This is a genomic window from Brachybacterium sp. GCM10030268 (assembly GCF_042666305.1).
Classification (GTDB): Bacteria; Actinomycetota; Actinomycetes; order Actinomycetales; family Dermabacteraceae; genus Brachybacterium.
In genome coordinates this window covers 57,482-113,735 of record NZ_JBHTCW010000006.1, presented here as the reverse complement: position 1 = coordinate 113,735, position 56,254 = coordinate 57,482, and the positions used below count along the sequence as shown (strand labels likewise).

51 protein-coding genes (2 of these 51 cut by a window edge) are annotated in these 56,254 nt (G+C 71.3%); 20 read left to right on the top strand and 31 right to left on the bottom strand.

Annotated features, from left to right (window positions below; genetic code table 11):
* Together ACFQRD_RS10485 and ACFQRD_RS10480 are read left to right on the top strand one after the other, a co-directional pair.
* Positions 1 to 2,120, top strand: partial view of a UvrD-helicase domain-containing protein gene (locus tag ACFQRD_RS10485; protein WP_377804195.1) — the 3' portion only. Its footprint begins 1,297 nt before the window's first position; 2,120 of the gene's 3,417 nt are visible here — the last part of the coding sequence; the start codon falls outside the window, past its left edge; it ends in the stop codon at positions 2,118 to 2,120.
* Positions 2,121 to 2,220: 100 nt separating this feature from the next.
* Positions 2,221 to 2,847, top strand: coding sequence for a nucleoside/nucleotide kinase family protein (locus tag ACFQRD_RS10480; RefSeq protein WP_377804226.1), 627 nt, complete (start codon positions 2,221 to 2,223; stop codon positions 2,845 to 2,847).
* A gap of 293 nt (positions 2,848 to 3,140) precedes the next feature.
* On the opposite strand, the gene ACFQRD_RS10475 is transcribed toward ACFQRD_RS10480, so the two are convergent.
* From ACFQRD_RS10475 to ACFQRD_RS10455, 5 genes are all read right to left on the bottom strand, one after another.
* On the bottom strand, positions 3,141 to 3,638 hold the full coding sequence (locus ACFQRD_RS10475) for an FBP domain-containing protein (protein WP_377804194.1): 498 nt from the start codon (positions 3,636 to 3,638) through the stop codon (positions 3,141 to 3,143).
* Positions 3,639 to 4,099: 461 nt separating this feature from the next.
* On the bottom strand, positions 4,100 to 4,987 hold the full coding sequence (locus ACFQRD_RS10470) for an aldo/keto reductase (protein WP_377804193.1): 888 nt from the start codon (positions 4,985 to 4,987) through the stop codon (positions 4,100 to 4,102).
* Between the two features lie 36 nt (positions 4,988 to 5,023).
* Complete coding sequence (locus ACFQRD_RS10465) at positions 5,024 to 6,022, bottom strand: LacI family DNA-binding transcriptional regulator (protein ID WP_377804192.1); 999 nt, start codon at positions 6,020 to 6,022, stop codon at positions 5,024 to 5,026.
* A gap of 97 nt (positions 6,023 to 6,119) precedes the next feature.
* On the bottom strand, positions 6,120 to 7,787 hold the full coding sequence (locus ACFQRD_RS10460; protein ID WP_377804191.1) for a fucose isomerase: 1,668 nt from the start codon (positions 7,785 to 7,787) through the stop codon (positions 6,120 to 6,122).
* Positions 7,784 to 8,941, bottom strand: coding sequence for a glycoside hydrolase family 172 protein (locus ACFQRD_RS10455; protein WP_377804189.1), 1,158 nt, complete (start codon positions 8,939 to 8,941; stop codon positions 7,784 to 7,786). The genes ACFQRD_RS10460 and ACFQRD_RS10455 overlap by 4 nt, the downstream gene beginning before the upstream one ends.
* 406 nt (positions 8,942 to 9,347) lie before the next feature.
* Between ACFQRD_RS10455 and ACFQRD_RS10450 the strand changes: the two genes are divergently transcribed.
* From ACFQRD_RS10450 to ACFQRD_RS10440, 3 genes are read left to right on the top strand one after another with little or no spacing between them, the layout of a single operon-like run.
* Positions 9,348 to 10,721 (top strand): ABC transporter substrate-binding protein, encoded by a 1,374-nt coding sequence (locus ACFQRD_RS10450; RefSeq protein ID WP_377804186.1) that lies wholly within the window; start codon positions 9,348 to 9,350, stop codon positions 10,719 to 10,721.
* Complete coding sequence (locus ACFQRD_RS10445) at positions 10,718 to 11,668, top strand: carbohydrate ABC transporter permease (RefSeq protein ID WP_377804184.1); 951 nt, start codon at positions 10,718 to 10,720, stop codon at positions 11,666 to 11,668. The genes ACFQRD_RS10450 and ACFQRD_RS10445 overlap by 4 nt, the downstream gene beginning before the upstream one ends.
* Positions 11,665 to 12,582: a carbohydrate ABC transporter permease gene (locus ACFQRD_RS10440; protein WP_377015810.1), complete on the top strand. Its 918-nt coding sequence runs from the start codon at positions 11,665 to 11,667 to the stop codon at positions 12,580 to 12,582. Before ACFQRD_RS10445 ends, ACFQRD_RS10440 begins: the two co-directional genes overlap by 4 nt.
* A gap of 31 nt (positions 12,583 to 12,613) precedes the next feature.
* Here the strand turns inward: ACFQRD_RS10440 and ACFQRD_RS10435 are convergent, their stop codons facing one another.
* The 10 genes from ACFQRD_RS10435 to ACFQRD_RS10390 form a co-directional block, all read right to left on the bottom strand.
* Positions 12,614 to 14,002, bottom strand: coding sequence for a GntP family permease (locus tag ACFQRD_RS10435; protein WP_377015807.1), 1,389 nt, complete (start codon positions 14,000 to 14,002; stop codon positions 12,614 to 12,616).
* A gap of 129 nt (positions 14,003 to 14,131) precedes the next feature.
* Complete coding sequence (locus tag ACFQRD_RS10430; RefSeq protein WP_377804182.1) at positions 14,132 to 15,064, bottom strand: phosphotransferase; 933 nt, start codon at positions 15,062 to 15,064, stop codon at positions 14,132 to 14,134.
* Positions 15,065 to 15,119: 55 nt separating this feature from the next.
* The gene (locus ACFQRD_RS10425; protein WP_377804180.1) at positions 15,120 to 15,527 is read right to left on the bottom strand and encodes a GNAT family N-acetyltransferase; all 408 of its coding nucleotides are present in this window, start codon (positions 15,525 to 15,527) and stop codon (positions 15,120 to 15,122) included.
* Between the two features lie 5 nt (positions 15,528 to 15,532).
* Positions 15,533 to 16,441: a carbon-nitrogen hydrolase family protein gene (locus tag ACFQRD_RS10420; RefSeq protein WP_377015798.1), complete on the bottom strand. Its 909-nt coding sequence runs from the start codon at positions 16,439 to 16,441 to the stop codon at positions 15,533 to 15,535.
* A gap of 47 nt (positions 16,442 to 16,488) precedes the next feature.
* Positions 16,489 to 17,202 carry a nucleoside hydrolase gene (locus tag ACFQRD_RS10415; protein ID WP_377804178.1) on the bottom strand — a complete coding sequence of 238 codons (714 nt, stop codon included), beginning with the start codon at positions 17,200 to 17,202 and terminating at the stop codon, positions 16,489 to 16,491.
* Between the two features lie 174 nt (positions 17,203 to 17,376).
* Positions 17,377 to 17,637, bottom strand: a complete 261-nt coding sequence (locus tag ACFQRD_RS10410) for a type II toxin-antitoxin system RelE/ParE family toxin (protein ID WP_377015792.1) — start codon at positions 17,635 to 17,637, stop codon at positions 17,377 to 17,379.
* Positions 17,634 to 17,909, bottom strand: coding sequence for a type II toxin-antitoxin system Phd/YefM family antitoxin (locus ACFQRD_RS10405; protein WP_377015789.1), 276 nt, complete (start codon positions 17,907 to 17,909; stop codon positions 17,634 to 17,636). Before ACFQRD_RS10405 ends, ACFQRD_RS10410 begins: the two co-directional genes overlap by 4 nt.
* 58 nt (positions 17,910 to 17,967) lie before the next feature.
* On the bottom strand, positions 17,968 to 19,059 hold the full coding sequence (locus ACFQRD_RS10400; protein WP_377804176.1) for an enolase C-terminal domain-like protein: 1,092 nt from the start codon (positions 19,057 to 19,059) through the stop codon (positions 17,968 to 17,970).
* Positions 19,056 to 19,925 (bottom strand): glycosyl hydrolase family 32, encoded by an 870-nt coding sequence (locus ACFQRD_RS10395; RefSeq protein WP_377804174.1) that lies wholly within the window; start codon positions 19,923 to 19,925, stop codon positions 19,056 to 19,058. Before ACFQRD_RS10395 ends, ACFQRD_RS10400 begins: the two co-directional genes overlap by 4 nt.
* Positions 19,926 to 20,030: 105 nt before the next feature.
* A complete protein-coding gene (locus tag ACFQRD_RS10390; RefSeq protein WP_377015780.1) occupies positions 20,031 to 21,380 on the bottom strand; it encodes an FAD-binding oxidoreductase in 1,350 nt (449 codons plus the stop codon).
* Between the two features lie 121 nt (positions 21,381 to 21,501).
* On the opposite strand from ACFQRD_RS10390, the gene ACFQRD_RS10385 reads away from it, so the two are divergent.
* On the top strand, positions 21,502 to 21,957 hold the full coding sequence (locus ACFQRD_RS10385) for a MarR family winged helix-turn-helix transcriptional regulator (RefSeq protein WP_377015777.1): 456 nt from the start codon (positions 21,502 to 21,504) through the stop codon (positions 21,955 to 21,957).
* A gap of 12 nt (positions 21,958 to 21,969) precedes the next feature.
* On the opposite strand, the gene ACFQRD_RS10380 is transcribed toward ACFQRD_RS10385, so the two are convergent.
* Positions 21,970 to 22,545, bottom strand: a complete 576-nt coding sequence (locus ACFQRD_RS10380; protein WP_377015774.1) for a helix-turn-helix domain-containing protein — start codon at positions 22,543 to 22,545, stop codon at positions 21,970 to 21,972.
* 207 nt (positions 22,546 to 22,752) lie between these two features.
* On the opposite strand from ACFQRD_RS10380, the gene ACFQRD_RS10375 reads away from it, so the two are divergent.
* Positions 22,753 to 24,147, top strand: coding sequence for an MFS transporter (locus ACFQRD_RS10375; protein WP_377792702.1), 1,395 nt, complete (start codon positions 22,753 to 22,755; stop codon positions 24,145 to 24,147).
* A gap of 137 nt (positions 24,148 to 24,284) precedes the next feature.
* Positions 24,285 to 25,457: a DUF4185 domain-containing protein gene (locus ACFQRD_RS10370; RefSeq protein ID WP_377015768.1), complete on the top strand. Its 1,173-nt coding sequence runs from the start codon at positions 24,285 to 24,287 to the stop codon at positions 25,455 to 25,457.
* Positions 25,458 to 25,519: 62 nt separating this feature from the next.
* On the opposite strand, the gene ACFQRD_RS10365 is transcribed toward ACFQRD_RS10370, so the two are convergent.
* The gene (locus ACFQRD_RS10365) at positions 25,520 to 27,406 is read right to left on the bottom strand and encodes a glycoside hydrolase family 3 protein (RefSeq protein ID WP_377015765.1); all 1,887 of its coding nucleotides are present in this window, start codon (positions 27,404 to 27,406) and stop codon (positions 25,520 to 25,522) included.
* Between the two features lie 13 nt (positions 27,407 to 27,419).
* Positions 27,420 to 28,847, bottom strand: a complete 1,428-nt coding sequence (locus ACFQRD_RS10360) for an exo-beta-N-acetylmuramidase NamZ domain-containing protein (RefSeq protein WP_377804172.1) — start codon at positions 28,845 to 28,847, stop codon at positions 27,420 to 27,422.
* A 245-nt stretch (positions 28,848 to 29,092) separates the two neighbouring features.
* Between ACFQRD_RS10360 and rbsK the strand changes: the two genes are divergently transcribed.
* Positions 29,093 to 30,046 (top strand): ribokinase, encoded by a 954-nt coding sequence (gene rbsK / locus ACFQRD_RS10355; protein WP_377804170.1) that lies wholly within the window; start codon positions 29,093 to 29,095, stop codon positions 30,044 to 30,046.
* A gap of 28 nt (positions 30,047 to 30,074) precedes the next feature.
* Here the strand turns inward: rbsK and ACFQRD_RS10350 are convergent, their stop codons facing one another.
* The gene (locus ACFQRD_RS10350) at positions 30,075 to 31,010 is read right to left on the bottom strand and encodes a MurR/RpiR family transcriptional regulator (protein WP_377015756.1); all 936 of its coding nucleotides are present in this window, start codon (positions 31,008 to 31,010) and stop codon (positions 30,075 to 30,077) included.
* Positions 31,011 to 31,144: 134 nt separating this feature from the next.
* Between ACFQRD_RS10350 and ACFQRD_RS10345 the strand changes: the two genes are divergently transcribed.
* From ACFQRD_RS10345 to ACFQRD_RS10335, 3 genes are read left to right on the top strand one after another with little or no spacing between them, the layout of a single operon-like run.
* Positions 31,145 to 32,308, top strand: coding sequence for an NAD(P)/FAD-dependent oxidoreductase (locus tag ACFQRD_RS10345; protein ID WP_377804168.1), 1,164 nt, complete (start codon positions 31,145 to 31,147; stop codon positions 32,306 to 32,308).
* The gene (locus tag ACFQRD_RS10340; RefSeq protein ID WP_377804166.1) at positions 32,301 to 33,692 is read left to right on the top strand and encodes a sodium/glutamate symporter; all 1,392 of its coding nucleotides are present in this window, start codon (positions 32,301 to 32,303) and stop codon (positions 33,690 to 33,692) included. Before ACFQRD_RS10345 ends, ACFQRD_RS10340 begins: the two co-directional genes overlap by 8 nt.
* A complete protein-coding gene (locus ACFQRD_RS10335; RefSeq protein WP_377804164.1) occupies positions 33,692 to 34,774 on the top strand; it encodes an NAD(P)/FAD-dependent oxidoreductase in 1,083 nt (360 codons plus the stop codon). The genes ACFQRD_RS10340 and ACFQRD_RS10335 overlap by 1 nt, the downstream gene beginning before the upstream one ends.
* Positions 34,775 to 34,783: 9 nt before the next feature.
* Here ACFQRD_RS10335 and ACFQRD_RS10330 read toward each other — a convergent pair whose 3' ends face one another.
* Entirely contained in the window at positions 34,784 to 36,097 is a 1,314-nt protein-coding gene (locus tag ACFQRD_RS10330; protein ID WP_377015744.1) for an alpha/beta fold hydrolase, read from the bottom strand.
* A gap of 122 nt (positions 36,098 to 36,219) precedes the next feature.
* The gene (locus ACFQRD_RS10325) at positions 36,220 to 36,969 is read right to left on the bottom strand and encodes a GAP family protein (protein WP_377804162.1); all 750 of its coding nucleotides are present in this window, start codon (positions 36,967 to 36,969) and stop codon (positions 36,220 to 36,222) included.
* A gap of 102 nt (positions 36,970 to 37,071) precedes the next feature.
* On the opposite strand from ACFQRD_RS10325, the gene ACFQRD_RS10320 reads away from it, so the two are divergent.
* Entirely contained in the window at positions 37,072 to 38,373 is a 1,302-nt protein-coding gene (locus ACFQRD_RS10320; RefSeq protein WP_377804160.1) for a sensor histidine kinase, read from the top strand.
* A complete protein-coding gene (locus ACFQRD_RS10315; RefSeq protein WP_377804158.1) occupies positions 38,370 to 39,143 on the top strand; it encodes a response regulator in 774 nt (257 codons plus the stop codon). The genes ACFQRD_RS10320 and ACFQRD_RS10315 overlap by 4 nt, the downstream gene beginning before the upstream one ends.
* A 40-nt stretch (positions 39,144 to 39,183) precedes the next feature.
* On the opposite strand, the gene ACFQRD_RS10310 is transcribed toward ACFQRD_RS10315, so the two are convergent.
* Entirely contained in the window at positions 39,184 to 39,669 is a 486-nt protein-coding gene (locus ACFQRD_RS10310; RefSeq protein WP_377804156.1) for a hypothetical protein, read from the bottom strand.
* Between the two features lie 134 nt (positions 39,670 to 39,803).
* Between ACFQRD_RS10310 and ACFQRD_RS10305 the strand changes: the two genes are divergently transcribed.
* On the top strand, positions 39,804 to 40,991 hold the full coding sequence (locus tag ACFQRD_RS10305; RefSeq protein WP_377804154.1) for a sensor histidine kinase: 1,188 nt from the start codon (positions 39,804 to 39,806) through the stop codon (positions 40,989 to 40,991).
* Positions 40,988 to 41,650: a response regulator gene (locus ACFQRD_RS10300; RefSeq protein WP_377015726.1), complete on the top strand. Its 663-nt coding sequence runs from the start codon at positions 40,988 to 40,990 to the stop codon at positions 41,648 to 41,650. Before ACFQRD_RS10305 ends, ACFQRD_RS10300 begins: the two co-directional genes overlap by 4 nt.
* Before the next feature lie 27 nt (positions 41,651 to 41,677).
* On the opposite strand, the gene ACFQRD_RS10295 is transcribed toward ACFQRD_RS10300, so the two are convergent.
* A complete protein-coding gene (locus ACFQRD_RS10295; RefSeq protein WP_377804152.1) occupies positions 41,678 to 43,249 on the bottom strand; it encodes a multicopper oxidase family protein in 1,572 nt (523 codons plus the stop codon).
* A 259-nt stretch (positions 43,250 to 43,508) separates the two neighbouring features.
* Between ACFQRD_RS10295 and ACFQRD_RS10290 the strand changes: the two genes are divergently transcribed.
* A complete protein-coding gene (locus ACFQRD_RS10290) occupies positions 43,509 to 44,687 on the top strand; it encodes a GDSL-type esterase/lipase family protein (protein ID WP_377804150.1) in 1,179 nt (392 codons plus the stop codon).
* Positions 44,688 to 44,873: 186 nt separating this feature from the next.
* Here ACFQRD_RS10290 and ACFQRD_RS10285 read toward each other — a convergent pair whose 3' ends face one another.
* A complete protein-coding gene (locus tag ACFQRD_RS10285) occupies positions 44,874 to 45,242 on the bottom strand; it encodes a VOC family protein (protein ID WP_377804148.1) in 369 nt (122 codons plus the stop codon).
* Between the two features lie 125 nt (positions 45,243 to 45,367).
* Between ACFQRD_RS10285 and ACFQRD_RS10280 the strand changes: the two genes are divergently transcribed.
* Positions 45,368 to 45,997 (top strand): helix-turn-helix transcriptional regulator, encoded by a 630-nt coding sequence (locus ACFQRD_RS10280; RefSeq protein ID WP_377015715.1) that lies wholly within the window; start codon positions 45,368 to 45,370, stop codon positions 45,995 to 45,997.
* 322 nt (positions 45,998 to 46,319) lie between these two features.
* On the opposite strand, the gene ACFQRD_RS10275 is transcribed toward ACFQRD_RS10280, so the two are convergent.
* From ACFQRD_RS10275 to ACFQRD_RS10245, 7 genes are all read right to left on the bottom strand, one after another.
* Positions 46,320 to 47,384, bottom strand: coding sequence for an ArsA family ATPase (locus tag ACFQRD_RS10275; RefSeq protein WP_377015712.1), 1,065 nt, complete (start codon positions 47,382 to 47,384; stop codon positions 46,320 to 46,322).
* On the bottom strand, positions 47,375 to 47,635 hold the full coding sequence (locus tag ACFQRD_RS10270) for a cory-CC-star protein (RefSeq protein ID WP_377015709.1): 261 nt from the start codon (positions 47,633 to 47,635) through the stop codon (positions 47,375 to 47,377). The genes ACFQRD_RS10275 and ACFQRD_RS10270 overlap by 10 nt, the downstream gene beginning before the upstream one ends.
* The gene (locus ACFQRD_RS10265; protein ID WP_377015706.1) at positions 47,635 to 49,338 is read right to left on the bottom strand and encodes a carbon starvation protein A; all 1,704 of its coding nucleotides are present in this window, start codon (positions 49,336 to 49,338) and stop codon (positions 47,635 to 47,637) included. The genes ACFQRD_RS10270 and ACFQRD_RS10265 overlap by 1 nt, the downstream gene beginning before the upstream one ends.
* A gap of 279 nt (positions 49,339 to 49,617) precedes the next feature.
* A complete protein-coding gene (locus ACFQRD_RS10260; protein WP_377792709.1) occupies positions 49,618 to 50,586 on the bottom strand; it encodes a YncE family protein in 969 nt (322 codons plus the stop codon).
* A 248-nt stretch (positions 50,587 to 50,834) separates the two neighbouring features.
* Positions 50,835 to 51,341 (bottom strand): AAA family ATPase, encoded by a 507-nt coding sequence (locus tag ACFQRD_RS10255; protein ID WP_377792710.1) that lies wholly within the window; start codon positions 51,339 to 51,341, stop codon positions 50,835 to 50,837.
* 7 nt (positions 51,342 to 51,348) lie between these two features.
* The gene (locus ACFQRD_RS10250) at positions 51,349 to 52,260 is read right to left on the bottom strand and encodes a dihydrodipicolinate synthase family protein (RefSeq protein WP_377804146.1); all 912 of its coding nucleotides are present in this window, start codon (positions 52,258 to 52,260) and stop codon (positions 51,349 to 51,351) included.
* Between the two features lie 94 nt (positions 52,261 to 52,354).
* A complete protein-coding gene (locus tag ACFQRD_RS10245) occupies positions 52,355 to 53,098 on the bottom strand; it encodes a DUF5701 family protein (RefSeq protein ID WP_377804144.1) in 744 nt (247 codons plus the stop codon).
* Between the two features lie 323 nt (positions 53,099 to 53,421).
* Between ACFQRD_RS10245 and ACFQRD_RS10240 the strand changes: the two genes are divergently transcribed.
* Positions 53,422 to 55,368 (top strand): aconitate hydratase, encoded by a 1,947-nt coding sequence (locus ACFQRD_RS10240; RefSeq protein WP_377015691.1) that lies wholly within the window; start codon positions 53,422 to 53,424, stop codon positions 55,366 to 55,368.
* Between the two features lie 145 nt (positions 55,369 to 55,513).
* Positions 55,514 to 56,254: the 5' portion of an acetyl-CoA carboxylase biotin carboxylase subunit family protein gene (locus ACFQRD_RS10235; protein WP_377015688.1), read on the top strand. It continues 579 nt past the right edge of the window; 741 of the gene's 1,320 nt are visible here — the first part of the coding sequence; it begins with the start codon at positions 55,514 to 55,516; the stop codon falls past the right edge of the window.

Genomic DNA, 56,254 nt, shown 5'->3' with positions numbered 1-56,254 from the left:
CGGTCGAGAACCTGTCCCACTCCTGGCGTTCCCAGGAGCTGCTGGTGCGGCTGACCAACGCCGTGTTCACCCCCGTCTTCGCACCCGACGGCGGGGACACCTCGCGCATCACCCTGTCGATTCCGCCGGCCCGCGCGGCCAGCGCCGGCGATGGCGCCCTCGAGGTGTGGGAGGCCAGGAAGCAGCGCCGAGGAGTGCTCGGGGCCGACAAGCACGCCGCGATGATCGCCGAACAGATCCGCCGCCGGATCGAGGACGGCACCTTCACCCCCGCCAGCACAGCGGTCCTGGTGCGCAGCAACGCTCAGCGCAACGCCGTCGTCGCCGCCCTGCAGAGACGCGGTGTGCCCACCGCCGGTGCCGCCCATCCCCTGCTGGCCACCCGCGAGGCGCAGCTGGTGCGCGCGGCCCTGGCCGTCACGCTCGACGGCAGCGACACGCTCGCCCTGACCGAGCTGGTCACCCTGCTCGAGGACCACGCTGCCCATGACAGCTGGTTCCGCGACCTGATGGCCGCTCCCGACGCGGAGGCGCGCCGGGCGGTCTTCGCCACCTGGTGGAACGACGACTCCCTCGCCGGTCTGCGCGAGGTGCGGCGGGCCTGCATCGGCTTCACTCCCGCCGAGATGATCAGCGCCCTGATCGACGCCCTCGACCTGCCCCAGCGACTGAAGAGCTGGACCGAGCAGGGCTCGCGCCGCCGCACCCTGGATGCCCTGCGATCGCTGGCCGAGGAGACCACCGCCCGGCGCCGCGCCGAGGGCTCTCCGGTGACCCTGACGGGCCTGCGGGCAGATCTGGACGCCTGGGAGGAGGGCCCCGATCTCTCCGGGCTGCCCGACGCGGTCTGGGTGGGCACCATCCACGGTGCGAAGGGCCTGGAATGGGACCACGTCGTCACCTACCTGGCCGCTTCCGAGAAGGAGCGCGACCACGCCCACGGCGTGCTGGTCTCGACCCCGGGCGACATCGACGTGACCTCCCCGCCGGCCGGCCGCACCTTGCGCTTCTGGCCCGAGGTCCCCGCTCCGCAGGAGATCGCCGAGAATCTGGCGGCCTCCGAGTTCGCCACCCGCCGCGCGAGGGCGGAGGCCGAGGAGGCGGGCCGCCTGCACTACGTCGCCCTCACCCGCGCCGCCCGTACCGCGGTGCTGGCCGTCCCCGGTCCGGCGACGGTGCTGGACGGGCTCGTGCCGCCGCAGGCCGCGGCGGCAGCCTCACCCTCTGCCTCCGCTTCCGGTGGCGCAGCAGGAGGCTCCGGCGCAGACTCAGCTGGGGCAGCCGGAGTTGCTGGGGAAGCTGGGGGAGCCGGGACAGCTACCGTCGGTGAGCCGGCGCAGCTGGTGCGCTGGTCCGACGACGCCATCACGGTCCTCGGCACGGCGGACCCGCTGCCCGCTCGTGTGACCCGGGTCGACATCGACGAGCTCATGGATACCGTGCCCGCGAAACTGCCGCCCGGGGAGGACCCGCTGGCCGCGACCGATGTGCCCCTGCGGCCCGAGCAGACCGCCGCAGCAGGTGTCGTGCACTCCGCCGCGCGCTTCCAGGCCTCGGCCACAGACTCGGCCGACACCCTCGGCGAGGTGACCCCACCCCGGTCCATCGGCCCCGCTCTGGTCTCCGGCGGCGGCCCGCAGTGGGAACGGGTCGGCGAGGCGGTCCACGCGTACCTGGCCCTGCCGCTCGCGGCGCTCTCTGCCGAGCAGCGCGAGGCGGCCGCCGAGCGGCTGCTGGAGCGCTGGTCCGTGACCCGCACCGTCGGCCCATCGGTGCTGCTCGAGGCCGGTGCCTCCTGGGCCGCGTTCCTCGCCGCCGAGTTCCCCGGCGCCGTGCAGCTCACCGAGCAGCCCATCACCTGGTGGAACGAGGACGCGCAGGTGATGGAGGGCTGGATCGACACCCTGCTGCGACTTCCCGACGGTGACGTCGCCCTCGTCGACCACAAGAGCTACCCCGGCACGGACCCGGTCGCTCACGTGCGCGAGCAGTACCTCGGCCAGATGTCCACCTACTCCCGCGCCCTCACCGCAGCCGGCACCCGGCCCCAGCGCATCCTCATCCACCTGCCCCTGCGCGGTGAGATCGTGGAGGTGATGCTGCATGAGCACGCCCGCTGACCGCGGCAGGTCCGCTGACCGTGGCAAGCCCGCCGTCCGCAGCGAGCCAACTACCCGCGCCAGACCAGCAGAAGGCGGCGGAGGGCCGCCCGTGCTGTCGATGGAGGAGGCGACGGCCCGCGCGCTGACACTGCTCGATGAGGCGATGCGGTCCGGGACGCGCCGTCTGCTCGGCATCGCCGGGGCACCCGGCGCCGGGAAGTCCACGCTCACGGATGTGCTGACCGAACAGCTGCCCGCCAGGTCCTGCATCGTCGTCCCCATGGACGGCTTCCATCTGGCGGACGTCGCGCTCGAGCGACTGGGCAGGCTGGAGCGCAAGGGCGCCCCGGACACCTTCGACGCCGCCGGCTACGTGGCGCTGCTGCAGCGGCTGCGCACCGCGCGTCGGCAGGATCCGCCGGTGTGGGCGCCGATGTTCGAACGCGACCTCGAGCAGCCCCTGGCCGGAGCGATCGAGGTTGCCGGCCACGTGCCGCTGGTGATCACCGAGGGCAACTACCTCCTGGCCGACGATGCCTTCGCCCATGTGCGCACGATGCTCGATGCCCGCTGGTTCGTGGAGACGCCCGACGATCAGCGCCACGCACGCCTGATCGCCCGCCACGAACGGTTCGGCAAGAGCCCCGCCCGGGCCCGCGACTGGGCGCTGGGGCCGGACGAGGCCAATGCCCGCCTGGTCGCCGCCACGCGGGACCGGGCCGATGCCGTCGTGCGCTGCGGCTGACCGGGCCTGCCGATCAGCGCCCGCCAGCGCTCGCCGAGCCACGAGCCCGGTCCTGCCCGAGCCAGTTGTCCAGCACGTTCCGGTCAGTCTCCCCACGCCCGCCGGAGCACCCCCTCTGAGTGGCCGTTAAGGGCACCTCAAAGCGGCCTCACAGCGGGGGTGCTCGACGTGGAGCGGCCCCACAACGGGGGTGCTCGACGTGGAGCGGCCCCACAACGAGGATGCTCGGGATGGGGGCACGTCGGTGCCGGCCCTGGCAACGGCTCCGCGGCGTGCGCTGCGGCTGACGCCGGTCAGCGGGTGCGCACGGAGCGCACGAACGCTGCCGAGCGCTCCTGCAGCCCCGCGATCTTCTGCTCGCGGTAGTACTCCAGCAGTGCCGGGTCCTCGGTGCGGATCTCGACCGGGGTCGGCGCCCGTCGCACGTTCTTCGAGCAGCGGAAGTCCGCGCAGATTGCGGTGCCGATGGAGTTGCCGCGCCGGCCGGAGTCCCCGGCGAGCGGGGCCACGAAGGACGCGGCGTGGAGGCCGTCGATGACGTCCTCGCACCACGCGCACAGCATCTTGCGGGTGGGAGCGGTGTCGTTGCCGCGCAGCAACAGGCAGGCCACGGAGTCGTCGACCTCGAGGGCGACGTAGTGCAGACGGGGCCGCTTGGCGTCCTGCCAGCCGAGGTAGTCCAGCTGGTCCCACCGGACCTGGGCGAGGTCGGGCAGGCTCGCCCGCTTGGCGTCGCCCTTGCTGGCGTTGACGAAGGAGCTGCGGATCTGGGATTCGGTCAGGGGGTTCATGGGTGCGTCCTCACGACGGGCGCGCGGGACCGCCCCGTACTCGGACGGGTGTCCCTGCGCGCGGGAGAGTGTTCAGGTGAGCGTCGTGGTGGCGTGCGGGCACGCCGAGGTCACACCGAGCAGGCCGCGTGGGCCGCCCCGCTTCCTGCATGCGTCGTGGGCATGCTGTGCTCCTCTCCCGTCATGGACGCGGACACGCTACGCCCGGCGTGGGCAGCCGGCAACCCGATTGAGGCGCGCATCGCCCCGCCAGGGCCGGTAATTTCCGTTGCTGCTGCCCGCCACGGGTCGACACCGCCGTCGTTGTCGTTATGGCGTACGCATAGCGACCACTACGGCGGTGTCGGCGCCAGGGTCACACGGACAATCCCCGGGACCAGGCGATGATCTCGCCGGGATCAGACGGACATCCCCCGGGATCAGGCAAGCATCCCTGGGGATCAGACGGACGCTCCCCGGGGTCAGGCGATGATCTCGCCGAGCTCGGCGAGATCGGTGTCGGTGAGCTCGAGCGTCATGGCGCGCGCGGAATCGACGATGGACTCCGGGCGGCCCGCGCCAGGGATCGGGACCACGTGCTCGCCGAGGGAGAGCTCCCAGGCGAGGACGACCTGCTGCGGGCTGACGGCGTGGGCCTCGGCGATGCGCTGGATCTGCGGGAGCCGCTCCCCCACGGCGCGGGCGCCGCCGCCGGTGCCGCCCAGCGGCGACCACGGGACGAAGGCGATCCCGTGCTCACCGCAGTGGCGCAGCTCGCCGGCGCTGGTATGGAAGAACGTGGGCGAGAACTGGTTCTGCACGGCGGCGAGACCGCCGTCGCCGAGCACCTCGCGGGCCACGTCGATCTCCTCGACGTTGGCGTTGGAGATACCGATCTCGCGGATTAGGCCCTCCTCGCGCAGGGCGGCCAGGGCCTCGACGCCCTCGGCGTAGCGGATGCTGCGGTCGGGCCGGTGCCAGTAGTAGAGGTCGACGCTGTCGGTGCCCAGGGCGTTCAGCGACTTCTCCAGCGCGGAGCGGAGGTAGGCGGCGGAGCCGTCGCGGCCACTGACCTCGCCCTCGCTGCGGGTGATGCCGCCCTTGGTGGCCAGGGTGATCGCGGAGCTGTCCCCACTCCAGGAGCCCAGGGCCTCGGCGACCAGCTTCTCGTTGTGGCCCATCGTGTCCCAGCTGGGGGCGTAGATGTCCGCGGTGTCGATGAGGGTGATCCCGGCGTCGAGGGCGGCGTGGATGGTCGCGATCGCCTGCTCGTGCGGGACGGGCTCGGAGCGGCCGAAGGAGACGGGCATGGCGCCCAGTCCGAGGGCGGAGACGGTCAGGGATCCGATGCGGCGCGTGGGTGCAGTCATGGGAGGATCCTATGTCTCAGCTCACAGCGCGGGGACTCAACTGCGCGGCTGCGTGGACTCGCGCTCGATGATCCGTGAGCGCAGCAGCGTGGTGGAGGGGTCCTCGTCGGGGTTGGCCATGCGCTGTCCGAGCATGCGGGCCGCGGCCCGGCTGGTGGCGCGCACCGGCTGGTGGACGACGGAGATCGACGGGGTGACCAGGCGAGTCCACAGATCGTCGTCGGTGGCCAGCAGCGCCGGCACCTTGCTCTTGCCGCGCACCGCCTCGAAGGCCCCGGCGGACATGCGGTTGTTGGTGACGTAGACGCAGTCCGCCGCGGCGCCCTCGAGGATCTGCTCCATCATCGCGGTGCCGGATTCGACGTGGAGGTCGCCGCGCAGCACGGCGGGGTCGTCCACGTCGACGCCGGCCTCGCGCCATGCCGTGAGGTACCCGGCCACGCGATCCTCGGTGGTGCGCAGGTCCGTCGGCCCTGCGATCACGGCCGGGCGGCGGAAACCGCGCTCGTGCAGATGGCGGGCGGCCTGGCGGCCGGCGTCGAGGTTGTCGGTGGCGACCAGGTCCGTGTTCGCCCCCTCGATCCAGCGGTCCACCAGCACCACCGGGATGCCGGCATCGGCCAGCGGCGTCAGGTCGGTCAGGGTGCTGTGGACCGGGACCAGCAGCACCCCGGAGACGTGCCGACCCACCAGCTGGGCGAAGCACTCGCGCTCGACCTCGAGGTCGTCCTCGGTGTGGGCGACCGTCACCGAGTGGTTCCGGCCGCGGGCGATCCGCTCCACCTCACTGATGATCTGGGTGAAGTAGGGGTTCTCCGCATCCGGCGCGACCACGGCGATCTGCGAGGTACCGCCGCGGCGGAGGGACCGGCCCATGGCGTTGGGCACGTACCCGGTCGAGCGGACCGCCGCCCGCACTCTCCGGGTGAGCTCCTTGTCGACCGTGGAGGCACCGTTCATCACCCGCGAGACCGTCGCCGAGGACACCCCCGCTGCGCGCGCCACGTCCATGATCGTCGGCCGTGGCGTCACCATGTGCTTCTCCTGGGTCGTTCCGGTGGTCCGGTCGGTTCATGCCCTCTTCGGGCGGCGACGGGAGAGCCCGTGCCCGTCGCTCGGTCCCGGACGTCGCTCAGTCCTGGACGATCTCGGCATCGCCGCACAGGTGCACGATGACCCCGAGACGCTCGAAGAAAGCTGCCTTCGCGGTCAAGGCGCGGTCGGCCGCGCCCTGGTCATCAGCGTAGACGAGCTGGGCATGGTTGGCCTTGTGCCGGCCCATGAACTGGTCACGGCTCACGCCGTGCAGCACCACGTTCGCGATCGGCCACTCGGGGTTGGTGAGCTCCTTGCGGCGGCGCACCTCCTCCTCGGGCAGCTCGACGACGCTGCCGCGGCCGAGGTCGACGTGCAGGCCGCCGTCCTGGATGTAGACGCGGGACCAGACGATCTCGCCGGGCTTGGAGACGCCGTTGATGGTCGAGCCGCCGGCAGGGAAGAACGCCGGGCCCTGCCGCCAGCCCTCCGCGTCGGCGTAGCCGCGAGGGAAGTGACTGGGCGGGACGGAGCCGGAGATCTCGTAGACCCACACGTACTGCCCGTCGTACTCCTCGCCCCAGCGGACGTCGTGCAGCGTGGTGGCGGGGTCCATGCCCATCGCGGTCCAGAGGCGATTAGTGACCAGCGCATCGACGGCGACGCCCTCGTCGACCTCGTTGAAGTTCGGCAGGGCCTGGCCCTCCCACAGCACGCGGGAGCCGTCACGGCTGGTCACCGGGGGGCGCTGGACGTTGTTGAGCAGACCTTCGACGAGGTCCGAGGCCGGGGTGACGTCCTTGAGTCCCTGCTGGTACTGGATGCCCACGGCGTCCAGGCCGAAGTCGTCGCTGATCCGCAGCGCCGCGATGTACATCTTGTACTGCCCGCGCAGCTGGTTCTCGGTGAGCTCGGTGGCCTCGTCGGTGCCGAGTCGGAACGTCATCCCGGCCTCCTGCAGCCAGGCGCCGACGGCGTCGGCCTCCTCGTCGGTGACCGTCTGCATCTCGGCCCACAGGGCGGACTGCGAGAGCCGCTCCTTGTAGATGCCCAGCGGGTTGAGCATCTCGTCGTCGATGATCGCGTTGTACATGCCCATGCAGCCCTCGTCGAATATGCCGATGATGGCCTTGTCGGCGCGGAGCTGATCGGCCAGGGCCCGGCCCAGCTCGACCTCGGCATTGGCGGGCAGGGGCGGCAGCGGACGCACGTGGCGCTCGTCGTGCTCGAGGCGGCCGGTGGAGAGCCAGGTGGCCACGCCCTCGCGGAACCAGTCGTCGGTGCCGTCGACCGTCCAGAGGGTGGAGTACTCGCGGCCCATCTTGGTCAGGCCGCCGTTGAGGTTCAGCAGGCCCACCAGGCCCGGCCACTCGGGCGCGAAGTTCGCCACCGTCAGGATCGGGCCGCGGTGGCTGCGCAGCCCGGCGAGGACGTGGTGGCTGTACTGCCAGTTGGCGGTGGCCACGATCAGCGGCGCCTCGGGCGGGATGTGCTTGAACACCTCGATGCCCATGCGCTGGGAGCGGATGAAGCCGTGGCCCACCTCCGGGTCCGGTTCGAAGCCGCGCCGCACCTGCCCTCCGGCGGCGCCGACGGCGTCGGAGACGAGACGCTCGAGCTCCTGCTGGAACGGCCAGGCGGGGAGGTTCGCGCTCTCGCGCGAGTCACCGCTGGGGATGAGGTAGACGGTGTTCTCCGGGGCGGGGGCGACCTCGCGGGGCGCCGGGAGGTCGTAGTTGCGCTGGGCGGCGGTGGTGGTGGTCATGAGCGCTCTCCCGAGTTGTGGTCGGTGCGGGCGGGACCGGCGGGGCTGTGGGGAGCGGCGCCGGATCCCAGGTGGATCTCCATGTCCTCGAACGTCGGGGCCGACGGGCGGGCCGTGGCGGGCCGGTCGAGGTAGAACACGGCGGTGGAGGCGATGTCGTCGCGCAGCGGCAGGTAGCGCCCGGCGGACTTCCACCCCAGCGCCTGGATGTCCACGCGCGGCAGGCCGGTGGAGAAGTGGATCGGGTCGGCGATGTGCCAGCGGTACATGCCGAAGCGCTGCTGGGCGATGTAGAGACCGTCGGGCCGGATCACCTGCGGCATGCCCAGGTACGGGGTGGAGAAGGCGGTGTACCCCTGGCCGGGGATGTCGAAGTTCCAGGCGCCGCCGAAGTAGTCCTCGGTGCCGGTGCCGGCGATCGTCGGGAAGCCACCGTCCCGGCCGCTGGCGAGGTCGTCGTCCATGTAGAACTTGATCTCGCCCTCGCCCCACCAGCCGTTGGAGTTCACGCCCCAGGCGATGTAGGTGCCCACGTACTGTCCGTGACCCTCGACGTCCTCGAGCAGCACGTGCTCGGTGGCCTCATCGAGGGGGTTGGAGCGCCGCCATTGGGCGTGGAAGTAGGCGTCCTCGCTGTGGTCACCGCCCAGCTCGTAGGTCACCTGGTAGTAGACGCGGGCGTCGGCGTCGGCCGTGTTCTCGAGGGTCAGGCGCGCGCCCTCGCGGAAGGGCATCGGCCAGTACGAGTTGAAGCCGCCGTGCGGATTGGCGGCGACCATCTGCGAGTCGACCTGCGAGAACAGGCCCCAGCCGTTGCAGAAGAAGTCGCCGTAGGGGACTTCGACCGCGGGCTCGTCGCTGCCGTCCCAGTAGGCGCGCACCACCAGGTGGCGCCAGTGGTCGGTGTGGGTGGTGATCCAGATGTGGGTGATGACGCCGGCGGAGTCGATGTCGGCGAGGGTGAAGGTCTCCCCCGCCTTCACGTTGACGCTCGGCGAGACCTTCCAGCCCTGCCCGAGATCGCGCGCGGCCTCCGCGCCGGTGCCGTCGGTGGCGCGGCCTCCGCCGCCCGGGGAGCCGTCGAAGTTCTCGGGACTGATGGAGCGGGTCTGCACGGGACGCAGGCGGGCGACGGGGCTGGGAAGGTGGGTCACGCGGGTACTCCCTGGGAGTCGGATCAACGGTGATTCGTCGTCGGTGGCCCCACCCCGCCATATCGCAGGGAGGAACCGGGGCAGAGGACGGCGGGTGGGAAACGATTACTGGCACGATACGAGAGGCGGCGCGCACCGTCAATCCACCCGGGCCTGGGTGCGGGAGGGTGGAGTCCGACAGCGGCCCACGAGCCGTGGTTGACGCCGATCTCCCCTGCCTCTACCGTAGCGATAAATCGATTACTGACGACGGCCGGGCATAGACGCCGGAGCGGACGCCCATGCTCCCTCCTCCAGACGGCCGCGTCGAGACCTCCGCAGCTTCGCCACCGCACCGCGGCTGCGCCACGACGACGTGTTCCGAGGAAGGCCACGTGCAGACCTCCCCACGCCACGGAAGGCGACCATGAGAACCCACCCTGCGAGCAGAGAACCTCTCCTCAGCCGGCGGAACCTGCTGCGCGGCGGGGCCGCGACGGCCGTCGGCGCCGGCGGCGCGCTGACCATCGGTGGCTGCGGCTCCGGCGGCGGTGCAGGCGCGTCCGATCCGATGCAGTTCTGGCAGTTCTACGCGCCCATCGATCAGCAGGATCCGAACCTCGTCGCCCAGAACGACTGGTTCCTGAACGTGCTGAAGACCTGGGAGGACGCCGGTGGCCGACCCGTCGAACCGGTCTACATCCCCGGCTACACGGATCCGACCAACACCCGGTTGGTGACTGCCTTCGCCTCCGGGGCCGGACCGGACATCTTCCTCATCTCCCCCGGCGATTTCCTGCGCTATTACAACGGCGGCGTACTGGTGGACCTCGCTCCGTACATGAGCCAGGAGGCGATCGACGACTTCTACCCCCAGGCGCTGGCCACCCGCACCGTCGGCGACGGCATCTACGGGCTGCCCATGGAGCAGGAGCCGCTGGCGATCTTCTACGACGTCGCCACCTTCGAGGAGCACGGGCTCTCCGAGGGCGACCTGCCGACGACCTGGGACGAGATGCTCGAGCTCGGCAAACGCATGACCGGCGGCGAACGCGCCGGCCTGGTGCTGGAGACCCTGCCGGGCTACTACCAGAACTTCACCTTCTACCCCTGGCTGTGGCAGGCCGGCGGGGACGTCATCGACGTCGAGAGCCAGCGCCCCGTCTTCGACAGCGAAGCCGGCATCCAGGCTCTCCAGCTGTTCCAGGACGCCATCACCAGCGGTGCCGCTCCCCGCACACGCCCGGCCAACGGCGACATCGTCAGCGCTCTGACCGGCGGCTATGCCGCCATGTGGCAGGGCGGCATCTTCGACGTGGAGGCGCTGCGCCAGAACGCGCCGGACTACGAGTACGGCGTCTTCTCGCTGCCCGCCCCACCCGGCGGCGAATCCGTGACCACGCTGGGCGGCTGGGCCTGGTGCGTCAATGCCCGTGGCCGCGACCCCGAGGCCGCCGCCCAGCTCACGGTCGAGGTGATGGGCTCGATGAGCCAGGAATCCATCGACGCCGGCGTCCAGTGGAACGGCGTCGCCAAGGGCAACATCCCCGCCCGCACCTCGGTCACCGAGGCGATCGGGGATACCGGCGCCTTCGAGGAGCCGATCCTCCAGCAGTTCCGCGACGAGATCCTCCCGACCGGCCGCGCCGAGCCGCGCTTCCCACCGGTCATCTACAAAGCCGTCTCCAACGCCATCCAGGCCACCCAGCTGGGCGGCGCCGACCCTGCCGAGGAGGCCGCGACCGCACAGGACGCGATCGAGAGCTACCTCGAGACCTACGAGGGAGGGCCCCTGCTGTGAACACCGTCCGCCTCGCCCGCACCGCGGGCACCGCCACCGGGACGGGGACCTCCCGGCCCTCCACCCTGGGCAACACCCGGGCGCGCCGGGAACGCCGCGCCGCCTTCTGGTTCCTCCTGCCCGACACCCTCGGACTGCTGGTCTTCGTCGCGGTGCCGATGGTGCTGGCCATCGTCCTGGGTTTCTTCCGGGTCGACGGCTTCGGGTCCTTCGACTTCATCGGTGTGGACAACTACGTGCGCATGATCGGCGACCCGCAGTTCTGGTCCAGCGTGCGCGTGACGCTGCTGTACCTGGTCGCCGTGGTCCCCCTGATCTTCGTGTTCGGCCTGGGGCTGGCGCTGCTGGTCCAGCAGAAGCTGCCCTTCGTCGGCCTCATCCGCAGCGCCCTGTTCGTGCCCTACGTGGTCAGCCTCGTGGTGGTCGCGATGGTCTGGCAGTTCATGCTCGCCGACCGGGTCGGCGTGCTCAGCCGGATGCTGGGCCTGCTCGGCTTCGAGAACATCTCCCCGCTGGGACAGCCCAACCTGGCGCTCGGCACGGTGGTGGTGGTGACCGTGTGGTTCCAGATGGGCTACTACATGATCATCTTCCTGGCCGGGCTGCAGGACATCCCCGGCGAGTACTACGAGGCGGCGCGCATCGACGGCGCGAGCGCCTGGCAGCGCTTCGGCCGCGTCACCCTGCCGCTGCTGCGGCCGACCAGCTTCTTCGTGCTGATCACGTCGACCGTGGCCGTGATGACCGGCGGGCTCGACCTCATCTTCGTCCTCACCGGCGGCGGCCCCGCCGGTGCCACGTCCCTGCTGATCTTCTACATCTACGAGCAGGCCTTCCTGTTCGGTGAGCTCGGCTATGCGGCCGCCATCGGCTCCGTGCTGGTGGTCGCCATGCTCGCCTGGTCCGCCGTCATGTTCGCTCTGACCAAGGGAGGTCGTTTCGAATGAGCGACGCAGTCTCCACCCCGCACCCCTCCCCCGCCCACCGGGCCGAGCCGCACCGGGCAGGATCCGTATCCGACCGGCCCGCGATGAGCCCGAGCCGCCGGCGACGCTGGACGCCGACGACGACGCTCCTGTTCATCCTCGGCGTGCTGCTGGCGCTGATGACGATCTTCCCGCTGGTCTGGATGGTCACCGGTGCCTTCAAGCCCGCCGCCGAGGTCAACGGCTCCGCGCTGCTGCCCTCGGAGCCGACGCTGGAGAACTTCACCTACGTGTTCACCCAGGTGCCGTTCCTGCGGTACATGTTCAACAGCTTCATCGTCTCGGCCGCGGTGACGGTGCTGGCGCTGTGGTTCCACTCGATGGCGGCCTACGCCCTGGCCCGGCTGCGCTTCCCCGGTCGCGAGACGATCTTCCTGCTGATCTTCTCGACCCTGCTGGTGAGCCTGCCGGTGATCCTGATCCCGACGTTCGTGGTCGTCCGCACCCTCGGCATGGTCGACTCCTATGCCGGCCTGATCATCCCGGCGATCTTCAACGCCTTCGGCATCTTCCTGCTGCGCCAGTTCTACGTCTCCCTGCCCGCCGAGCTCGAGGAGGCGGCGCTGGTGGACGGCGCCAGCTACTGGCGGATCTACCGCAGCGTGATCCTGCCGCTGTCTCGCCCGATCCTCTCGGCCCTGACCGTGTTCTTCTTCCTCACCAACTGGAACTCGTTCGTATGGCCGCTGACGATCACCTCGGATCCGGACCTGCGCGTGGTCCAGCTCGGCATCGCCACCTTCCAGCAGCAATACGCCTCGGACTGGAACTACGTGCTGGCCGCCTCGACGGTGGCGGCGATGCCGACGCTGCTGATCTTCTTCTTCTTCCAGCGCCAGATCGTGGAGTCGATCAAGTCCTCCGGGTTCAAGTGAGCCTGGCGCGGCTCGGGCCCCGGCGATCGCGTCAGAAAGCCGAGACGATGAGGTAGATGATGCCGACGAGCGCGAAGGCGATCACGGACTGCAGCGCCTGCTGGACGGTCCAGGTCTTCAGCGTCGTCTTCACGTCCATGTCCAGCAGCCGGCCCACCAGCCAGAAGCCGGAGTCGTTGACGTGGCCGGCGAAGACCGAGCCCGCCGCGGTGACCAGCACGATGCAGGCGACCTGCAGCGAATTGAAGTCGCCCGCGATGACCGCCGGGGATGCGAGACCGGCAGCGGTGACCAGGGCGACGGTCGCGGAGCCCTGGGCCAGTCGCATGATCACCGCGATCAGGTAGGCGGCGATGAAGACCGGTAGCCCGATGCCGCCCAGGGAGTCGGCCAGGGCATCTCCGATGCCGGAGGCCTGCAGCACGCCGCCGAACATCCCGCCCGCGCCCGTGATCAGCACGACCGAGCAGATGGGGCCGAGCGCAGAGTCCAGCACCTTCTCCAGGGCGGAGCCGCTCTCGCCGCGCCGGTGGCCGAGCACGAACGTCGCCACGATCACGGTGATCAGCAGCGCCATCGCCGAGGTGCCGAGGAAGGACAGCACGGCGACCCACGTCGCGTCGGCATCCACCGCGCCCACCGAGCCCAGGGCGTCCAGGCCGGTGTTCATGAGGATCAGCAGCATCGGCAGCAGCAGGAGGGCGATGACGGTGCCGACGGCCGGCGGGGCGGCGGGCTGGTCGTCGTCGACGGTGCCGAAGATGGTCGGCACCGGGAGCGGGACGCGGGCGGCGACGATGCGGCCCCATACGGCGCCTGCGGCGTACCAGAGCGGGAAGGCGATGAGGGCGCCGATCAGCAGCACCAGGCCCAGGTTGGCCTCGTAGAGCTCGGTGGCGGTGACCGGGCCGGGGTGCGGGGGCAGGAAGACGTGCATCACCGAGAACGCCGCCGCGGTGGGGATGGCATAGAGCAGCACGGAGCGGCTGGAGAGCCTGCGAGCAACGGCGAAGACGATCGGCAGCATCATGACCAGGCCGGCGTCGAAGAACATCGGGAACCCGAGGATCAGTGCCGAGATACCCAGCGCGAAGGGGGCGCGCTTCTCGCCGAAGGTGTCGATCATGCGGTCGGCCAGAGCCTTGGCGCCCCCGGAGTGCTCGACGAGGCGGCCGAGCATCGCGCCCAGGGCGACGAGGATGGCGACCGAGGCCAGCGTGGACCCGAATCCCTCGGACATGGTCTCGTAGACCGCCGCCATCGGTACGCCGGCGGCGATCGCGGTGAGCGCCGAGACCACCACCAGGGTGATGAACGCATGTACGCGGAAGCGCATGATGAGGATGAGGATCAGGGCGACCGCCGCGGCGGCGATGCCGAGCAGCGGACCTGCTCCCAATGTCTGTGTCCAGTCGTCCATGTGAATCTCCGTCGATCACCAGCCGGACGGTGTGCTGCGAGCCCGCTGCCTCACACCGGATAACACGGTGAGCCTGTCATACGGACCGGACACAAGTCGCGCATTCGGCATCGACACGTCAGCCGTCGCTCAACCGCCGCCCCACCGTTCCCGGACGATCGCGAAGAGCGAATCGCGACGGCGCCGGCGGTGCTCCCCCAGCAGGGGCAGCGTCGGATTGTGCGGCAACCGCGCCGCGTCGACGAAGAACCCGAGGATCCCGACGAGGACATCGGTGCCCATCCTCCGGGGGTGTCCGTGGCGAGCGAGCACCTCATCGACACGATCGTTGACCCGCAGGGTGCCGTCGACGTCGTCGATGCTGGAGAGCAGCTGGAGGGCGTCGGAGACACGGCTGCCGCGGGAAGCGTGGGCCCAGTCCACCAGGCTCACGTCGCCGTCGTCGGTGATCAGCATGTTGTCGGCGCGCACGTCGGAGTGGGAGAGCGTGTCTCCCGCCAGGGCGTCGATGCCGCGGAGTGCTGCGGCGCGCAGGGCGTCGAGACGCTCGGCGAGCCACGGATCCAGATCGTCCGGAAGGTTCTCGGCGACGCGCTCGAAGCCGAGCATGTCCGGCCCGAGATGCTCCGGCACCGTGGGCAGGCCGGCCACCGGGCACGGCGTGGTGGCTGCCTGCAGTGCCTCGAGCGCCGCGAGCACCTGGTCCAGCTGCCGGGCTGTCCACGGCTGCTGCGGCAGGGCGCCGGGCGCCGCCTCGGTCACCAGCACGAACCAGTCGCCGTGGTCGAAGGCGTCCACGAGGCGGGGCACCGGGGCCTGCGTCGGCATCTGCTCGAGCACCGTGGTTTCGGCGCGGTTCAGGGCCGGTGAGTCGGGGTTGTCCTGCTCGCGGACGGCTTTGACGAACATGCTGCGGCCGGAGGCTCCGCTCAGGATCTCGGCGCTGCTCGGGGAGAACCCGCCGCGACACGAGTGGGTGTGGACCACGGGTTCACCGAGCAGCTCCTCGAGGCGCCCGCGCAGCGAGGTACCGAGGTCCGTCCAGGTCAGTCTCGGGGTCATCGGCCCACCTTTCCACGGGCCGGCGAAGACCGCACCGTCTTTTCGGCGGACCGCGTCAGACGTCGACGATGCCGGCGGCGGTGGGCCGGAACAACCCGTCAGCCAGGTAGAACGGCCCCGCAGCGACCTCGAAGTCGACGTGGAGCCATTCGACGGGGCCGGCTCGGCATTCTTCGATCGCCCGACGGACCAGTTCGCGCCCGATGCCTGAGCCCTGATGGTCAGGGTGCACGGAGGTGTCGAGCAGGAACGCGTGCCGGCCCCCATCGGTGACGACATTGCAGAAGCCCACCAGGTCCGAGCCTCTGCGCGCCGTCACCCACCCCAGCGAGTGCCGTTGCAGCCGTTCGACCCACGGCTCCATCTCCTCGGCGTGCGCGAAGGCTGCGGCGTGCAGGGAGGCGACCTCCTGATCGGAGACGTCGTCACGCCAGGCGTAGTTGAGCGGCTCCATCGTTCCCATGGCGATCAGTGTTCCGCAGGCCGGCCCCGCGACCTGTGGGCCCCTCGATGTTCGGCGCCCGGCGGGCATACCGAATCAGGGGCAACGGCGGATGCTGCGCGGTGGCGTGCGCGCCAGGGACGGCCGTACCGGTAACCGGTCTGTGCTGCCTCGTGCGACGGATCGAGATCAGCGAGGACGACCTGGGGCGCCCCGTCCTCCGCGCCGCGAGCCAGCCACCGGGCGTCGGCGGAGGCGACGCCCGAGCGAGGGTGGCCGGGTTCGAGGCCGGGCGCGGCGAAGGCGATCCACATCTGGGTGAGCAGGGCGTGCGCGAGCGGGCGCTGTTCGTCCAGCGAGTCCGGGTCCGTGCTGTAGCTGGCCAGGAGCACGCAGTCAGCACCCATCGCTTCGTACTCGATGAAGACCTCCGGGAGCCCGGCCTCGATGCACAGCGCGCACCCGAATCTGAGCCCCTCGACCTCGAACGTCGTCGGCCGAGTGCCCGCGGCATAGAGGAACGAGCTCTCCGTGGTCGAGAGGTACCGCTTGTCGTAGCGGTCCACGATCACCCCGGCGTCACTGATCACGTGCAGGCTGTTGGAGGGACGCCCGCCCTCAGACGACGGGTGAACAGATCCGACGACCGTCCACAGCTCGAGTTCGCCGGCCAGCTGCGCGGTCAGTTCGAGTTCGCGCGCGAGGACGTCCCACGCCACGAGTGCCCAGTCGGCGTCCGCAACCTGCGCGGGATCGCTGGAGATGAGCCGCTTGTGGGGATACCCGGACAGCGCCCCTTCAGTGAACAGGACCAGGCGCGCCGAGCCGGCTGCCGCGACGCGCATCAGCTCCCGGACCTCGCGCCCCTGCGCGGCGATCGAGGCCGCGTCGAACCTCTGGGTCCCCAGTCCTTGCGCCACTGCAATGCGAACCATGGGCCCATGGTCGCCGACTCGGACCGTCTCCGCCCCCGTCCCGCGTCTCACCGGGTGCATGCCCGTCCGAGTCGTGTCACCAGCTCGTGGCGGACTCCCTCGATATCCAGCGCCCGCACGATCCGGTGCGGCCCGTCGGGATCCGGGTCGAAGTCGGTGCAACCGTCCGCGCCGTCGATGCGGATCCGGCCGCGCTCGAACCGGAACAGCTCGGGCGCGACCATCGTCAGCACTGCAATCGGGTCGTGCGGCGTGTTCCAGTCGTGCCCGATCACGGACCAGTACCGGTGCACCTCACCGAGAAGCAGCTGTCCAGGTTCACCGTCGAGACCGGTCAGGTCGGCCTCCGTCAGCCGGACCTGCTCGGTGATCTCGAGGCCGACGGCGGTGAGCTCGACACCGGCATCGAACACCACGCGGGCGGCGTCGACGTCGGAGCGGATGTTGTGGTCCGTGCGCCCGTCGAAGGCGCCGCCCATCATGGTGATCTCTCTGATCGCGCACCGAGGATGCTCGAGAGCCGCGGCCACGTTCGTGAGAGGGCCGATCGGGACGACGTGGCCGCCGGCTGCCAGCACATCCACCGCGCTGACGTTCTCCGCGAACTCCTGCTCGTCCAGGTCCTCGATGGTGGAGCCCTCGTGCCCGGCCCACCACGCGGGCTTGCCGGACCGGGTCTCGGCGAGGCCGGCCGCGATGATCGGGGCGGCCCGCCCGGCGGAGGCGAAGACCTTCGCCACCAGGCGGGCCCGCAGCTCCACGTCGCCGTAGACCGTCGTGACCGCAGTGGCGTTCAGCTCGGGGAACCCAGGATGACCGCGAGCGCCAGGAGGTCGTCGACGTCGGTACCGATGTCGGTGTCGAGCACCAGCGACATACCGTCGGTCTCTGCCATCAGTCAGTCCCTCTCCGTTCTTCGGCCCGACGGCAGTCTGCTATCGGTCGTAGGCATCTCGGCGGTGCGCTGCCCGGACGATCGTCACCGTGAGCTCTTCGTCGAGCACGTCGTAGATGACCCGATAATCACCGGCCCTGATCCGCCACGCCGTCCGCTCACCGACCAACTTCGTGGCCCCGTGGGGCCGTGGATTCGCAGCGAGGTCCTCCACGGCCGCGAGGACACGTTCCCGCGCCGGCCTCGGCAGCTTTTTCACCTGGCGCGCGGCAGCGCTCGTGAAGACGACTCGGTACCTCACAAGGCGATGTCGCGGCGCAGGTCGTCGAGGTCGATGCGCTCCCCGTCATCAGCCGCCTTGGCTTCTCGATACGCAGCGACATCCTGAGCCATCTCGTACTCCTCGAGCACCTGGAAATCTGCAGGGCTCACCAGGACTGCTGCGAGCTTTCCATTGCGCGTCACGCCGATTCGTTCCCCTCCGTACATCGTGCGGCCGAGCACGTCGGCAAGCTGGCGCCGGAGCTCTCGTGTGGACACTTCACTGCTCATGCTGTTCTCACCGCTCGACATGCAGCCACTGTAGCGCTACCGGTCACTGTGTACACACGGAACGCAGCGATGGGAGGCCTCAGTTCTCGAGCATCAGCCCGAAGCCCGGGGTCTGCGGGAGCACGATCTGCCCGTCCTGCAGCGAGTACGCCGAGGCGTCGACGCCCTCGGTGGTGCCGGGAACCGCCTCGACCACGGGCACGCTGCCGAGTCCGGCCGCCAGGTGCGCGGCGTACAGCGTCTTCAGCGGGTGCCCCCACGCGTGGGGCGAGGCGACGACGCCGATCTCGCGGACGGTGGGCATGAGGCGCCGCCAGGCGGTGAATCCAAAGGAGAGCACGTCCATCAGCAGTACGTCCAGCAGCCCGTCCCGGGCGAGATCGAGCACGTGGTCGACGTCGGGGTCGTACTCCCCATCGGCCACCATGACGTTCGAGCCGCTGCGGTCCCGGTGCGCTCGAACCTGCTGCAGACCCTCGGCGTGCTCGGCGAAGGGCTCCTCGATCCAGTACAGGTCGCAGTCCTCGACCTGTTCGAGAAACCGCAGGGTCTGCTCGGGGGTATAGCCGTCGTTCATGTCGACCAGCAGGCGGGCGTCCGGGTACGCCTCGCGCACCGCGCGGACGACCTCGAGGTCCCGGGCCAGCCCCGCCTCGGAGGGCATCCAGCGGTTGCCCCGGCCGATCTTGAGCTTGAAGGCGCGGTATCCGGCGTCCCAGTCGGCGGCGCAGGAGGCCAGCACGCCGCTTACGCCGCGCGGGGAGTCGTCGGGGTCGAGATCATCGAAGTAGATCGCGCCGGAGTAGCAGGGCACGGGCGCGGTGCCGAGCCCGCCGAGCATCTGGTGGACGGGCACGTCGAGGATGGTGGCGGCGAGGTCGTGCAGCGCCACGTCCAGCGGCAGTGCCGCCGGGTCCAGCACGCCGATGGCCGGGTCGAAGATCTCCTCGATGGGCGCGCCGACGCACGCGGTGAAGTCCGCCTCGGGCCCCTCGTACATGCCCCAGCCGACGTGCCCGGAGTCGGTGCGTGCCACGACGGCGAGCGCCGTCGGCCCCTCACCGTGCGCGCCGAGGCGGGCATTGCGGCCGATGGGGCGCGGATAACGGCTGCGGATCGGCCGGGTCTCGACGGCGGAGAGGCGGCGGCCGGTCAGATCGGTGGGGTTCATGCGCGGATCTCCAGGTCTCGGATGGTCAGCCCGCCACGGTCCCAGCCGCCGCCGGTGATCCAGGTGCGGGCAGGGTTCTCGGGGTCGGTGACGATCTCGGCGCAGTGCTCGTCGAGGTCGACGTCGACCTGCCCGGCGTCCTCGAAGTGCAACGGGTCGCGCGAGTAGTAGGCCAGGGTGCGGTCGTACTCCCCCGATTCGCAGACGAACAGCAGCCAGCCGTCGCCGGCGCGGATGACGAAGGGCGACTCCGTCGGCCCGCCGACGGTGCCGGAGACGGTCGAGCGGTAGGCGACCGAGGGCTCCGACCAGGTCACCAGATCAGTGCTGGTGCGCACACCGACCTCGTGGAAGCCGCCGGTCGGCTCCGAGGTGCGGGTGCAGTAGAGCAGCCAGCGCTCGCCGTCGCGGAGGACCATCGGGTCGCGGGCGTCGTAGCCGTCGGCGAAGAGCGACCCGCCCTCGTGATGGGTCCAGGTGAACAGATCGGTGCTGATGGCGAGCTCGATGCGGTAGTCGGCGTGGTCTGCGCGGCCGCCGCAGTAGAACATCCAGTAGCGGCCGTCGTGGTGGATCACGTGGGGTGCCCAGACGTGCGTCTCGCCGATCTCCGTGCGGGCGTGGAGCACCGGGTCGTGGATCGTCCACTCACTGCCGGTCAGGTCCGGGGCGGTGGCGTGGAGGAAGAGGTTCTCCCCCAGCGGATCGGCGGGTTCGGGATGCCAGATCCCGAAGACATGCCAGGTGCCGTCCGCGTCCCGGATGAGGGTGTGGTCGTTGATGTACCAGGGGTCCTCCGCCGACGGCGAGGCGTCGAGCAGGCGACGCTTGGCGCCGGGGATGAGGCGGACTGGTGCTGGGGGCACGGATGCTCCTCGTCGAGCAGGTGGCGGCGGGGAGTACGACAGCAATCGTGTACTCGTCCCGTCGACCCTAGCGTCACCCTCGCCCGGCGTACATGGCCGCCCACCTCAGAGCGGGGCGATGTTGAGGGCGGAGAAGAACGTGTTGTCGGGGTCGTAGGCGCGCTTGACCTCGCGCAGTCGCGTCAGCGTCTCGCCCGGATACGCAGCCGCCACATCCTCCTCGGTGGTGGGGTCGGAGAGGAAGTTGGGGTAGCGCCCCGTCAGGCCCAGTGCCTGCTCGGTGGCGTCGGCCCACTGCCTCGCGGGCTCCAGCTGCCCGGGATCCGCGGTGGCGGCGACGACGGCCACGGTGGCCTCGCGCTGCCGGTGGGCGAAGGCGGTCGCGTCCTCGGCCACCTCCGCCACGGCGCCGCCGAGGAAGCGAATCTGTACGGCGGCCATATCTGTAGCGCGCCGGCCGAGGGCCTCGAGCGCGGCGGCCGCCCAGGACGCGTCGGCGCCGTCGACGAACCCGGAGCGCACCACCGGATGCAGCTTCGCCGGCGCCGGAGGAGGGCCCTTGATCAGTTCGGGGTAGGGCGTGGGGCCGACCGTATCCAGCGCGGGCTCGCCCAGCTGCCTCAGCGGATCCAGCACGGACGGCGCATCCTCGGGGGCCCCGGAGTAACACAGGGCCATCACCAGCACGGGGGTGCCGTGGAGCCGTTCGGGCAGCCACGGCACGGGAGGGGCGGCCATGAGATTCAGCATCGCCCCGAGTTCCCGGGGCCCGGTGCGCACGGCCCGGATCGCGCCGGCGAGCACCTCGGCGGTGGCGGGCACGGCGAGCATCCCGCCGGCGACGGTGCCTGCCGGGTGCAGGTCGAAACTCAGCTGCGTGACCACTCCGAAGTTCCCGCCCCCGCCGCGCAGTGCCCAGAACAGCTCGGGGTGCTCGTCGGGGCCCGCCATGATCACGCTGCCGTCGGCCAGCACCACCTCGGCCGAGCGCAGGTTGTCGATGCTCAGCCCGTCGCGCCGGGTCAGGAAACCCACACCGCCGCCCAGGGTGATGCCGGCGATGCCGACCGTGGGGGCGTCGCCGAAGCCGGTGGTCAGGCCGTGCTCGTGTGCGGCGGCGAGATAGTCGGCGGCCAGCACCCCGCCGCCGACGGTCGCGATACGGGAGTCGGGGTCCATGGACAGCTGATCGAGTCCCCGCATGTCGAGGGTGAGGGCCCCGTCGACGATGCCACGGCGGGAGTGGCCGCCGCTGCGCACGGCCAGGGGCGCCCCGGCCTCGCGGGCGCCGCGCACGATCGTGGCGACCTCCCGCGTGCTGGTGGGTCGAGCGGCGGCGAGCGGGGAACGTCCGGGGGTGGCGAAGGGGATGTCGGTGGCGAGGTCATAGCCGGGCGAACCCGGCCGGAGGAAGCTGCGGCCGAGTGAGCGGGCCAGAGCGGGCACGGCGGTCATGGTGGCTCCTGCGGGGTTCGGCAGACGAGTGCAGAGTTCACTTCGCTCCCTGAACGTTAGGGCCCTAAGTGATCTGCGTCAAGGGCTCGGGTGACGGCGAGTGGCCTCTAAGCTGTCCGGCATGATCGACTGGACGAGGAAACCGGTGGCGGCGCTGATCCGGCACATGGATCAGCACACCAGCCAGGCGGCGGAGACCCTCTTCGCCCGCCACGGCGGCAGTCGGCCGATCTACTTCATCCTCCTCGCGCTCCACGAGAAGGACCGCACCACTCAGCGCGAGCTGGCCGCGGTGGTCGACCTGCGCGAAGCCACCCTGAGCGAGCACCTGCGCGTGATGGCCGAGCGGGACCTGATCACCCGATACCGCCCACCCGAGAACCAGCGCACACAGCAGATCGCGCTGACCGAGCGCGGCACGGAGCTGTTCACCACGCTGCGCACGGCGATCGAGGATTTCGATGCCCACGTGCGCGCGGCCGCCGGGACAGAGGCCGACCTCGCGCTGCTCTACGAGATGGGGCCCCGCATCGCCGCTGCGGCGGACGAGTACATCGGCCGCACGACCGGCAACTGACGCCCCGGCTGCTCAGGGGGCCGCCGGGCCCCCACGAGATTGCAGGGAGACGCAGGTGAACACGGCCCCCTGCGCATCCCGGGCACGGTAGAGGTAGTCGTCCTCGGTGACCACGCGGCCCGAGCCCCCGGCCTCGATGAGCTGGACATCATCTCCGTCGACGATCTCGAGAGCGCCCTCGATGACGTGGATCATCGTGCCCGGCGAGGGCACGCCGGAGCCGCCCTGGTAGACGTCATCGCCGGTCAGCTTCCACTTCCACGTCTCCACCGACAGCCCTTCGGTGTCGATCGCGTCCAGCAGCACCGACCAGCTGCCCCCGTCGGTCGACCACACCTCGACCCCGTCCGGCGGGGCGTCGGAGCCCACCCCCATCAGCGCCGCGAAGGTGGTGCCGAGGCCGGCGGCGATGCGGTCGAGGATGAAGACGCTGGGGTTGGCCTGGCCGAGCTCGATCTGGGTGAGCATGCGGCGACTGACGTCACTGAGGTCCGCGAGCGCGCCGACGCTGAGGTCCTGGTCCTGGCGCGCGGCGCGGATGCGCTCGCCGAGCTGGGCGACGACCGCGGGACGCATACCACCGGGCATGTCGGACCTCCTCTCGGTGATGCACGCACGCTCGAAAGACTGAGACGTGACCAGAAGCGTATCGGGAGGCTCACCCGGAACGGACGTGACGGGAACTATATTGCGCATCGGCGCGGGTGGGCATTATGTTGCCCAAGGCCCCGCTGTGGCCCCGCCTGCGCTCACCCGCCACCGCAAAGTTCCATCCCGTCGAAGGAGGTCGTCCCCGTGACCAGCCACGCCCCCGCGTCCACCACGCAACCCGCGCCGGCCTCCCGCCCGGATGGCCGTCTGCTGCGCTGGTTCATGTCCTACGGCTCCTTCGCGGTGCCGCAGGCCGCCGCCCCGATCGCCTTCGCACTGATCGCGCTGCCCCTGACCGGGGATCCCGGCAGCGGCGCGGCGATGATGCTCGCGATGACGATCGCGCAGGTACTCGGCGCCGTCCCGATCACGCGCCTCGGGCGCCGCTTCTCCCCGCTGCCCTTCCTGCGAGTGCTGATCGGGTTGCGGACCGTGGCGCTCGCGGCGATCGCCGTGTGCGCCGGGCTGGGCGCACCCTTCGCCTTCGTCGTGGCCGGGGCCGCACTGGCGGGCCTGGTCAACGGCGCCGCCTACGGACATCTGCGCGCGGTGCTGAACCACCTGGTGCCCTCGGGCCGGCTGCCGCGGGCACTCGGCGTCGCCGCCACCCTGAACGAGGTCACGTTCGCGGCCGCGCCGCTGGTGGCCGCCGCCCTGGGGAGCGTCTCCCCGCAGGCCGCCGCGTGGGCGATGGTGATCCTCGGGATGGGGCCGATGCTGCTGCTGCCGCGGATCCCCACCGCGACCGCTCCGGGGCCGGAACAGCGCCGCGATCGCCTCACCCTGAGGCCGATGATCATGCTGTGGCTGGTGTGCGGAGGCGCGAGCGCGGCCTCCATCTCCGCGATCGAGATCGGGGCCGTGTCGATGGCGGTCTCGTTCGGCATGCCTGCAGCGTGGGGCGTCATCTTCCCCCTCGCTCTCTGCGTCACCTCCGTCGCCGGTGGGGTCTGGGTCAGCATCCACAACCGGGTGCCGCGCCGTCGCACGGTGCTCGCTTGGCTGGCCACCACCGCCCTCGGCGTCGCCTGCGTGGGGCTCGGCCACTCGGTGACAGCCACTCTCGTGGGCGCGCTGCTGGTCGGGGCGGTCCTCGCCCCGCTGGCGACGTACTACTCGCTGATCCTGGACCGGCTGGTCCCGGCCGAGCACCGCGCCGAGGTCTTCGCGCAGCTGCGCACGGCCAATGCGCTCGGGATCATCACGTCCAGCGGCCTGATCTCGCTGGTCTCGCTGCAGGCGACGTTCACCGTCGTCATCACGGTGATGACGGGCGTGATGCTGATGGCCGGCGGCGTATTCACCGCAGCCTGGCTGCACGGGCGTCGTGCCCGCGCAGCGCGGGAGAGCGAGGACCGGCGGCTCGCGCGGGTCGAGGCGCCGACGGGCCAGGACGACGCGCCCGCCGAGGGGCACGCCGTGCCGGCCACGGTCGGCTCCGCTCCGGCGGCGGCCAGCTCGGTCCCGGCCGCGAGCGGCACGCGGCCGGGAGGCACCTCGCCCTCCGAGGGTGCACGGATCCCGGAGTTTCACGAGTAAACGATTGCCCAGCGGGGAGCGACTCCGTACGGTGGGAACGGAAACGTGCGAGCGGGACCGCGGCAGAGCTGGCCGGCGCCCGCCGCGACCCCGCCCGTGGATGCGCGGGGGCATCCGGACCTGGAGGAGGTCCCGCTGTGATCACTCGTTCCACCTTCTTGCGCGGCGCAGTCGCTGCGGCCGGCGCCAGTGCGCTGACCCCCGTAGCCGCCGGCGCCCATCCCGGCGGCGGCGCGAGTTCGCCATCCAAGCCCCTGGGTGACGGCCCGGCCGGCACCTCGCCCGCCGAGTCCCCGGGCTTCGGCCCCGTCCCCGACACCTGTCCCCGGATCGAGCGGATGGCCCCGGTGACCGGCCCGGGCGTCACCACCCGGTTTCGGATGGAGGCCACCGATCTCGGTGCCCCGGCGGTCACGCCCGACGGCCGCTCGCTGTTCATCTTCGGCGACACCTTCGAGGACGCCGTGGTCGGTGGCGGGTTCTGGCGCTCTCCCGTCGGCCTGTACGCCGACCCCGACGTCCCGCTGGACGGGGGCATCCGCTGGACCAGCGCGGTCGGCGGCGAGACCGCCGAGCAACTGGTCCCCTACGAGCACGACGACGATCCGGTCTCCACGATCCTGCCCGGGGACATCATCACCATCGGCGACACCATGTACCTGTGGATGATGGTCAACCACGGCTTCCCGACCGTCGGCAGCACCGAGATCTGGACCTCCACCGATTCCGGGGAGACGTGGGATCGCACCGCGGAGATGTTCCCCGGCGACCACCTGGGCGGGTTCATGCAGCAGTGCACCTGGTTCCGCGCCCCCGCCGAGCACTACGTCTACCTGCTGACGACGGGATTCCAGCGCGACAAGGGCGTGCTGCTCCACCGCGTCCCGGTCGATTCCGTGCTGGATCCCGGCGCCTACGAGACCTACGGGCCGGGCGAGGAGAGCTGGGGCTGGGGCGAGGAGCCGGCGCCGGTCATCGACGGCGCCATCGGCGAGATGTGCCTGCGGATCGTCGACGGCGAGTGGGTGCTGACCTACTTCGACGCCGGCAACTACCGCGTCGACATCCTCGCCGCCGACTCGCCACTGGAGGTCCGTGACGCCACCGCCTCGACGCTGCTGCACGGCGGTGACTGGGGCGCCGAGGAGCACAACGTCGTCGCCCAGCTGTACGGGCCCTACATCGTGCCCGGCTCCACGCTCGAGGTGATGCATCTGCTGTGCTCCCAGTGGCGCACCGGGCCCGACTGGCCGTACCACGTCGAGCAGTTCCGCATCGAGGATCCGCTGGGACGGCACTGCGGGGACTGACCCTGCCGGCCTACCGGACGCCGGCCCGTGCGGCTCGCTCGGGCCGGCTGTCGGCGTCCCGCTCAGCCCAGCTGCAGTCCGTGGCCGATCGGGTAGGCCTCCCCGCTGCCGTCGGCCGCGGGGATCGCGACCGGGAGGGTGCCGCGCGGCTCGACCGCGCCCGCGACCACACCGGCGACCGCGCGGAGGTTGCAGGCTGAGTTGCCGTAGGCGGCCAGTGACGCGGCGACCTCGCCGACGTGGACCACGTCGTAGGGGTTGCGCAGCGACGCGTGGATCACGGGCACCTCGGTTCCGGCCAGGGCACCGACGAGGGCGACCTGAGCGGCCGGGGTCTCGAATGCCGACGACGAGGTGAACACCAGCACCGCGTCATGGTCCGCAGCGGCGGTGGCGGCTTCCTCGGCGGTGGTCTCGTCGAGCGGGTCCAGCACCAGAGCCGTCGCCTCGAGGCCGTGCTCGTCCAGCGCCTGGACGGTCACCTCCAGCTTCTCCTGCGTGCCGACGCCGGTGACCAGCACGCTCGTGCCTCCCGCGAGGGGCAGGGTCTCGTCATCGGTGATGACGGTGACGGCGTCGTCGGCGATCTTCTGCGCGGTGCGCGCCGAGCGCTCCGTACCCACGGCGGCGACGGCATCGGCGACGTCGACGTGAGCGTCCTCGAACAGGCCCCGGCGCAGCTTCTGGGCGAGGATGCGCCGCACGGACTGATCCAGCCGCTCCTCGGTGATCTCGCCGCTGGCCACCGCCTCCTGGACGCCGCCGATGGCGACGGCCAGATCCGGTGGCATGAGCATCTGGTCGGCGCCGGCGAGGATGGCCTCGACCGGCACCCGGTCGTCCCCGAACATGGTGCGCACACCCTCCATGGCCAGCGAGTCGGTGACGATGACCCCGTCGTAGCCGAGCTCCTCGCGCAGCAGACCGGTGAGGATCGGCTGGGACAGGGTCGCGGGCCGGCCGGAGTCATCCAGCGCCGGGACCACGATGTGTGCGGTCATGATGGCGTCCACGCCCTGCTCGATCGCGGCGATGAAGGGTGGCAGATCGATCTCGTCGATCTCCTCGCGGGTGTGGTCGATGACCGGCAGGCCGACGTGGGAATCGGTGGCGGTGTCCCCGTGGCCGGGGAAGTGCTTCGCGGCCGCGGAGCAGTTCGCCTTCTGCAGTCCCTTGATGTGGCGGGCGGCGAGGTCCGCGACGGCCTCCGGGTCCGCGCCGAGGGAGCGCACCCCGATCACCGGGTTCTGCGCCGCGACGTTGACGTCGGCCACCGGGGCGAAGGCCTGGCCGATGCCGGCCGCGCGCAGCTCGGAGCCGATGATGTCGCCGGCCTTGCGGGCGTGGGAGCCGGAGCCCGTGGCGCCCAGGGCCATCGCCCCGGGCAGCGGGGTGGCCGGGGCCGGCAGCCGGTAGACGACGCCGCGCTCCTCGTCGGTGCTGATCACCAGGGGGATGCCGCCGGCCGCGAGCGCCGCGTCCTGGGCCTCGTTCGAGAGGGTCGCGATCTGCTCGATGCTCTCGAGATTCTCGCTCCAGACGAAGTAGATCAGCCCGCCGACGTGGTGGGTGGAGATGATCTCGGCGATGGTGTCCACCCCGGTGCTGGAGGTGTTCGAGGGGTGGGGCTCGTCGGCCGCAGAGCCGTAGCCGACGGCGACGAAGAGCTGGCCGATCTTCTGCTCGAGGCTCATGCCGGCCAGCAGCTCGTCGAGACGGGCGTCGTGCTTGTCGCCGCCGCGGGCGGGGGCGCTCCGGGTCCCGGCGGCGTGCGCGGTCGCGGGCAGTGCGGTGGCCGTGCCGGCGAGGGCCAGGGCACCGAAGCTGCGCCGGTCCAGCAGGTGGCCGGGCCGTCGGCGGCTGCTGGAGGCGGCGTGGTTGCTGGAGGCGGCGTGGTTGCCGGAAGTGGCGTCGTCGGGGCCGGAGGGGGTGGGGATGCTGGGGGTCATCGGGGGCTCCTGCTCAGTAGAGGCGGTAGCGGCGAGCGGTGGCGACGAACTCGTCGAGCTCGTCCTGCCAGGCGGCGACGATCTCGTCGGCCGGGTCGCCGGCCTCGAGCATCGAGCGGGTGCGCTTGGTGCCGGAGAGGCTGTCGATCCAGCAGACGTCGGCCTCGGTGCGGCAGTCCTCGCCCTCGCGCCAGTCGACCTCCGGGACCTGCCTGAAAAGGGCGGCGAGCACGTGGATGCCGGTGCGCACCGGTTCGTACTCCTCCGGATCCGTCACGTGCAGCTGCAGCCCGCCGCAGAACTCCCCGGCGTGCTTGCTGGTGGTGGGAGTGGCGAACATGGGCCGGACCAGCACACCGGGTAGGTCGGCGAGGTCGGTGATGATCGCGTCGATCTGGGACTCGGTGATGAACGGGGCGCCGAACCACAGGAACGGGGTGGTGGTGCCGCGACCCTCGGAGACGTTCAGCGACTCGATGAGGCCGGTGCCCGCGTAGACGATCGCGGTCTCGGCGGTGGGGATGTTCGGCGAGGGCAGCACCCACGGCAGGCCCGCGTCGGCCGGCTCCTCGGGATCGTAGCCACTCATCTCGATGACCTCGAGATCCACTGCATCGCCGAGGAACTCGCCGTTGAACAGGCGGGCGAGCTCGCCGACGGTCAGGCCGTGGCGCTGCGGGATCTCCTTCAGGCCCACGAAGGAGGACAGCGCCGGTTCGAGGATGAAGCCCTCGGCCTCGGCGCCCAGGGGGTTCGGGCGGTCCAGGACGAGGAACCGCTTCTCATTCTCGGCGGCGGCCTCCATCGCGTAGTAGAGGGTCCAGATGTACGTGTAGAAGCGGGCGCCGATGTCCTGGATGTCGAAGATCAGGGTGTCGACGTCGGCGATCATCTCGGGCGTGGGCTTCTGCGTCTCTCCGTACAGGGAGCGCACCGGCAGGCCCGTCTTCTCATCGATGTAGTCGCCGACCTCGCCGCCGGCCGGCTCCGCACCCCGCACGCCGTGCTCGGGGCCGAACAGCGCGACCAGGCTGAAGCCGCCCTCCTCCTCGGCGCCGATGAGCAGGTCGATGGTGGAGGTCAGCTCCCGGTCGGTGCCGGTGGGGTTCGTGATCAGGCCGACGGTCGCGCCGTCCAGCGTGGACAGCTGGTCGGCCTCGAGGAGATTCTCGACACCGAGGGCGAAGCGCCCCTTGCCGTGACCTTTTCCGTGGCCGCCGCCGTTGCCCTTGCCGTGTCCGTTGCCCTTGCCGTTGGTGCCGCCGCCGTTGTCCGCCGGGAGGGCGCTCGCGGCGCCGGCGGTGGCCAGCACTGCACCGGCCGGAAGGGAGGCGAGGACGCGCCGGCGCCCTGGGCGCTCTGCTCCTGCCTCGGGGTCTCGGTGGTCGCCCGTGGAGGGCGTACGCGGGGGCTGGGCAGGCTGGAGCGCCGGGTTGTTCACGATGAGAATTCCTCCGTCGTCGGGTCCGCCGCGCGAACGCTCGTGCTGGTCAGCTCTGCGTGCCGTCCGGCGCGGACACTGCGCCGACGCCGTGCGGCTCCATCGCGCGCGACTGACGACGCTAGCAACGATGGCGTGCCGTGACAACCGTCACACAGAGTGGGCGCGGTGGGGCCATGCGCCGGCCCGGCTACCGTGGAGCTCGTCGCATGACGCCGTCCCACCGGCCGAGCAGAGGAGCGCAGATGCCCGCACAGCCCCCGTCCTCCGCCGGCGCGGACGGCGTCCTGGTGATCGGATCCGCGTCGGTCGACGTGACCGCGTTCGCCGGCCGGATGCCGCGTCCGGGCGAGACGCTGCTGGGCGAGTCCTTCTCCCTCGTGCTGGGAGGCAAAGGGGCGAACCAGGCCGTCGCCGCGGGGCGCGCCGGGGCACCCGTCCGCTTCGTCGGCTGCGTGGGCGATGACGTGTTCGCCCCGCTGGTGCAGGAGGGCCTGCGCGAGGCCGGCGTGGACATCTCGCACCTGCATGAGGTCCCCGGCCAGACGGGCGTGGCGCACATCCGTGTGGACGGCGCCGGGGAGAACGACATCGTGGTGGTGCCCGGCGCGAACGGCCACCTCGGCGCGACGCATGTGGACGCGGCCCTGGAGGAGTTCGCCGCGAGCAGCAGCGTGCTGCTGACCCAGCTGGAGACTCCGCTCGAGCTGACAGCGCACATCATCCGCAGCGCCCGCGAGCACGGCCTCACGGTGATCCTGGATCCCGCCCCCGCCCCGCCGGGCGGCCTCGACGAGTCGATCTGGCCCCTGGTGGACGTCGTGACGCCGAACGAGACGGAGGCGTCCTTGCTGACCGGGATCGAGGTCGACTCCCGCGAGACCGCCCAGCGTGCGGGCCACTGGTTCCTCGAGCGCGGGACGGGCCACGCGGTGATCACGATGGCGGGCGCGGGCAGCGTCCTCGTCGATCGAGACGGCACCACCGACCTCGAAGCGCGCCCGGTCGACGTCCTCGACACCACGGCGGCGGGCGACGCCTTCGCCGGCTACCTCGCGACCTCGCTCGCTGCAGGCCAAGACCTGGCCACGGCCGCGGACCGGGCGGGGGCGGCCGGGGCGCTGGCGGTCACCCGACGCGGGGCCTCCCCCAGCATCCCCGCTGACAGCGAGGTCACGGACCTGCTGGCGCGACGCTGAGAGAGGTGGCGGACCTGCCCGGGCCGGCTCAGCTGCCGTCGGGATCCGTGCGGAAGGCAGACACTTCGCCGTCGGCGGCCGGGAAATCGTCCCCGTCGCCGGACGCGAGGTCGTCGCGGATCGCCTGCAGGCGTTCGCGTGCCCCGATCGCGCGATCCCGGTCCTCGACCGAGAGGCGGGCGATGAGGACGTCGATGAGCGTCCACAGCACGAACGTCTCCGAGGTGGGGGTATCGCTCGTGCCCGGCAACCGCACCCAGTCGATGCCCGGTGCGGCGCCGTCGGGCTCGTCGAGCTGGCTGATCATCACCGAGCGGTGCGCGCCCCGGGCGGCCGCTCGGGCGAAGCGGCGCAGGTCGGGGCCGACGTTGATGGGCGCCAGAGTGAGGACGCAGTCGCCAGGCCGCAGGGCGAAGACCGCATCGGCGAGGCTGTGCCCGCCTCCGGTCAGCGCTACGGCCTCGACCCCGTTGCGGCGGCACTCCAAGGCTGCGTAGGTCGCCACGGAATAGGCGGTGCCGAGCCCGAAGAAGACCAGCCGCGAGGCGGACAGGCACCCCTGGAGCAGGGCGGCATAGCCGGGAGCGGTGAAGGTCTCGGAGAATCCCTGCTCAACCTCCGAGTGGCTGCGGAGGATGGAGGCCTCGACGTCCTCGCCCAGCGCGTCGAACCGCCCTTTGATCACTTCGGGCAGCGCCGCAGCGGTCCGATGTGAGGCCAGGCAGGCGGCCTTGAGCTCGGGCAGACCGGCGTATCCCAATCGTCGGGCGGTTCTGACGACCGTCGCCTCGCTGACCTGCGCGCGCTGGGCGATGACCTGGACCGAGCTGGTCGCGAATCCCAGCGGGTCGTGCCGGGCGAGCAGTGCGACCTTCTGCTGAGCTGCGCTCAGGGGGCGCTCCGTGCCCGGGCGGACCCCCTCGGCCGTGCCCGACGTTCCGGCGTCATCCCTCGCCTCATCCATGGTCCTGCCTCTCTCCTGCGCTCTCGGGCTCGCCCCATCGTCGTCCACCATGTGGTGAAACATTTCCTTCATAGTGACAGCCAAGTGAAACTATGGTTACCTGCACCACATTGATCTCCGAGGAAGAGGGTCCGTTGAGAGAAGCACAGCACGTCATCGTCGGCGCCGGGGCCCACGGGCTCGCACTCGCCTCGCGCCTTGCTCGCCGCGGCGAGTCGGTCCTCGTCCTCGAGGCCGCCGCGATCGCAGCGGGCGCCTCGGGTGGCCTGGGCAAGCGCGGGGTGCGCGCCAATCGCCGGGACATCCGCGAGCTCGCGCTCGCGCGGCTCGCCCAGGAGATCTGGCCGGGCCTCGCCGAGGATCTCGGCGGGGACACCGGGTACGTCCGCAGCGGCGGCCTGTACCTGCGCGAGGCCGAGTCCTCCGGGTTCGCCTCGAGCCTGGGCGCCTCGACCGTGCGCGCCGCCCACCAGAACTCCGCGGGGATCGCCACCGAGCTCTGGGACCGGCAGACCACTCGCTCGCAGCTCCCGACCGTCACCGAGGACGTGCTCGGGGCGAGCTACTGCCCGCACGACGGTGTTGCGAGCCACGAGGCGACCACCCACCTCTATGCCCAGGACGCGATCCGCCACGGCGCCGAGATCCTCGAGGCCTCCCCCGTGCACTCGGTCCGACGGGATGAGGCCGGCCGAGCCGTCGGCCTCCTCCTGGAGGACGGGACAACTGTCACCGCCGGCAGCTCGGTCACGCTGGCCGCGAACGCCGGGACGAACGGCCTCCTCTCCCGCTCTCAGCTCGACGAGCTCCCTCTCTGGCCGGTCTATCCCCAGGCCGTGCTGGCCAAGGCCGCCCACCCCACGCAGATCCGCTACCTGGTGGCACACGACGGGCGGCCGCTCTCGGTGAAGATCCTCGAGGACGACGTGGTCATGCTCAGCGGTGGATGGCGCGGAGTCCGCTCCGAGGAGACGGGTCGCGGCACCGTGGTCCCGGCCAACGTCGAGGGCAACCTCGCGCAGCTGGCCCGCACCTTCCCGGGACTCGGCGAGCTCACTCTGCTCGAGGCCGACGCCTCCCGTGCCGAGACGGCCTCGCTGGACGGCATCCCCGTCATCGACACCGCCCCGAAGGCCCCGAATCTGTTCATCGCTGCCGGGTGGAGCGGGCACGGATGGGCGCTGGTGCCCGCTGTCGCAGCCCTGCTCGACCAGTGGCTGGACAGCGGGCAGAAGCCGACCGAGCTCTCCCCGTTCAGCTGGACACGGTTCTCCCGGAAGGAACCCACCCATGTTTGATGTCGTCCCTCTGAGCTCGGAGCAGCTCGAATCGCTGATGCTCTCGATCGGCTTGCTCGGGGTTCTGCTCCTGGTCGGCGTCCTCCTGCGGCTGGTGATCCCGGCGCTGCGACGGTTCTTCATCCCCGCTGCGCTGATCGGTGGGCTGATCGGCATCGCCGCGGGCCCGTTCGCGCTCGGCCTCGTCTCCGAGGAGATGAACGAGACCTGGTCGGCCATGGGCGGCATCCTGATCGCCTTCGTGTTCGCGCCGATGCTGATGGGCTCCAAGCTGCCCAGCATCAAGGAGGCAGCGGGCGTCGCCGCACCCCACGTGCTCTACAGCTACCTCAGCACGCTGGCGCTGGTGGGCGCCTCCGCCCTGGTGTGCGTCCTGCTGCTCACGCCCGTGTTCGGCACCCATCCGCTGGCGGCATCGCTGCTGGAGATCAGCTGGCCCGGCGGTCATGGCACGGCCGCGGGCATGGCTCCCGTCTTCGAGCAGTTCGGATGGCAGGACGGCAGCTCGCTGGCGCTGGGCCTTGCCACGTTCGGTCTCATCTTCGGGATCTTCGGAGGCATGGTGCTGCTGAACATCGCCTCCCGCCGGGGGCAGCTGCGCACCTCGGCGCCGGGCGGTGACCAGGCGGGCCGGGAGGACCTCCTGGTCGACGGCGACGGCGAGGTCCAGTCGGTCAGCCGTCTGCACAAGGCCTCCCTGGACAATCTGGCCTTCCACTTCAGCCTGATCATGGTCGCGATCCTGATCGGGTGGGCGCTCAAGGCGCTCATCGACCTGGTGTTCACCGGGGTGCCGCTGTTCCCCCTGGCGATGATCGGCGGGCTGCTGGTGCAGCTGGTCATCCAGCGCACGGCGCTGTCGCGGATCGTCGACCGGCGCACGTTCAACCAGATCGCCGGGATCGCGTTGGACTTCCTGGTCGTGGCGGCCGTGGCCTCCATCCAGCTGCCCGTCCTGCTCGAGAACCTCGCCGCGATCGTGGTGCTGACGGTGGTGGCGATCGTGATCAGCGTCGTCATGTTCTACGTCGTCGGGCCCCGCCTCTTCCGCACCGACTGGGTCGAGAACAGCATCGTCAATTTCGGCGCCATGACCGGCGTCTCCTCCGTCGGCCTCATGCTGCTGCGGGCAGCTGATCCCGGGCTGCGCACCAAGGCCGGTGAAGGGTTCGCCCTGCGCGCACCCTTCTCGAGCCCATTCGTGGGCGGCGGCCTGGTCACGGCGCTGGTCCCCGTGGTGATCGTGCAGTTCGGGAACCTGGCCGTGGGGCTGGGATGCGTGGCGCTGTGCGCCGCGCTGCTGTTGGTCGCGAAGCTGACCGGGCTGTGGCGCGCTCCCGCGGGCGCAGTGCGGACCGCCGGTTCGCAGGCAACGGCGGTCTGATGCGCATCGTCGTCATCGGTGCGGGGGTGATCGGCCTGTCGATCGCCGACGCCCTCGCGCGCCGCGGCGTACGGGACTTGGTGGTGCTCGAGGCCGGGGATCACCCGTTCGAGGCGGCCAGCGGACGAGGGCTGGGCTGGGTCAATGCCAGCAACAAGACGCCGCGGGAGTACTTCGCGCTGAACGCCGCAGGTCTGCGCGCGCACCGTGACCGCTCCGCCCGGTCCCCGAGCCCGTGGTTCACCGAGAGCGGCACCCTGACGACGGGGCACTACCGGCAGGGATTCGCCGAGAGAACGCGGCACCTCGAGCAGTGGGGATACCCGTTGCACCGGACCCGGCTGCACGAGGTGTTCCGTGACCGGGGCCTGGCCCTTCCGCACGTCGCCGATGAGGAAGCCGTCCTCTACCCCGAGGAAGGATGGCTCGACCCCGCGCTCTATGTGCGCCATTGCCTCTCCGGGCTCGGGGCCGGCACGGTCCGGACGAGCTCGCCCGTGCGCTCCATCGCGCACGAGGCCAACGGATACACCGTGGTCACCGACCGCGAGCGCCTGCACGCCGACGCGGTCGTCAATGCCGCCGGACTCGGCGCGCCGGCGGTGGCCGCGATGCTGGGCAGGACGCTCCCGCTCACCTCACGGCCCGGGCTGGTGGTCCGAGTACGCACCGGCGACCCGGTCACCCCGTTGGTGGTGATGCATGAACTGCTCGACATCCGACCGACCGGCGGCACGACGTACCTCCTCCACAGCGATGCGGTCGATGCCCACCTTGGCCAGGCCGACGGCACCGCCGCCCCACCAGCTGACGCGGTGGAGGAGCTGCTGGGGCGGGCTTCAGCCTTCCACTCCGGGTTCGACGGGGCGGACCTGGTGGCGGCCCGCGTCGGTGTGCGCCCCCTCCCCCGCGACGGGATGCCGATCCTGGGTGGCATGGCCGAGCTGCCCGGGTACTACGAGGCCGTGATGCACAGCGGCATCACACTGGGCCCGGCGATCGGCGATCTGCTCGCAGAGTGCATTCTGGAGCGGTCGATCGCACCGGATGCGCCGGCGATGTTCCACGCCTCGAGGTACTGACCGCCCTCCTCAGGCGGCGCGGCGTCCGTCGGCGAGGTCGAGCAGGTGGTCGAGCACCCGGTCGCCGCCGGCGCGCAGGCCGTTGTGCTCGTACTCGCTGGTGACCCAGGTGCGCAGGCCGGGCAGCAGCTCGGCCGTGGCCAGGGAGTACCGGCGGGGCACGTAGGCGTCCTCGAAGTAGATCGCCGCGGCGCCCGGCACGTCGGCCGCCCGCAGGGCGGCCTCGTCGTAGAGCCGGGGCCATTCGTGCTCGGCCAGCAGGTCGGCGGCCTCCGCCCAGGGGGCGAGCTCGGGATCCTCGTCGAACAGGTCGCGGTGGATGTGCTCGCCGGCCAGCAGCGTCGCATCCTCCCGCACCTCCTGGGGCATCATGCGGTCCCCGGCCCAGCGGGTGGCGGTGCCGTCGGCCCAGCAGGATTCGTGGATCACGGCGTACAGCGGATTGCGGCCGCCGAAGGGCAGCGCCGAGGCGAGGTCGTGCGCGAAGGCGGGCGAGGCCGGATCGAGGTCGAGGAGATAGTGCAGCTTCTCCTGGCCCTGAGAGGCGCCCAGCAGGTGGCCGAGCCGGCGCAGGCGCTCGATGCCGACGCGCTGCCCGTCGGGAAGGCGCAGATGCCCGTCGGCGGCGAGATCGGCGAGGCGGCGGAAGCGGTCCCGGTCGCCGGGGAAGCGGGCCCAGTACCGCTCGCTGCGGGCGTTCATGCCCTGCCAGGTGGTGGCGTAGGCGGCGTCCATGTCCGGCCCGACAGAGGGCAGGCCGCCGGTGAACAGGGCCTTGTCGACGGAGCCGGCATGGGCGCTGAGGTAGCGCAGGGTGGTGAACCCGCCGAAGGACTGGCCCAGCAGCGACCATTTCTCGGCGCCCAGATGCTCGCGCAGCAGCTCGGCGTCGCGGGCGATCGCGTCGGCCCGGAAGTGGGTGAGGTAGGCGGCCTGCTGGGAGGCGGTGGCCTCGCGCAGGGTGGCGGCGCCCGCGATGGCACCCTCAGGCAGAGCGGTGTCGAGCCCGACGGGGGTGGAACGGCCGGTGCCGCGCTGGTCGAGCATGACCACGCGGTGCTCGCGCAGGGCGCGGGCCAGCCAGGGCGGGTTCTCGGCGCCGAGCGGGCGCGGGGCCTCGGCGCCCGGGCCGCCCTGGAGGAAGACGAGGTAGGGCTTCTTCTGCCCGTCGGGCTCCGAGATGATCCGCGCGAACAGCTCCAGGCGCGGCGAGCCGGTCTCGGCGTGGTCCAGCGGGACCGGCAGGGTGATGTCGCGCAGCTCCAGACCGGGCAGGGTCCAGGTGGTGCTCATGTCGTCGGTCGTCAACAGCGGTCTCGGCATCTGCCCAGAGTATCGGCGAGCGCGGTCGCCGTGCCGTCGGCGATGGCGCCGTGCAGGCGGCAGGGTGCCGTGCAGGCGGCAGGCTGCCGGTGCCGGTGCCGGTGCCGGTGCCGGTGCCGGTGTCAGAAGATCTGCCCGCCGGTCAGCAACTCCAGCGCCGGGCCGAGGGTGTTCAGCGCGATGATGGCGCCGACGATGCCGACGGTCCACGAGAAGGCGCCGGCCGCGCTCTTGACCGACCAGCTGTGGACCCGCTCGAGCACGGCGTCCCCGCGCGCCCCGAGGGCCGCGCGCACTCCGCTCAGCACGATGCCGGGCACGATCATCACCGCGCAGTAGCCGACCAGCACGAGCGAGCCGACGCCCAGGCCGATGCCCATGTCGGCGATGATGCCCATCGCCGCGAGGTACGGGATCATGGAGGCCGCTTCGATGACTCCGGCCAGGAGAGCCAGGCCGACCAGCGTCGCGGGCCGACCCGAGGCACGGCGCGCGCGCTCAGTCCACTTCCGCGCCGAGGCCTCCGGATCCCCGCCGCGCTTGACGATGGACTTGGGGTCCAGGCGGAAGGACCAGATCACCAGCGCCACGCCGAGCGCGGCGAGCAGCACGGTCACCGGTGGCGCGGCCAGCAGGTGCCCGAAGGTCTCCATCAGCGGCAGCAGCCCGGCCAGCAGTGCGACGCCGAGGATCAGGTAGAACACGGCGATCACGACGAGGTAGAGCAGGGTGCGGCCGGCCACGCGGAGCGCCCCACCCTCCCCGACGACCAGCAGGATCACCGGGATCACCAGGGTGCCCATCGAGGTGGAGTCCACGAGGGCGAGCAGGAGCAGGCCGAGCGGTCCGGCAGTGTCGACGAGCGATTCCATGCCGTCGATCCTGCCGGGCGGTGCCGCTGCGGTCCTCCTCCGAAGGTGCCGACCGCGCGCGCAGGGGAGGTGGCGTACGCCACGGCGTCGTAACCTCGGAACATGTCCACTTCCCCGGCGCCGGTGGCGGCCGACCCCTCGCCCGAGGATCTCGGCCGCCTCGGCTCGGAGCGCCGGGACCTGCTGATCGCCGGCGGGTATGCGGCGCTGGTGCTGCTGCTGGCGGCCTCCGGGGCGAGCAACTCCGGTGTCGTCGAGGCCGATGAGAGATGGCCGCTGTGGCTCTCGGTGACGCTGATGCTGGCCGGTTGCGCGAGCATGATCTGGCGGCGTCGCCGGCCGGTGGTGACCCTGGCCGTGGCCGGCCCGCTCGCGGTGCTGGAGATCGTCGTCGGTGGGCAGATCTCGGCATACTTCCTGCTGTTCGAGGCGCTGTTCGACCCGGTCATGCACGGCAGCCACCGCCTGGCCCGCGCGACCACCGCCCTCGCGGTCGCGGCCGGCGCGATCGCGCTGATCACCACCGTCGTGATCAACGGCGTCGGACCGATCCTGCTGGTGGTGATGATGGTGACGGTGCTCGTGGTGACCACTCCGCTGCTGTGGGGCTGGGAGGTGCGCCACCATCGCGGGGCCCGGGAGGCGGCAGAGACCCTCGCCGGGCTCGAACGCGAGCTCGCAGCCACCCGCGCCGTCCATGCCGTCGAGACGGAGCGCCGCCAGATCGCCCACGACCTGCACGACGTCATCGCGGGGCATCTCAGCGCGGTCTCCCTGCACACCAATCTGGCCGCCTCCCTCGAGGACGAGCAGGCGCGTGGACGCTCGCTGGTCACGGCCCGGGAATCGGCGCACGCGGCGCTGCGCGATCTGCGCTCGATCATCGGGGTGCTCTCGAGCGAGGAATCCGGCGCCCTGCCCACCGCCACGCTGGACTGGCCCTCGCTCGAAGCGCGGCTGCGAGGCCGGGACCCCGCGGCGCGCGTGGAGATCGACCCCGCCGCCACGGACCCGGCGCGCGTGGATCCGTCGGTGCAGGCCGCGCTGCTGCGCATCGCCGCAGAGGCCGTCACCAATGCGGTCCAGCACGGTCGGGCGCCGATCTCGCTGGTGGTGCGCGCGGAAGCCGACGCCGTGACGCTGGAGCTGGTCAACGGCCTCGCGGAGCAGTCGGAGCCCGGTGCCGGCGTGGGGCGCGGCGCGATCAGCCACCGTGCCACGGCCGTGGGCGGCACCGCCGTGTCCGAGCCGATGGCCTCCGATGCCGGCGAGTCGGAGGCGTGGCGGGTCCATGCGTGTCTGCCCGTCGGCCGCACCGAGGTCTCCTCGCGAGCCGCCCAGCCCGCCCACGCCGGTCCGCACAGGCCCACCGTCTCCCACGAGGATCAGGAGCGCACCTCATGAGTGAACCCATCCGTCTGCTCGTCGCCGACGACCACCCCGCGGTGCGCTCCGGGCTGGTCGCGCTGCTGAACTCGGCGCCCGACGTCACCGTGGTCGCCGAGGCCTCCGACGGCACCGGGGCGCTGGCCGCGGCCCGCGAGCACCGGCCCGACGTCGTGCTGACCGATGTCCGCATGCCCGGCGCGACCGGTATCGAGATCACGCCGCGCCTCCGGGAGACGGGCGCGAACGTGCTGGTGATCTCAGGATTCGACCTCGATGAGTACGTGCTCGGTGCGCTCGCCGCGGGGGCCGACGGCTATCTGGTCAAGACCGAGGACCCGGAGCGGATCCTCGCCGCGGTGCGCGACGTCCACCGGGGTGACGCCGTGCTGTCCGCGGCGGCGACCAAGGCGGTGGTGGGGGCGCTGCGGGGGCGCGCACTGCCGTCCCGGCACGAGGCGACAGCCACGCCGGCCGCCGGTGCGGGCCACGTGGCCATGGACCGGGGCGCCACCGATGCCGGGGCCGCCGAGGCACCCGGACCCGGGCCCGGCTCCCGCTCGGGGATCGCAGATGCGACCGCACAGGCCGCTCCCACCCCGCCGCTGACCCGCCGCGAGGAGGACGTCCTCGCGCTCGTCGCCCAGGGCATGTCCAACCAGCAGATCGCCAGCGACCTGTTCGTCGAGATCACCACCGTGAAGTCCCACCTGTCCCACGCCCTAGCCAAGCTGCAGCTGGACTCCCGGGTCCAGGCGGCCCTGTGGTGGCAGCAGAACCGCGGCTGAGGGCACTGCGTCGCGTCGCGCTCTCACCCGGCACGCGACCTCACGCGGCGCGGCGGACCCCGCGCAGGATGAGCCGGACCAGCTCAGCGACGAGGCCGGAGAGCACGCCGACGATGACCCCGGTGAACAGGCTCGAGATGACCGCGACCAGGCGGAACACGATGGCCTGGGCCGTCGGATCGAGGTCGGAGAGATTCCCGCCCAGCGACGGGCCGCCGTCGGGGAAAGAGGCGCCCCAGAAGATCTGGTGTCCGATCGCGAGGAGCACGCCGTAGCAGGCGCCGATCGCCAGCAGGGTCAGGAACGGTCGTGGCACCCTCGCGGCGATCGCGACGACGATCCACACGATCACGGGAACGAACACCAGCAGCATGTTCGCCAGCGTGCCGGGGTGGAGCACGCCGAGGTCGTGCAGGATCACGAGCGGAACACCGAGCAGGGCGAGGCCGAGGATCGCGAGGATCGACAGTCCCAGCGGGCCCCGAGAGGTGCGGACAGGAGCGGAGGACGCGGTCTGGTTCGTCATGCCCGGAACAATAGGAATCGGCTGGCCATCTCCACATCCGTCGGCCGTCGCGAGCCGGGTACGCCGCCCGCCGACACCGCGATGTCGCCTCGCGGCCGACGCCGACGTCGCCAGGCCCGGCTTACGCTGTCACCGTGACCACGCCCTCCACCTCCCGCCTGAACGCCCCGACGGGGCCGGCGCGCGGACTGGGCGGCCGGCCGCTGGACATCATCCTGGCGCTCGCGGTGACCGGGGTGCTGGTCGCGATCATCTCCGCGGGCGTCGGCGGGGACACCGAGTCCGATGCCGTCACCTACCTGTGGGCCGCCGGCCTGGGCGCGGTGATGCTGGTGCGTCGCCGCTACCCGGTCCTCGTCCTCGCCGTCTCGGTGCTGGGCCTGTTCGCCTACTACTCCTTCGGCTACCCGGCCATCGGGGTCGCGGTGCCGGTCGCCGCGGCCCTGTTCTCCGCCGCCGAGGCCGGCCGCCTGCGCTGGGCGATCGGCGCCGCGCTGCTCGTCGTCGGCGCCAGCGTGTTCTTCCGCCTCGCCGAGGGCGAGGCCGCCTCCTTGGTGATCGGGTACGAGCTGGCCGGCCACGTGCTGCTGATGGCGGCCGCGATCGCCCTCGGTGACGGGCTCCGCTCGCGCCGCCGCCTGGTGGCCGATGCCCGCCGCATCATCGCCCTGACCGTCGAGGACGAACGCCGACGCACCGCCGAGAGTGCCCGCATCGAACGCGAGGCGATCGCCCGCGACCTGCACGACGCGCTCGGTCACCGCACGACCGTCATCTCGTTGCACGCCGACGTGGCCCGCGAGGCGCTCGATCGAGGAGACCGGGCCGCCGCCGACGCGGCGCTGGGGATCATCACCGACTCCTCCCAGGCGGTGCTCTCGGAGCTGCGACGCACTGTGCGACTGCTGCGGGCCCCGGACGAGGCGCACGCGCCGGCCGAGTCTCTCTCCGCCGTGCTCGAGAGCCTGCCGACGCTGCTCGTGCCCGGCACGGAGCTGTCGACGTCGGTCCAGCTCGATGCCCCACTGCCCGGACCGGTCGACGCGGCGGCCGCCCGGATCGTGCAGGAGTCGGCTGTCAACGTCGTCCGTCATTCTCGCGCAAGCAGGGTGGAGGTGACGGCGCGCATCGTCGAGGGCGTACTCGAGCTGTCGGTGATCGACAACGGCGACGCGGGGCCGCCGGCATCGCACGGGGCGGGCATCGTGGGCATGCGCGAGCGCGCCGAAGCCCTCGGCGGGCACCTCACCGCGGGCCCCGAGAACAGCGGATTCGCCGTCCGCGCGGTGCTGCCGCTCGCCCACGACGAGGAGGCGCGATGATCCGCGTGCTGCTGGCCGACGACCAGGACCTGGTGCGCGCAGGTCTGCGCGCCCTTCTCGAGGGGGCCACTGGCCTCAGTGTGGTGGCTGAGGCCCGCTCCGGCCGAGAGGCCGTCGAGCTGACCCGACGGCACCATCCCGACGTGGTGCTCATGGATATCCGGATGCCCGATACCGACGGCATCGCCGCCACCGCCGAGATCACGGCCGACGGGGACCTGGATGCAGTGCGGGTGCTGATCCTCACGACGTTCGACGACGAGGCCGAGATCCTCGCCGCCGTCCGGGCGGGCGCGGCCGGATACCTGCTCAAGGACACCCCCGCCGGCGACCTGCGCGACGGCGTGCGGACGGTCGCGGCCGGGGAGAACCTGCTCTCGCCGCGCATCACCCGACAGGTCATGGCGCAGCTGGCATCCTCGGCCGTCCCACAGGCACCGGATCCGCGCCTGGCGCGCCTGACCGAGCGCGAGCTCGCCGTGCTGCGCCGTATCGCCCATGGCGAGACGAACGCAGAGATCGCCCGCCGCCTATTCGTCTCCCCCGCCACGGCCCGCACCTACGTCAGCCGTATTCTCACCAAGCTCGACGCCCGCGACCGCACCGAGCTGGCCGTCATCGCGCACCGCTCCGGGCTCTACTCCGAGGACGAGGCCTGACGACCGACGAGAAGCAATGACCGCAGGTCAGAACACCTCGAAGTTGGCCATCATCATCATGTCCTCGTGCTCGAGGTTGTGGCAATGGACGACGAACTTCCCGGTGAACTGCTCGAAGCGCACCAGGATCTCCGCCTCCCCGCCGCTGCCGAGATTGACGGTGTCCTTCCACCCGCCGTTGTAAGGGCCCGGATCGTCCCCGCCGCCCGTGCTGAGCACCTGGAACGGCGAGAGGTGGACGTGGAAGGGGTGGGCGAGATTCAGCGCACGGATCCGCCACAGCTCCACCTCGCCCAGCTGCGGCGCCGCCTCGATGCGGTCGGGGTCGAAGGGTTCGCCGTTGATCGTCCACAGGGTCATGCCCTCGTGCTCGGCGCCGCCGCGCTGGAAGACGAACTCCCGCTCGACGGTGACCTCGTCGCGGGAGAGCGGCGTGACCTCGGAGAGCGTCTCGGGGATCCGCGCCTCCTCCGGGCCTTCGCGGGCGACGACGAAGCGCATCACCTGGCCGGTGCCGTCCTGACCCAGCCGGTTCACGAGCGTCACCTCGTCCCCCACCGAGTACGCGGAGAAGTCGACCACCACGTCGAACCGTTCGGCCTGCGCGATCTCGATCGACTCGTGCGCGACGGGCGCGGCCAGCAGGCCTCCGTCGCTGCCGATCTGGACGAACGATGCCCCGTCGGCCGACGGCGGATCCAAGGCGAGCTCGTACCGTCGGGCGTTCGAGGCGTTCAGCAACCGGAAGCGGTACATCGTGTTCGTGAGTTCCAGGATGGGCCACGCGGCGCCGTTGACCAGGATGCAGTCGCCGAGCACGCCGCTGAGGTATTCCTCCTCGACCCCGGGATGCTCCTGCAGCGTGGGGTCGATCGAGGGGTAGAGGAACGAGCCGTCCTCGGCGAAGCTGCGGTCGACGATCATCAGCGGGATCTCCCGCTCCCCCGCCGGCAGACCGAGCGCGTCCTCCTCGTCGTCGCGGATCAGGTGGAAGCCGGCCAGGCCGCGGTGGACCTGCGGCCCGGTGAAGTCCATCCGGTGGTCGTGGTACCACAGCGTCATCGCGCGCTGCCGGAGCGGGTAGACGTACTCGCGGCTCGACCCAGGCTCGACGAAGTCGGTGGGGTAGCCGTCGTGCTCGGCCGGCGTGACGCCGCCATGCAGGTGCACGACGGTCGGCACGTCCAGCTCGTTGTGGTGGGTCACGACGGTCTCCCGGCCCCGCCGGGTCTCCAGGGTGGGGCCCGGGAAGATGCCGTCATAGCCCCACACCTCGGTGGTGACCTCCGGCAGGATCTGCGCCTGGCCCACCTTCTGGGTGAGCTCGTAGCGGTCCGCGTCGCCGTCGGTGCTGACCGGTTCCAGCACGGGCGGGATCGGCAGGGGTGCGGTGAAGGGCTCCGGCAACCGGGCTGCGCTCTCGATCACGACGCCGGCGCTGCCCTGGGCGCTCTGGTTGCCGGCGAGGAGCCCGCCCGGCAGCAGCCCGCCTCCCGAGCAGCCGGCGAGGGCGGGAAGGGCGAGGCCGGTGCTGGTCAGAGCGCCGAGGCGCAGGGCGTCGCGGCGCGAGGGTCGCTGTGGTGACGTTCCTGTCTGCATACCGTCGGACGCTACGGAGCCGGGTACCGGTCCGTCGTCGGCCTCCCGTCGCGGCCCGGGTCGCTCGCGGGCGACGTCCGGGGTCGACGGGAGGCGACGGGACGGGCCGGGCACGCCGGCGACGCAACACGGCATACTCGGGGACACCGGATGGTCCCGCTCTCACGGACGCTGCCGTGGTCTCGGCGAGCGTCGGCCCGACAGCTCGTGCGGCGCACCTTCCCCGCACCGGCTCAGCTTCCCGCGAAGGACACCCCGCATGATCGACGTCCCTCTCACCGACGAGTTCCTCCTCGGCTCCGCAACCGCCGCTGACGGCGGCCTGGAGCGGACCGCACGGGGCGTGCGGCCCCACCGGCTGCCCTCGTGGCTGCGCGAGCGCTGGCCCGAGCCGCAGCTGATGGCCATGGAGGCACAGCCCTCCGGGGTGCGCCTGGAGCTGCGCACTGCGGCAGGGCAGGTGGAGCTGGTCCTGCACCCCCGCCGCGTGGACTACGTCGGTGCGCCGCGCCCACGGGGCGCCGTGGACGTGGTCGTCGACGGCGAACTCCTGCGCAGCGAGAGCCTCACCGGTGGTGACGCAGTCCAGGTCGACCTCCGGGACGGCAGCACGGAACTGGTCACCGGATCCCCGCACCGGGTCCTCCTCGAGCTCCCCTCCCCCGGTGAGCACCACGTCCAGCTGTGGCTGCCCCACAACGAGGAGGTCGAGATCCTCTCCGCGCGCGCCGACGCACCGGTGCGGCCCGCGGAGCAGACGGGGCCGCGGTGGATCCACTACGGCAGCTCGATCAGTCAGGGCTCGAACGCCACCCACCCGACCGGCATCTGGCCCGTGGTCGCCGCCCGCGCGGCCGGCATGCGGCTGCGGAACCTGGGGCTGGGCGGCAGCGCCATGGCCGATCCGTTCATCGGCCGCATCGTCCGTGACGAGCCGGCCGACGTGGTGAGCCTCGCGATCGGCATCAACCTCGTCAACGCCGATGCCATGCGGCGCCGCACGTTCGTCCCCGCACTGCACGGGCTGCTCGACACCGTTCGCGAAGGCCATCCCGATGCTCCGCTGCTCGTGGTCACCCCGATCTACTGTGGGATCCACGAGCGCACTCCCGGCCCGGGTGCTATCGACCCCGAGAGCATCGGCAGCGACCAGGTGCGCTTCACGGCGACCGGGGCCCCCGGCGACACGGAGCTGGGGAGACTGACCCTCGAGGTGATCCGGGACGCCACGAGGGAGGTACTCGAGGGGCGCAGCGACGACCAGCACCTGCACCTGGTCGACGGGCTCTCCCTGTACGGCGAGGCCGACGCCGACCGGCTGCCGCTGCCCGACGGGCTGCACCCTTCGACCGCAGCGCATCGCCTGATCGGGGAGCGATTCGCGCAGCTGGCGCTGGGGCGCGCAGGGACGGCAGCTCGCTCGGCTGCGACTCACTGACGCGATACAGCAGCCGCGCGGACCGATCCGCGGCTTCTCTCCGTCATCCTGAGAAGTGATTCATGAGTTCAGTGCCCGTCGCTCACATCCTCACTGCTGACCATCGAGAGCGCGCCGAATAGCCGCGCACGATGCCCCGACGGGGTTCGAACCCTTCGGGGCATCGACGCCGGGCCGGCGGGCCCGTCAGTCCACCGGCGCGACGCGGATGCGGTTCCCGTCGGGGTCGGCGACGACGAAGGTGCGGCCGAAGACGGCGTCGTGAGGGGGCTCAAGCACCGTGACGCCGAGGCCCGCCCAGGTGCGGTGCTGCTCCTCGACGACTTCCGGCCCGCCGGGCAGGCACAGGGTCACCTCGCTGGTGCGCACCGGGTCTCCGGCGAGCGCGTCGCCGTGACCGCTCCACAGGGCCAGGTCCACCCCGTCGGCCAGGGAGAAGGCGGCGAACCCGGGGCTGGGGAAGAAGCTCGGCTCGATGTCGAAGAGCTGTCGGTAGAAGTCGACGGTCCGGACGACGTCGCTGACGTAGACGATGAACATGTTCGGACTGGTCATGGTGGAGTTTTCCTCTCTGATCGGGGTGTGTGCCTCCAGGATCAGGCGGCCGCGCGACAGCAGTCTGTCGGGGTTTCGACCCGAACTTTCGCCGTAGTCCCGGTCGCGCTCTCTACCCTGAGAGGATGCGCCGCAGTGAACGTCACCACGCCGTGCTCGACGTGCTGCGAGCCAACGCCGAACGCCCCATCTCGGTGCCGCGGCTGGCCGCGCGATTCGGGGTGAGCACCCGCACCATCGAGCGGGATGTCCGCGCGCTGCAGGAGGCCGGCGTCCCGATCTACGCCGAGCCCGGGCGGCGCGGCGGGTACGCGGTCCGACGGGACTACTCGCTGCCGCCGCTGGCCTTCACGCCGCAGGAGGCGACGGCGGTCGTCGCCGGGCTCAGCGTCATGATGGGCTCGCCCTTCGCAGGAGATTCGCGCCGGGCGATGGATAAAGTTCTGGCCGCTCTGCCTCCCGAGCGTCGGGAGATGGTCCGGGACCTCGCCGGCCGGGTGGCGAGCATGGCCCCGGAGGGCAGAGCCACCGAGGACGTCGACGCGGTGATCCGCGATGTGCTGGTCCGGCCGCGCGTTCTCGAGCTCGAGTACGTCTCGCACCTCTGCGGCGAGCGCACCCAGCGGCACGTGGAGCCGCTGGGACTGATCACCGTGCGCGGCGCCTGGATCCTGGTGGGCTGGTGCCGGCTGCGCGAGGCAGTGCGCGGCTTCCGCACCGACTGCATCGCGCGGATCGAGAAGACCGACGAGTGACCCCCTCGGTCACGCCCTCTGCATCGGTCCAAACGGTCAGCTCGCGCAGGGTGTCCTCGGGCTCGCCCGCCAGGACGCCCCCGCCGTCGGAGGCCTCCATGGCGCTGACCTCGGTGAGGAACGTCCGGATCGACACGGGCACCTCTCGGGCCCGGTCCACACTCATCAGCCGGGCGTGCTCGTAACTGTCGCTCTTCTCGTCCAGCTGCTGGAGGACCACGGGGTTGGCGAGGGACAGCATGGCCAGCTGCATGTCCGCGGCGACGAGCCCCGGCGGGCATGTTCGGGTGCCGGGAAGGCGCGGCCTCGAGCCGTCAGCACGTCACAGCAACCGCGCGAACCGCTCCAGCGCGGCGACGCCGACGACGTCCTCCTCCCCCAGCGGGATCTCCTGCAGCGGCACCTCCGGCAGCGCGGAGCGGAGGGTGGCCAGATGCTCCTCCTCCAGTGCCCGGCGGCGCTCCAGGAAGTCCCCGCGGCCTGCCGGGGAGCGCTTGTTGACCACGAGTGCGCCGACGTCGACGCCGGTGCGGGTCAGCTCCTCGTGCAGCTCGATGGTCTCGAGCACCGGCAGACGCTCGGCGGCCAGCACGATCGCGAAGGAGGTGGTCTCGGCGTCGGTGAGAACCTCCCGGAGGCCAGCGAGGCGATCGCGGCGGCGCAGCAGGATGGAGCGGATCTCCTCGTCGCGCTCCGCGACGGGGTCGCGCGGGGCGGCACTGCCGAGGATCTTCGAGCCGTGCCCGTCCAGGCCCCGCAGCGCCGCGCCCAGCTTCTCGGACTTCTCCCGGCGGCTCAGCAGCCCGTCGGTCCAGGCCGTCATGACCTCCGGCAGCGTCATCAGTCGGGCGGTATGACCGGAGGGGGCGGTGTCGACGACGACCAGGTCGAAGTCCTGCATCCCGGTCTCGACCAGCTCGGTGATCCGCTCCAGCACAGCGGCCTCGTGGGTGCCCGGGGAGCGGCGGGAGAGGCCCATGTGCTTGTCGACCTCGCCGGCGAGGTGCTCGGGCATCAGCCGCTTCAGGGTGCTGCCCACCTCGGCCAGGTGCTGATCCGTGGTGGCGTCGGGGTCGATCTCGATGCCGGCGAGCAAGCCGCCGCTGGTGCCATCTCCAGCGGCGGGACCGGCGCCGACACGCGGGCCACCGTCGCCATCCATCGCAGCCGCGGCACCTCCGTCCCCGTCCAGCGGGGTGATGCGATCGCCGATCCTCTGATCCCAGAGGTGGCCGAGGTTGTGGGCCGGGTCGGTGGAGACCACCAGCACCCGCCGGCCCTCCCGCGCGGCGGCGAGCGCGAGCGCGGAGGCGACGGTGGTCTTGCCGACGCCGCCCTTGCCGCCCAGGAACAGCACGCGCCGCTGGGCGGCAAGGCTCAGCAGCATCGGAAATCCTCCAGCGGGGAGCGCTCCATGCCCATGCGGCGGTGCCAGTCGTGGAAGCTGTCGTAGAGCACCGGCAGCAGCTCCGCGGTGTAATACGAGACGGGGTTCGGCACCCCCAGCATCTCGCTCATCACCAGCATGCGGAACAGGTCGTCCTGGTCGCGCCGGGCACGGGCGAAGGTGCGGCGGTACGGGGCGACGTAGAACTCGCGCAGTCCGTCGCTGAATGCCCGCCAGCGGGAGCGCGCCATCAGCGTGCGCGGCCCTCGTCGGCGGTCGTCGCGGCCGGCTCGTCCAGTTCCGGCTCCTGCCGGCGCGCACGGTTCAGGGCGATGGCGGATTCGACGATCACCCACACCGCCGCGATCAGGATGACGATGTCCATGATCAGCAGCAGCCAGTTGCCCTCGGCGAGGAACCCGCCGAGCTGGATCAGCAGGGCGTAGACGCTGACGAAGAGGACGAACAGCAGCGGGATCATCACCGGCAGCACGGGGCGGCGCTTGCGGGTGAGCATCACGGCCAGGATCGCCAGGGTCAGCCCGGCCAGCAGCTGGTTGGTGGTGCCGAACAGCGGCCAGATCAGCATGCCGCCGGACCCGTCGGCCCCCGCGCCGAAGGCGAGTGCCAGGCACACCACGAGCACGACGAGGGTCGCCGAGAGCGTGCCGAGTTTGAGGCCGACGATCTGGCCCATCTCCTGGACCACGAAGCGCTGCAGTCGCACGCCCGTATCCATGGTGGTCGCCGCGAACAGCACGGCCATGGTGGCCAGGATCGTGGCCGACAGCGACGTCGGCAGGCCCAGGCCGGCGTTGAGGATCGCGCCGCCGCCGTCGACGAACGCGACGACGCCGCCCTCGTTGAACGCCGAGTAGACCGATTCCCAGTCGGCGAGCGTGCGGAAGCCCGCAGTGGTGGCGATGATCGCGCCGAGCGCCAGCAGCCCCTCGCCGACGGCGCCGAAGTAGCCGACGAAGCGGGCGTCGGTCTCCTTGTCCAGCTGCTTGGAGGAGGTGCCGGAGGAGACGATGCCGTGGAAGCCGGAGATGGCGCCGCAGGCGATGGTCACGAACAGCAGCGGCATCACCCCGGGCGTGCCCTCGGGCACGCTGGTGTTGAACGAGGGCGCGACGATCTCGGGCCGGAAGATCAGCACCGAGCCGTACAGCAGGCCCAGTCCGATGAACAGCTGCAGGCCGTTGATGTAGTCGCGCGGCTGCAGCAGCACCCACACCGGCAGGGTCGACGCGATGGCGGCGTAGACGAACAGCACCAGGATCCAGAACGCCTCGGCGGACATTCCCAGCACCGTCTCCGGCAGGGCGACGGGGAACCGGTCGCCGACCAGGATCAGGGCGTACAGGGCGGCCACGCCCACCACGGAGACCACCGGCAGGCTCCACTTCAGCCGGTAGATGGCCTGACCGATCAGCACCGCGACCACCAGCGCGCCCCAGACGGGGATCACCGCCGTCGGGGTCGAGACGAACAGCCCGGAGATCACCACGGCGAAGGCGGCGTTGACCATGAGCAGCAGCAGGAAGATGACCACCAGGAACAGCCGGCTGCCGCGGGCGCCGATGTAGCGGGCCGAGAGCGTGCCGATGGACTGGCCGCGGTTGCGCACCGAGGCCCACAGCGCGCCGAGGTCGTGCATGCCGGCGAAGAAGACGGTGCCGAGCGTGACCCACAGGAACGCGGGCAGCCAGCCCCAGATCACGGCGACCGCGGGGCCGACGATGGGCGCGGCCCCGGCGACGGAGGTGAAGTGGTGCCCCCAGAGCACGAACTTGTTGGTGGGCACGAAGTCCACGCCGTCGCGCAGCTCATGGGCGGGGGTGCGGAAGGCCGCGTCGAGCTTGTAGACGCGACCGGAGAGGAAGCGGGAGTACAGCACGTACCCCGCGACCATCATGGCGATGCCGACGACGGCGAGGATCAGCGAGTTCACTGGGGGAAGCCTTCCTGTCATGTGCGGTACGCGCGCCGGTGGGCGTCCACGATCAGGGGCCGACGGCCGCCGTGGGCGGCGTGGCTCCGTCCGCGTCCCCATCGCGCGCGTTGGCACACACGGTAGCCGACGACGGGGGCGCTGTCGGCACCGCTCCGGGTGCGCTCTCGCCGCCGCACGGCGGCATTCCCGGTGCCGTCCGGCGGCGATGTCGTCGCGGTCCGCTGCGATCCGATCTCGCCGTCGCCCCGCTGCGCATCCGGACGGTCGCGCCGGACGTCAGATCAACGCGGTCACGTCGGGCTCGGAGCCGGTGGAGATGGTGCCGGTGACGGTGAAGGCGTCGAGGTCGAGGATCGCGACCGTGTCGGCATCCAGCAGGGTCACGAACGCCGTCGGCTCCGAGGGGTGGAAGGAGATCCCGGCCGGCGTCCCGTCGAAACCGATGGAGGTCTCCTCGGCGAGATCCGCGTCGTAGCGGGTGACGGTGCGGTTCTCGATGTCCGTGGTCAGCAGCTTGTCCTGGCCGGGGATCACGTAGACGCGCAGCGGGTCGCCGGGGACGTCGGCCCGCTGCTTCTCCTTCATCGTCCGCGCATCGAGCCGCACGAGTGCCTTGTCCTCGCGGGCGCCGACGTAGAGGTGCTTCTCGTCCTGGCTGAGGGCGCAGCTCTCCGGGAGCAGCCCCGGGGAGGCGATCACCGGGGCGACGGAGGCGTCGTGCGGGTCGACCAGACTCACGGTGTGCGACAGCAGCCCGGTGACGTAGGCGCGGGTGCCCTCGCGGTTGAGCGTGACCATGTGGGTCTTGATGCCGCCGGTGTGCACGGCGGCCGACGGGGCCTCGGCCTCCGCGGGATCGTCGATCCGTACCAGCACGGCCTTCTCCTCGCTGAGGACGTAGAGCCGGTCCTGCTCGTCGATCGCGATGCCGTGGAGGCGGTTGAACGGGCTGAGGTCGATCGTCCGCACCAGCTCGCGGGCGTCGAGATCGATGACGAACACGCTGGTACCGCCGCTGCCGACATCACCGGACATCCGCACCCCGTAGTGGCCGACGTAGGCGTACTTCGAGGCGCTGTCGATGACCATCTCGTGCGGGTACTCCCCCAGCTCGATCCGCTCGAGCAGGGTCCCGTCGGCGGCGTCGTGGAAGGCGACGGCATGGCCGCTCTTCTCGACCACGACCAGAGTGCCCTCGAGGTCTCCGCCGCTGGGGGTGTTCTCGGCGCCTGCCGGGGAGGTCATCACGGTCGGGGCCGCTCCTGCTGCGAGGAGTCCGCCGCCCACGGCGCGGAATACGGTCCGTCGGGTCACCATGTCGCTCTGCCCCTTCGCTCGTCCACTCGGGACGCTCGGTTCGTTCCGGAATGCTCGGTTCGCTGCGCAGGGCACGGTGGACGCCGCTGCGCGACCGCGAAACACGGTAGACGCGGGGCGAGGTCGGTTCAACGACGTGACGGCTCCGGTCCGCGGTGGCGTCCACCGCGAGCCGGCTACCGCACTGTGCGGGTCCCGCACCGCCGGAGGATGTCGTCCACGACGTCGGCCACCGGTGCGGTGGCATCGATCGGGATGGCGCCGGCCGGGACGTCCTCGTGATTGCGGTGCCATTGCTCGATACGGGATCGCTCAGTCGGCTTTCCTCCGCCCCACTCCTCGTCCGGCCGCGCATCCAGCCGCCGGGTGAGCGTGGCGAGGTCGACCCGCAGCACGAACACCTCGTCGAAGAGGTCCTGGAACTGCGGGAGATTCCTCGAGCCGCCGCAGAAGAAGGTGGCGGGCGCCGACTGATCGCCCGCGAGCTGCCTGACCTTCCGGGCGTCCCAGATGTGGTGCTCGTGGAGCTGGGTCTCGGTCGGCTCACCGGTCTCGGGGTCACCCTGGTAAGCCAGTTCCCGGTCCCCGTGGATCACGTGGTGGCCGCGTCGCTGGAGCTCCTCGGCGACGGTGGTCTTGCCGGTGCCCGAGAGCCCTTCGATCAGGTAGTTCTTCGTGCCCATGCGGCTGTCACTCCCTCAGATCAAGCGTGTCGACGACCTCTCGCACGCGAGAACGGTCCTCCTCGGTGAGGCCGCGCAGCGGGCGCGGCAGGGAGGGTGCGGCGACCAGTCCGAGGTGCTCGGCGATCGCGGCCGCGACGCGCAGGCTCCCGAAGTCGGCGATCAGGTCCCACAGAGGGCGCAGTCCCTCCGAGTCGGCCAGCGAGCGCTCTGCCCGGGACGTGCCGTCGGCTCGGGCCGCGAGTGCGCTGCGAGCGACGCCGGCCATGGTGCGAGGGAGGGTGCCGCCGAGGGACGAGAACCAGGCGTCGCATCCGGTCAGCAATCCCGTTGCCGCGAACCCGTCACCGGAGATCCCGAGCTTCACGTGGCCGGGAACGACGGCACGGATCGCCTGCACGCGCTCACGCACCTCGGCGACGCTCCCCGCCACCGGTGGGATCTTGATCGCCTCCACCTCGGGCAGCCGGGCGATGTGGGCGTAGAGCTCGAGGGAGAAGGTGAAATGCGTGGTGCCGGGGTTGTCATAGACGACCAGCGGGACCGAGAGCTCGGCGGTCACGTCCTCGTAGAGCCCGGCCACGTCGTCCTCGGTCAGTGGCTGGTAGCTCACCGGGGCCAGCAGCACGGCAGATGCCCCCGCCTCCTGGGCGTCGGCGGCGAGAGCCCTGACCCATGAGGTGCGCAGCGCTCCGATGCCGACGATCACCGGCACCTCGCCGGCGTGCTCGACGGTGGCAGCGGCGACCGCCCGCCGCTCGTTGCGGTCGAGGTAGGCGTAGGAACCAGTCGACCCCAGCGCGCCGATCGAGTCCACGCCCGCCTCGACCATGCGAACGACCAGGCGTGCATACGCGCCCATGTCCACGTCGTCGTGCCGGAACGGGGTGAGGGGAAAGGCGCTGAGACCGGTGAGCATGCGCCCGAACGTACAGCGCCCGGATCCGCCCCTCTACAGGTTTCTCAGCACCCGTGTCTCAGGACCCGGCTGTCAGAGCCTGGCGGCGCGACACTCAGCGCACGGCGACACGACCGGCGGCGGAGGCGATCCCGAGCCACGTGTGGCGGTTGCCCCACCAGCACCAGCCGAGCTTCGGAGCGTCCTTCCGCTCGCGCCCGTCGCGCCCGGTCCCGTTGCTGATCCACAGCGCCGGGGTGCGGGAGTCGAACTTTCCGCTCTTCGTCGTCAGCCGGGATCCGATGGTCATGAAGCAGTGGTTGCGCTCCAGGACGCCCGGCTGCTGGAGGACCCAGTGCAGGCCCTCCGTCAGCAGCAGCGGGCTGCGACCGGGACCCGTGATCTCCGAGAGGCTCTCCTCGGGCGTGCGGTTGGCGAAAGTGTCGCCGCGGTCGATCCCCTCGACGACGTACACCGGGGTCGAGGGGACGTCGATGCCGACGGGTGCGAACTCGTCCACATCAGTCATGTCCTCGACGACGAAGCCGGGCTTGTCGGCCCGTCGCATCAGTGGTGCCAGGGCCGACGGCGGCGCCAGGTCGGGGCGGATCGCCAGCAGCGCATCGGTGCGGGCGCTCCCCCGCGAGTCGGCCGCAGCGTGCAGGGCCTGCGCCGTGAGTCCGGCGCGGGCATGGACGTCGAGGTCGATCAGGCGCTGGGCCTGGTCGGCGAGGCTCGGCAGGGACACGGCGGTGAGGGCGGCGTTCGTCGGCAGGGCGGCGTCGGGCTGCGTAATGGCGTCTCCTCGGGCAGGGGCGGCAGTGCCGGGATGGTGCGGGGCGCGGCGTGACGAGGGCACGTCGGCCGCAAGCACCCCAACGTGGCGGAAGCGTGCCTCATTCCTGGCGCGAGAAGACGTCGCCTGCCTGCGGCCAGGTTTCCGCCGCACGAATCCGGTACTGCCCCTCTGACCCGGACGCTCGGGCAGTGGTGCTGCGAGCCGCGGCGCCGTCAGCCAGGCTGACTGCACTTCCCCAGTGACCGCTTCCCCGCGTCGCGCCCGTCGGGAGCCGCTGCCGCCCGCCCGGTCGAACCCTGGGCAGCCCGCCCGGATCCGGCCTAGGCTGGAAGAAGGTCCGCCGACGGACCGGGGCGGGCCGCGATCCCAGGAGGAACAGCGCCATGGCACTGAACGTCGCACAGAAGCTCATCGACTCTCACCTGCTCGAAGGGGACCTGGCGCCCGGCTCCGAGGTCGGCCTCAAGGTCGACCAGACCCTCACCCAGGACGCCACCGGCACCATGGTGATGATGGAGTTGGAGGCGATGGGCCTCGATCGGGTGCGCACGGAGCTGTCGGTCCAGTACGTCGACCACAACCTGCTGCAGACCGACGAGAAGAACCCCGACGACCACCTCTTCCTGCAGTCCGCCGCGCAGCGCTTCGGGCTGTGGTTCTCCAAGCCCGGCAACGGCGTCTCCCACCCCGTCCACCAGGCCCACTTCGGCCGGCCCGGCACCATCCTCATCGGCTCGGACTCCCACACCTGCGCCGCGGGCGCCCTGGGCATGCTCGCCATCGGCGTGGGCGGCCTGGAGGCGGCGATGGCGATGGCCGGCCAGCCGCTGTACGTCGGCGTCCCGGAGATCTGGGGCGTGGAGCTGACCGGGACCCTGCCGGACTGGGTCTCGGCCAAGGATGTGGTGCTGGAGATGCTGCGCCGCCACGGGGTCAGCGGCGGCGTCGGCCGGATCATCGAGTACCACGGCTCCGGGCTCGCGCAGCTGAGCGCCATGGACCGCCACGTGATCGCGAACATGGGCGCCGAGCTCGGCGCCACCGCGACCGTCTTCCCCGCCGACGACGCCGTGCGCGACTACCTGCGGGCCGTCGGCCGCGAGAACGAGTTCCAGCGCATCGAGGCAGACGAGGGCGCGAGCTACGACCACACAGAGCACATCGACCTGGCCACCCTCGAGCCGCTGATCGCCAAACCCTCCTCCCCCGGCAACGTGGTGCCGGTCGCCGAGGTCGCCGGAGAGGACGTCTCGCAGGTCGTGGTCGGCTCGTCGGCCAACCCGGGGCTGCGCGACTTCGCCGTGGTCGCCCAGATCCTCGATGGCCGCCAGGCGCACCCGGGCGTCTCGGTCGACATCAACCCCACCTCCCGCGAGGTCCTCGCCGACCTCATCTCCGGAGGCTGGCTGGCCGCGCTGGTCTCGGCCGGCGCTCGCATCCACCAGTCCGGCTGCATGGGCTGCATCGGCATGGGCCAGGCGCCCGCCAGCGGCCGCAACTCGCTGCGCACGATGCCGCGCAACTTCCCGGGCCGCTCGGGCACGGAGGAGGACGCAGTGTGGCTGTGCTCGCCGGAGACCGCCGCGGCCGCCGCGCTGACCGGGAAGATCACCGATCCGCGCACGCTGGTCGACTCCCACACGATCGTCTACCCGCGGCCGACGATGCCCGAGCGCTACAGCGTCATCGACGACATGCTCACCCCGCCGCTGCCGCCCGAGGAGGCGGCGAAGGTGGAGCTGGTCAAGGGCCCCAACATCTCCGCGCTGCCGGACGCCGAGCCCATCGAGGACCACCTCGACGTGCCGGTGCTGCTGGCGATGGGGGACGACGTCTCGACCGACGAGATCATGCCGGCCGGGTCCAAGGCCCTCCCCTACCGCAGCAACATCCCCAAGATCTCCGAGTTCGCCTTCACCCGCATCGATCCCGACTACCCCGCCAAGGCCCAGCAGACCCCCGGCGGGCACGTGGTGGTGGCGGGCAAGAACTACGGGCAGGGCTCCTCCCGCGAGCACGCGGTGATCGCTCCGCAGTACCTGGGGCTGCGCGTGGTGATCGCGGAGTCCTTCGCACGGATCCACTGGCAGAACCTCGCCAACTTCGGGATCCTCGCCCTGGAGTTCGTCGACCCCTCCGACCGCGAGCAGATCAGCGTCGGGGACCAGGCGGTGCTCGAGGGCATCCACGACGCACTGCAGGCCGGCCACGACCTCACCGCCACCATCGGCGGCCGCGAGGTGCGCCTGCGCCACCGGCTCTCGGACCGGCAGGTGGAGATGATCCTGGCCGGCGGACGCATCCCGCTGGCGGCGCGCGAGGTCAGCTGAGGCGACCGGGTCCCGCGTGCTCACGCGCCCCGCGCCCTGACCGGCCGGTCATAGCGCCTTTACGCGGCCTGCCCTCTCCCGCACTATGAGGGCACCGGGCTCTGCTGACGCGAGCACCCCGCACCACGGTCGAAGGAGATCGAACATGACGCGCCACGTCTTCGTCCTCGGGCTGGACCAGCACAACCTGGAGATCCTTCGCCGCCTGCCCGGCGCCGCGGACCTCGAGTTCCACCGCCTGCTGGCGCGCCGGGACCTGCAATCGACCCACATCGACATCCACGAGCTGCTGCACCGGGCGGAGGAGGAACTGCGCGACGCCGCCGATCCGATCGACGCGATCGTCAGCTTCTGGGACTTCCCGATGGTGGAGATGGTGCCGATCCTGTGCTCCCGCTACGGGCTGCCGTCGGCCGATCTCCGGGCGGTGCTGCGCTGCGAGCACAAGTACTGGGCGCGGCTGGTCCAGGCCGACGCGATCGAGGAGGTACCCGCGTTCGGCCTGCTCGACCTCGACATCCCCGAGCCGGTGCTGCCCGAGGGCATGAGCTATCCGGTGTGGATCAAACCGGTCAACTCCGCGTCGTCCGAGGGCGCCTACCGGCTCGAGGACGACGCGGATCTGCGCCGCCACCTGCCGGACGTGCGCGCCGTCATCGACCGCCTCGGATCCCCGTTCCAGGACGTGCTGGACATGGTCCCGCTGCCCCCGGAGATCGAGCGCATCGGCGGGCAGGCCTGCCTGGTCGAGGCCGCCGTGGGCGGGCGGCAGATGACACTGGAGGGGTTCAGCCACGGCGGCGAGGTCGTCGTCTACGGCGTGATCGACTCCTTCGACTACCCGGACAGCTCGAGCTTCCTGCGCTATCAGTACCCGTCCTCGGCT

Coding starts and splice junctions, on each gene's coding strand:
- ACFQRD_RS10260 (WP_377792709.1), bottom strand. CDS start 50,586: ATGACCTCCCCGGCAGGCGCCGAGAACACCCCCAGCGGCGGAGACCTC.
- ACFQRD_RS10365 (WP_377015765.1), bottom strand. CDS start 27,406: ATGACCCCCAGCATCCCCACCCCCTCCGGCCCCGACGACGCCACTTCC.
- rbsK (WP_377804170.1), top strand. CDS start 29,093: ATGCCCGCACAGCCCCCGTCCTCCGCCGGCGCGGACGGCGTCCTGGTG.
- ACFQRD_RS10405 (WP_377015789.1), bottom strand. CDS start 17,909: ATGTCGAGCGGTGAGAACAGCATGAGCAGTGAAGTGTCCACACGAGAG.
- ACFQRD_RS10425 (WP_377804180.1), bottom strand. CDS start 15,527: ATGGGAACGATGGAGCCGCTCAACTACGCCTGGCGTGACGACGTCTCC.
- ACFQRD_RS10300 (WP_377015726.1), top strand. CDS start 40,988: ATGATCCGCGTGCTGCTGGCCGACGACCAGGACCTGGTGCGCGCAGGT.
- ACFQRD_RS10255 (WP_377792710.1), bottom strand. CDS start 51,341: ATGGGCACGAAGAACTACCTGATCGAAGGGCTCTCGGGCACCGGCAAG.
- ACFQRD_RS10390 (WP_377015780.1), bottom strand. CDS start 21,380: ATGACCGCCGTGCCCGCTCTGGCCCGCTCACTCGGCCGCAGCTTCCTC.
- ACFQRD_RS10440 (WP_377015810.1), top strand. CDS start 11,665: ATGAGCGACGCAGTCTCCACCCCGCACCCCTCCCCCGCCCACCGGGCC.
- ACFQRD_RS10385 (WP_377015777.1), top strand. CDS start 21,502: ATGATCGACTGGACGAGGAAACCGGTGGCGGCGCTGATCCGGCACATG.
- ACFQRD_RS10330 (WP_377015744.1), bottom strand. CDS start 36,097: ATGCCGAGACCGCTGTTGACGACCGACGACATGAGCACCACCTGGACC.
- ACFQRD_RS10295 (WP_377804152.1), bottom strand. CDS start 43,249: ATGCAGACAGGAACGTCACCACAGCGACCCTCGCGCCGCGACGCCCTG.
- ACFQRD_RS10240 (WP_377015691.1), top strand. CDS start 53,422: ATGGCACTGAACGTCGCACAGAAGCTCATCGACTCTCACCTGCTCGAA.
- ACFQRD_RS10275 (WP_377015712.1), bottom strand. CDS start 47,384: ATGCTGCTGAGCCTTGCCGCCCAGCGGCGCGTGCTGTTCCTGGGCGGC.
- ACFQRD_RS10340 (WP_377804166.1), top strand. CDS start 32,301: ATGTTTGATGTCGTCCCTCTGAGCTCGGAGCAGCTCGAATCGCTGATG.
- ACFQRD_RS10250 (WP_377804146.1), bottom strand. CDS start 52,260: ATGCTCACCGGTCTCAGCGCCTTTCCCCTCACCCCGTTCCGGCACGAC.
- ACFQRD_RS10460 (WP_377804191.1), bottom strand. CDS start 7,787: ATGACCACCACCACCGCCGCCCAGCGCAACTACGACCTCCCGGCGCCC.
- ACFQRD_RS10380 (WP_377015774.1), bottom strand. CDS start 22,545: ATGCCCGGTGGTATGCGTCCCGCGGTCGTCGCCCAGCTCGGCGAGCGC.
- ACFQRD_RS10435 (WP_377015807.1), bottom strand. CDS start 14,002: ATGGACGACTGGACACAGACATTGGGAGCAGGTCCGCTGCTCGGCATC.
- ACFQRD_RS10400 (WP_377804176.1), bottom strand. CDS start 19,059: ATGAACCCCACCGATCTGACCGGCCGCCGCCTCTCCGCCGTCGAGACC.
- ACFQRD_RS10475 (WP_377804194.1), bottom strand. CDS start 3,638: ATGAACCCCCTGACCGAATCCCAGATCCGCAGCTCCTTCGTCAACGCC.
- ACFQRD_RS10280 (WP_377015715.1), top strand. CDS start 45,368: ATGCGCCGCAGTGAACGTCACCACGCCGTGCTCGACGTGCTGCGAGCC.
- ACFQRD_RS10335 (WP_377804164.1), top strand. CDS start 33,692: ATGCGCATCGTCGTCATCGGTGCGGGGGTGATCGGCCTGTCGATCGCC.
- ACFQRD_RS10465 (WP_377804192.1), bottom strand. CDS start 6,022: ATGGTGACGCCACGGCCGACGATCATGGACGTGGCGCGCGCAGCGGGG.
- ACFQRD_RS10310 (WP_377804156.1), bottom strand. CDS start 39,669: ATGACGAACCAGACCGCGTCCTCCGCTCCTGTCCGCACCTCTCGGGGC.
- ACFQRD_RS10350 (WP_377015756.1), bottom strand. CDS start 31,010: ATGGATGAGGCGAGGGATGACGCCGGAACGTCGGGCACGGCCGAGGGG.
- ACFQRD_RS10270 (WP_377015709.1), bottom strand. CDS start 47,635: ATGGCGCGCTCCCGCTGGCGGGCATTCAGCGACGGACTGCGCGAGTTC.
- ACFQRD_RS10450 (WP_377804186.1), top strand. CDS start 9,348: ATGAGAACCCACCCTGCGAGCAGAGAACCTCTCCTCAGCCGGCGGAAC.
- ACFQRD_RS10480 (WP_377804226.1), top strand. CDS start 2,221: ATGGAGGAGGCGACGGCCCGCGCGCTGACACTGCTCGATGAGGCGATG.
- ACFQRD_RS10430 (WP_377804182.1), bottom strand. CDS start 15,064: ATGACCCCGAGACTGACCTGGACGGACCTCGGTACCTCGCTGCGCGGG.
- ACFQRD_RS10420 (WP_377015798.1), bottom strand. CDS start 16,441: ATGGTTCGCATTGCAGTGGCGCAAGGACTGGGGACCCAGAGGTTCGAC.
- ACFQRD_RS10285 (WP_377804148.1), bottom strand. CDS start 45,242: ATGACCAGTCCGAACATGTTCATCGTCTACGTCAGCGACGTCGTCCGG.
- ACFQRD_RS10320 (WP_377804160.1), top strand. CDS start 37,072: ATGTCCACTTCCCCGGCGCCGGTGGCGGCCGACCCCTCGCCCGAGGAT.
- ACFQRD_RS10325 (WP_377804162.1), bottom strand. CDS start 36,969: ATGGAATCGCTCGTCGACACTGCCGGACCGCTCGGCCTGCTCCTGCTC.
- ACFQRD_RS10290 (WP_377804150.1), top strand. CDS start 43,509: ATGATCGACGTCCCTCTCACCGACGAGTTCCTCCTCGGCTCCGCAACC.
- ACFQRD_RS10315 (WP_377804158.1), top strand. CDS start 38,370: ATGAGTGAACCCATCCGTCTGCTCGTCGCCGACGACCACCCCGCGGTG.
- ACFQRD_RS10470 (WP_377804193.1), bottom strand. CDS start 4,987: ATGACTGCACCCACGCGCCGCATCGGATCCCTGACCGTCTCCGCCCTC.